The sequence below is a fragment of the Amycolatopsis sp. DSM 110486 genome (assembly GCF_019468465.1).
In the GTDB taxonomy this organism is placed as follows: Bacteria; Actinomycetota; Actinomycetes; order Mycobacteriales; family Pseudonocardiaceae; genus Amycolatopsis.
The window spans coordinates 7,128,654-7,185,703 of record NZ_CP080519.1; the positions used below are offsets into that span (position 1 = coordinate 7,128,654).

At 71.2% G+C, this 57,050-nt stretch carries 52 protein-coding genes (2 of these 52 cut by a window edge); 36 read left to right on the forward strand and 16 right to left on the reverse strand.

Going from position 1 to position 57,050, the window contains the following annotated elements; translation table 11 throughout:
- The 7 genes from K1T34_RS34600 to K1T34_RS34630 all read left to right on the forward strand — a co-directional run.
- Positions 1–767 carry the 3' portion of an aldo/keto reductase gene (locus tag K1T34_RS34600; protein ID WP_220238928.1) on the forward strand. Its footprint begins 73 nt before the window's first position, so only the last 767 of its 840 coding nucleotides appear in the window; the start codon falls outside the window, past its left edge; it ends in the stop codon at positions 765–767.
- Positions 768–839: 72 nt separating this feature from the next.
- Positions 840–1,295: a hypothetical protein gene (locus K1T34_RS34605; protein WP_220238929.1), complete on the forward strand. Its 456-nt coding sequence runs from the start codon at positions 840–842 to the stop codon at positions 1,293–1,295.
- A gap of 49 nt (positions 1,296–1,344) precedes the next feature.
- Positions 1,345–2,847, forward strand: a complete 1,503-nt coding sequence (locus K1T34_RS34610) for a CYTH and CHAD domain-containing protein (protein WP_220238930.1) — start codon at positions 1,345–1,347, stop codon at positions 2,845–2,847.
- A gap of 159 nt (positions 2,848–3,006) precedes the next feature.
- A complete protein-coding gene (locus tag K1T34_RS34615) occupies positions 3,007–4,116 on the forward strand; it encodes a glycosyltransferase family 4 protein (protein WP_255637762.1) in 1,110 nt (369 codons plus the stop codon).
- Entirely contained in the window at positions 4,116–5,129 is a 1,014-nt protein-coding gene (locus tag K1T34_RS34620; RefSeq protein WP_220238931.1) for a lysylphosphatidylglycerol synthase transmembrane domain-containing protein, read from the forward strand. Before K1T34_RS34615 ends, K1T34_RS34620 begins: the two co-directional genes overlap by 1 nt.
- Positions 5,130–5,292: 163 nt before the next feature.
- Complete coding sequence (locus K1T34_RS34625) at positions 5,293–6,174, forward strand: NAD(P)-dependent oxidoreductase (RefSeq protein ID WP_255637763.1); 882 nt, start codon at positions 5,293–5,295, stop codon at positions 6,172–6,174.
- On the forward strand, positions 6,171–7,004 hold the full coding sequence (locus tag K1T34_RS34630) for a hydroxypyruvate isomerase family protein (RefSeq protein WP_220238932.1): 834 nt from the start codon (positions 6,171–6,173) through the stop codon (positions 7,002–7,004). The genes K1T34_RS34625 and K1T34_RS34630 overlap by 4 nt, the downstream gene beginning before the upstream one ends.
- Positions 7,005–7,312: 308 nt before the next feature.
- Here the strand turns inward: K1T34_RS34630 and K1T34_RS34635 are convergent, their stop codons facing one another.
- Positions 7,313–7,981: a GntR family transcriptional regulator gene (locus K1T34_RS34635; RefSeq protein WP_220238933.1), complete on the reverse strand. Its 669-nt coding sequence runs from the start codon at positions 7,979–7,981 to the stop codon at positions 7,313–7,315.
- 279 nt (positions 7,982–8,260) lie between these two features.
- Between K1T34_RS34635 and K1T34_RS34640 the strand changes: the two genes are divergently transcribed.
- Genes K1T34_RS34640 through K1T34_RS34665 form a run of 6 tightly spaced genes read left to right on the forward strand, consistent with a single transcriptional unit; the run spans position 8,261 to position 15,107 of the window.
- Positions 8,261–9,214 (forward strand): transporter substrate-binding domain-containing protein, encoded by a 954-nt coding sequence (locus K1T34_RS34640; RefSeq protein ID WP_220238934.1) that lies wholly within the window; start codon positions 8,261–8,263, stop codon positions 9,212–9,214.
- A complete protein-coding gene (locus K1T34_RS34645; RefSeq protein ID WP_220238935.1) occupies positions 9,211–10,143 on the forward strand; it encodes an amino acid ABC transporter permease in 933 nt (310 codons plus the stop codon). Before K1T34_RS34640 ends, K1T34_RS34645 begins: the two co-directional genes overlap by 4 nt.
- On the forward strand, positions 10,127–10,936 hold the full coding sequence (locus K1T34_RS34650) for an amino acid ABC transporter ATP-binding protein (RefSeq protein ID WP_304504292.1): 810 nt from the start codon (positions 10,127–10,129) through the stop codon (positions 10,934–10,936). Before K1T34_RS34645 ends, K1T34_RS34650 begins: the two co-directional genes overlap by 17 nt.
- Before the next feature lie 36 nt (positions 10,937–10,972).
- The gene (locus tag K1T34_RS34655) at positions 10,973–11,794 is read left to right on the forward strand and encodes an enoyl-CoA hydratase/isomerase family protein (protein WP_220238936.1); all 822 of its coding nucleotides are present in this window, start codon (positions 10,973–10,975) and stop codon (positions 11,792–11,794) included.
- On the forward strand, positions 11,791–13,920 hold the full coding sequence (locus tag K1T34_RS34660; protein WP_220238937.1) for an acetate--CoA ligase family protein: 2,130 nt from the start codon (positions 11,791–11,793) through the stop codon (positions 13,918–13,920). The genes K1T34_RS34655 and K1T34_RS34660 overlap by 4 nt, the downstream gene beginning before the upstream one ends.
- Complete coding sequence (locus K1T34_RS34665; protein ID WP_220238938.1) at positions 13,917–15,107, forward strand: amidohydrolase family protein; 1,191 nt, start codon at positions 13,917–13,919, stop codon at positions 15,105–15,107. Before K1T34_RS34660 ends, K1T34_RS34665 begins: the two co-directional genes overlap by 4 nt.
- A gap of 6 nt (positions 15,108–15,113) precedes the next feature.
- Here K1T34_RS34665 and K1T34_RS34670 read toward each other — a convergent pair whose 3' ends face one another.
- Together K1T34_RS34670 and K1T34_RS34675 are read right to left on the reverse strand one after the other, a co-directional pair.
- Complete coding sequence (locus tag K1T34_RS34670) at positions 15,114–15,518, reverse strand: VOC family protein (RefSeq protein ID WP_220238939.1); 405 nt, start codon at positions 15,516–15,518, stop codon at positions 15,114–15,116.
- Positions 15,519–15,545: 27 nt separating this feature from the next.
- A complete protein-coding gene (locus K1T34_RS34675) occupies positions 15,546–16,499 on the reverse strand; it encodes a YafY family protein (RefSeq protein WP_220238940.1) in 954 nt (317 codons plus the stop codon).
- A gap of 148 nt (positions 16,500–16,647) precedes the next feature.
- Between K1T34_RS34675 and K1T34_RS34680 the strand changes: the two genes are divergently transcribed.
- Positions 16,648–17,127, forward strand: coding sequence for a DinB family protein (locus tag K1T34_RS34680; protein WP_255638813.1), 480 nt, complete (start codon positions 16,648–16,650; stop codon positions 17,125–17,127).
- A 45-nt stretch (positions 17,128–17,172) separates the two neighbouring features.
- Here K1T34_RS34680 and K1T34_RS34685 read toward each other — a convergent pair whose 3' ends face one another.
- Both K1T34_RS34685 and K1T34_RS34690 read right to left on the reverse strand, forming a co-directional pair.
- On the reverse strand, positions 17,173–17,640 hold the full coding sequence (locus K1T34_RS34685) for a nuclear transport factor 2 family protein (RefSeq protein ID WP_220238942.1): 468 nt from the start codon (positions 17,638–17,640) through the stop codon (positions 17,173–17,175).
- Between the two features lie 14 nt (positions 17,641–17,654).
- Positions 17,655–19,307: an FAD-dependent oxidoreductase gene (locus tag K1T34_RS34690; RefSeq protein WP_220238943.1), complete on the reverse strand. Its 1,653-nt coding sequence runs from the start codon at positions 19,305–19,307 to the stop codon at positions 17,655–17,657.
- Between the two features lie 126 nt (positions 19,308–19,433).
- Here K1T34_RS34690 and K1T34_RS34695 point away from each other — a divergent pair, with 126 nt between their 5' ends.
- The gene (locus K1T34_RS34695; protein ID WP_220238944.1) at positions 19,434–21,128 is read left to right on the forward strand and encodes a helix-turn-helix domain-containing protein; all 1,695 of its coding nucleotides are present in this window, start codon (positions 19,434–19,436) and stop codon (positions 21,126–21,128) included.
- 27 nt (positions 21,129–21,155) lie between these two features.
- On the opposite strand, the gene K1T34_RS34700 is transcribed toward K1T34_RS34695, so the two are convergent.
- On the reverse strand, positions 21,156–21,599 hold the full coding sequence (locus K1T34_RS34700; protein ID WP_220238945.1) for a hypothetical protein: 444 nt from the start codon (positions 21,597–21,599) through the stop codon (positions 21,156–21,158).
- Positions 21,600–21,614: 15 nt separating this feature from the next.
- A complete protein-coding gene (locus K1T34_RS34705; RefSeq protein WP_220238946.1) occupies positions 21,615–22,112 on the reverse strand; it encodes a MarR family winged helix-turn-helix transcriptional regulator in 498 nt (165 codons plus the stop codon).
- A 178-nt stretch (positions 22,113–22,290) separates the two neighbouring features.
- Between K1T34_RS34705 and K1T34_RS34710 the strand changes: the two genes are divergently transcribed.
- The 11 genes from K1T34_RS34710 to K1T34_RS34760 all read left to right on the forward strand — a co-directional run bounded on the left by K1T34_RS34710 (position 22,291) and on the right by K1T34_RS34760 (position 35,540).
- Complete coding sequence (locus tag K1T34_RS34710; RefSeq protein ID WP_255637764.1) at positions 22,291–23,814, forward strand: carboxylesterase/lipase family protein; 1,524 nt, start codon at positions 22,291–22,293, stop codon at positions 23,812–23,814.
- 117 nt (positions 23,815–23,931) lie between these two features.
- A complete protein-coding gene (locus K1T34_RS34715; RefSeq protein ID WP_220238947.1) occupies positions 23,932–24,414 on the forward strand; it encodes an RNA polymerase sigma factor in 483 nt (160 codons plus the stop codon).
- A 113-nt stretch (positions 24,415–24,527) separates the two neighbouring features.
- Positions 24,528–25,061 carry a sigma-70 family RNA polymerase sigma factor gene (locus tag K1T34_RS34720; RefSeq protein ID WP_220247561.1) on the forward strand — a complete coding sequence of 178 codons (534 nt, stop codon included), beginning with the start codon at positions 24,528–24,530 and terminating at the stop codon, positions 25,059–25,061.
- A gap of 14 nt (positions 25,062–25,075) precedes the next feature.
- A complete protein-coding gene (locus tag K1T34_RS34725; protein WP_220238948.1) occupies positions 25,076–25,660 on the forward strand; it encodes a DinB family protein in 585 nt (194 codons plus the stop codon).
- Positions 25,661–25,818: 158 nt separating this feature from the next.
- Positions 25,819–29,448 (forward strand): methionine synthase, encoded by a 3,630-nt coding sequence (gene metH / locus K1T34_RS34730; RefSeq protein WP_220238949.1) that lies wholly within the window; start codon positions 25,819–25,821, stop codon positions 29,446–29,448.
- 151 nt (positions 29,449–29,599) lie between these two features.
- Positions 29,600–31,195: an FMN-binding glutamate synthase family protein gene (locus K1T34_RS34735; protein ID WP_220238950.1), complete on the forward strand. Its 1,596-nt coding sequence runs from the start codon at positions 29,600–29,602 to the stop codon at positions 31,193–31,195.
- Between the two features lie 209 nt (positions 31,196–31,404).
- A complete protein-coding gene (locus K1T34_RS34740) occupies positions 31,405–32,634 on the forward strand; it encodes a PP2C family protein-serine/threonine phosphatase (RefSeq protein WP_220238951.1) in 1,230 nt (409 codons plus the stop codon).
- The gene (locus tag K1T34_RS34745) at positions 32,631–34,229 is read left to right on the forward strand and encodes an ATP-binding protein (protein WP_220238952.1); all 1,599 of its coding nucleotides are present in this window, start codon (positions 32,631–32,633) and stop codon (positions 34,227–34,229) included. The genes K1T34_RS34740 and K1T34_RS34745 overlap by 4 nt, the downstream gene beginning before the upstream one ends.
- The gene (locus tag K1T34_RS34750) at positions 34,226–34,663 is read left to right on the forward strand and encodes a response regulator (protein WP_220238953.1); all 438 of its coding nucleotides are present in this window, start codon (positions 34,226–34,228) and stop codon (positions 34,661–34,663) included. The genes K1T34_RS34745 and K1T34_RS34750 overlap by 4 nt, the downstream gene beginning before the upstream one ends.
- A 47-nt stretch (positions 34,664–34,710) precedes the next feature.
- Positions 34,711–35,085: an STAS domain-containing protein gene (locus tag K1T34_RS34755; protein ID WP_255637765.1), complete on the forward strand. Its 375-nt coding sequence runs from the start codon at positions 34,711–34,713 to the stop codon at positions 35,083–35,085.
- A gap of 2 nt (positions 35,086–35,087) precedes the next feature.
- Positions 35,088–35,540: an ATP-binding protein gene (locus tag K1T34_RS34760; protein WP_370643441.1), complete on the forward strand. Its 453-nt coding sequence runs from the start codon at positions 35,088–35,090 to the stop codon at positions 35,538–35,540.
- Positions 35,541–35,555: 15 nt separating this feature from the next.
- Here K1T34_RS34760 and K1T34_RS34765 read toward each other — a convergent pair whose 3' ends face one another.
- On the reverse strand, positions 35,556–37,190 hold the full coding sequence (locus K1T34_RS34765; RefSeq protein ID WP_220238954.1) for an AMP-binding protein: 1,635 nt from the start codon (positions 37,188–37,190) through the stop codon (positions 35,556–35,558).
- Positions 37,191–37,289: 99 nt separating this feature from the next.
- Between K1T34_RS34765 and K1T34_RS34770 the strand changes: the two genes are divergently transcribed.
- Positions 37,290–38,264, forward strand: a complete 975-nt coding sequence (locus tag K1T34_RS34770) for an AraC family transcriptional regulator (protein ID WP_220238955.1) — start codon at positions 37,290–37,292, stop codon at positions 38,262–38,264.
- A 133-nt stretch (positions 38,265–38,397) separates the two neighbouring features.
- Positions 38,398–39,876 (forward strand): aldehyde dehydrogenase, encoded by a 1,479-nt coding sequence (locus K1T34_RS34775; RefSeq protein WP_220238956.1) that lies wholly within the window; start codon positions 38,398–38,400, stop codon positions 39,874–39,876.
- Positions 39,877–40,348: 472 nt separating this feature from the next.
- Here K1T34_RS34775 and K1T34_RS34780 read toward each other — a convergent pair whose 3' ends face one another.
- The 5 genes from K1T34_RS34780 to K1T34_RS34800 all read right to left on the reverse strand — a co-directional run bounded on the left by K1T34_RS34780 (position 40,349) and on the right by K1T34_RS34800 (position 45,291).
- Complete coding sequence (locus K1T34_RS34780; RefSeq protein WP_220247564.1) at positions 40,349–42,397, reverse strand: transglycosylase domain-containing protein; 2,049 nt, start codon at positions 42,395–42,397, stop codon at positions 40,349–40,351.
- A gap of 126 nt (positions 42,398–42,523) precedes the next feature.
- Positions 42,524–43,345: an ABC transporter permease gene (locus tag K1T34_RS34785; protein ID WP_220238957.1), complete on the reverse strand. Its 822-nt coding sequence runs from the start codon at positions 43,343–43,345 to the stop codon at positions 42,524–42,526.
- Positions 43,305–44,138 carry an ABC transporter ATP-binding protein gene (locus K1T34_RS34790; RefSeq protein ID WP_220238958.1) on the reverse strand — a complete coding sequence of 278 codons (834 nt, stop codon included), beginning with the start codon at positions 44,136–44,138 and terminating at the stop codon, positions 43,305–43,307. The genes K1T34_RS34785 and K1T34_RS34790 overlap by 41 nt, the downstream gene beginning before the upstream one ends.
- On the reverse strand, positions 44,135–44,584 hold the full coding sequence (locus K1T34_RS34795; protein ID WP_220238959.1) for a MarR family winged helix-turn-helix transcriptional regulator: 450 nt from the start codon (positions 44,582–44,584) through the stop codon (positions 44,135–44,137). The genes K1T34_RS34790 and K1T34_RS34795 overlap by 4 nt, the downstream gene beginning before the upstream one ends.
- A gap of 98 nt (positions 44,585–44,682) precedes the next feature.
- A complete protein-coding gene (locus tag K1T34_RS34800) occupies positions 44,683–45,291 on the reverse strand; it encodes a LysE/ArgO family amino acid transporter (RefSeq protein WP_220238960.1) in 609 nt (202 codons plus the stop codon).
- 70 nt (positions 45,292–45,361) lie between these two features.
- Between K1T34_RS34800 and K1T34_RS34805 the strand changes: the two genes are divergently transcribed.
- Together K1T34_RS34805 and K1T34_RS34810 are read left to right on the forward strand one after the other, a co-directional pair.
- Positions 45,362–46,237 (forward strand): LysR family transcriptional regulator ArgP, encoded by an 876-nt coding sequence (locus tag K1T34_RS34805; protein WP_220238961.1) that lies wholly within the window; start codon positions 45,362–45,364, stop codon positions 46,235–46,237.
- Positions 46,238–46,301: 64 nt separating this feature from the next.
- Entirely contained in the window at positions 46,302–46,925 is a 624-nt protein-coding gene (locus K1T34_RS34810; RefSeq protein WP_255637767.1) for a TMEM175 family protein, read from the forward strand.
- Positions 46,926–46,928: 3 nt separating this feature from the next.
- On the opposite strand, the gene K1T34_RS34815 is transcribed toward K1T34_RS34810, so the two are convergent.
- The 3 genes from K1T34_RS34815 to K1T34_RS34825 form a co-directional block, all read right to left on the reverse strand.
- Positions 46,929–49,001: an AMP-binding protein gene (locus K1T34_RS34815; RefSeq protein WP_220238962.1), complete on the reverse strand. Its 2,073-nt coding sequence runs from the start codon at positions 48,999–49,001 to the stop codon at positions 46,929–46,931.
- 135 nt (positions 49,002–49,136) lie between these two features.
- On the reverse strand, positions 49,137–50,042 hold the full coding sequence (locus tag K1T34_RS34820; RefSeq protein ID WP_220238963.1) for a hydroxymethylglutaryl-CoA lyase: 906 nt from the start codon (positions 50,040–50,042) through the stop codon (positions 49,137–49,139).
- 36 nt (positions 50,043–50,078) lie between these two features.
- Positions 50,079–51,284: a CaiB/BaiF CoA-transferase family protein gene (locus K1T34_RS34825; RefSeq protein ID WP_220238964.1), complete on the reverse strand. Its 1,206-nt coding sequence runs from the start codon at positions 51,282–51,284 to the stop codon at positions 50,079–50,081.
- Between the two features lie 124 nt (positions 51,285–51,408).
- Between K1T34_RS34825 and K1T34_RS34830 the strand changes: the two genes are divergently transcribed.
- The 6 genes from K1T34_RS34830 to K1T34_RS34855 form a co-directional block, all read left to right on the forward strand.
- The gene (locus tag K1T34_RS34830; protein WP_220238965.1) at positions 51,409–52,200 is read left to right on the forward strand and encodes an IclR family transcriptional regulator; all 792 of its coding nucleotides are present in this window, start codon (positions 51,409–51,411) and stop codon (positions 52,198–52,200) included.
- 425 nt (positions 52,201–52,625) lie between these two features.
- Positions 52,626–54,005: an MFS transporter gene (locus K1T34_RS34835; protein WP_220238966.1), complete on the forward strand. Its 1,380-nt coding sequence runs from the start codon at positions 52,626–52,628 to the stop codon at positions 54,003–54,005.
- A gap of 14 nt (positions 54,006–54,019) precedes the next feature.
- On the forward strand, positions 54,020–54,514 hold the full coding sequence (locus K1T34_RS34840; RefSeq protein WP_255637768.1) for a universal stress protein: 495 nt from the start codon (positions 54,020–54,022) through the stop codon (positions 54,512–54,514).
- A 79-nt stretch (positions 54,515–54,593) separates the two neighbouring features.
- Positions 54,594–55,718 (forward strand): acyl-CoA dehydrogenase family protein, encoded by a 1,125-nt coding sequence (locus K1T34_RS34845; protein WP_220238968.1) that lies wholly within the window; start codon positions 54,594–54,596, stop codon positions 55,716–55,718.
- A gap of 100 nt (positions 55,719–55,818) precedes the next feature.
- The gene (locus tag K1T34_RS34850; RefSeq protein WP_220238969.1) at positions 55,819–56,772 is read left to right on the forward strand and encodes an LLM class F420-dependent oxidoreductase; all 954 of its coding nucleotides are present in this window, start codon (positions 55,819–55,821) and stop codon (positions 56,770–56,772) included.
- Positions 56,769–57,050, forward strand: the 5' portion of a protein-coding gene (locus K1T34_RS34855; protein WP_220238970.1) for a helix-turn-helix domain-containing protein. 168 nt of this gene lie beyond the right edge of the window; the window shows 282 of its 450 coding nt (coding positions 1–282); it begins with the start codon at positions 56,769–56,771; the stop codon falls past the right edge of the window. Before K1T34_RS34850 ends, K1T34_RS34855 begins: the two co-directional genes overlap by 4 nt.

Below are 57,050 nucleotides of genomic sequence, written 5' to 3' on the forward strand. Positions count from 1 at the left end.
GCGTGTTCCAGATCCCGGAGGACGACACCGCCGACGCCGTGCGGACCGCGCTCGAGGCGGGCTACCGCCACATCGACACCGCGCAGATGTACCGCAACGAAGCCGGTGTAGGCGAGGGCATCGAGAAGTCGGGTGTGCCTCGTGAGGAAGTCTTCGTCACCACGAAGCTCGCCAACGACGCCCAAGGCCACGACAATGCGATCAACGCGCTCGAAGGCAGCCTGCGCCGGCTCGGCCTCGAATACGTGGACCTGTACCTGATCCACTGGCCGTTGCCGCACCAGGACAAGTACGTGCGCACCTGGGAAGGCTTCGAAGAGCTGCTGCGCGCCGGGAAGGCGCGCTCGATCGGCGTGTCGAACTTCCAGGTGGAGCACCTCGAAGAGCTCGCCCGCCAGACCGGCACGGTGCCGGCGGTGAACCAGATCGAACTGCACCCCGCGTTGCAGCAGACCGAAATGCGCGCCTACCACCGCGCGCACGGCATCGCGACGGAGGCGTGGAGCCCCCTCGCGCAGGCGGCCGTGCTGTCCGACCCGGTGCTGACCGGGCTGGCGGACAAGCACGGCAAGACCGCGGCCCAGGTGGTGCTGCGCTGGCACCTGCAGCTGGGCAACATCGTGTTCCCGAAGTCGGCCACGCCCTCGCGCATCCGCGAGAACATCGACGTGTTCGATTTCGAACTCGCCGACGAGGACCTGGAAGCGATCGGCAAGCTCGACGCCGACCACCGCACGGGCCCGCACCCCGACACGTTCCGCGGCTGAACCGTCGCCGCGGGTTTTCCCCCGCTGGTCGAGGGGTAGTTCTTCGGAAGAGGCCGGAAGGAGTGTGCCGGGATGAGCACAGAAGCGTACGTCTCGTTCCTCGCCATCGGTGTGGTGCTCGTGCTGATCGACGGGCAGGTCATCTACCGCAGCGGACGCGGGTACCTGGAGAGTTCCTATGGTGACCCGGCCGCCGGCGCGTCGATGACCCGGTTGGTCACGGTGCTGTTCCACCTGGTGACGCTGGGACTGCTGGCGTTGCTGTCCACGATTCCGCTGGGCGACAGCGATCTGCCCGGCGTGGTGGGCCGCGTCGGCGTGCTGCTGCTGGTGCTGGCGATCGTGCACGCCATCACGCTCACCGTGCTGGGCCGCATCCGCGGCGAGCAGGTGGGCGAGGCCGTGGTGAACCGCAGGATTTCGCGCCGGGAGGCCGAGCAACGCGGAACGGCGGTGACCACGGCCGTGCCGGCCCAGGAGGCGAGCTATCCGGACGTGAGCCCACCGCTGGAGCATCGCGCGCCGTGAACGCCCTTCATGCCTCAGACTTTCGTGAACGAACCTGAGGAGTGACGGAATGAACAGACCCGTGGTCGAAATCGAACGCGAGCGCAAGTACGAGGTCGCGCAGGACGCGGTGGTCCCCGAGTTCGTCGGCGGCGGGACGGTGCAGGGCCAGGACGCTCCGGCCGAGGAGCAGCTCGACGCGACGTACTACGACACCGCCGGCTTTTCCCTCGTACGCGCCGGGATCACCCTGCGCCGCCGCGTGGGCGGGCACGACGCCGGATGGCACCTGAAGCTGCCGGTCGGGCCCGACGAGCGCGAGGAGCTGCAAGTCCCGCTCGGCGCCGACGACGGCAAGGTGCCCCGCGAGCTGAACCAGCTGCTGCGCGCCCACACCCTGGGGCACAAGCTGCTGCCGATCGCGCACCTCAAGACCGACCGGTTCGAGCATCGCCTCACCGACGCGTCGGGCCAGATCGTGGCGACGGTGACCGACGACCACGTGACCGGCGAGGTCGGCGGCAAGACCGCGCGGCTGGACCGGTGGCGCGAGTTCGAAGTGGAACTGAAGGGCGACGCCACACCGGACCTGCTCGACGAGCTGGAGAGCACGCTGGTCGACGCAGGCGCCCGGACGTCGCAGTGGCCTTCGAAGCTGCGGCGGCTGATCGGCGACCGCGTGCCCAACGGGCAGGTGGTGGGCAAGCGGCCGGACGCCGGCGAGGTCGTCGGCGCCTACCTGCGGGAGCAGTTCGCGGCGCTGCGGCGAGCCGACGTCGGGGTGCGGCGCGACGTCGAGGACTCCGTGCACCAGCTGCGCGTGGCGTCGAGGAAGCTGCGGAGCGCGCTGCGGACGTTCTCGTCCATTGTGGACGACGACCGGATTCCGAGCGTGACGCGCGAGCTGAAGTGGCTGGGCGGCGAGCTGGGCCCGGCCCGTGACGGCGAGGTCGTCGAGGCGCTCGTGCGCGAGTGGCTCGACGGCGCGTCGGCCGAGCTCGTGGTCGGTCCGGTCGACCAGTTCCTGACGCGGCGGTTCTCCCGCGAGGCCGTGGACGCGCGCAAGAAGGTGCTGGAAGCGTTGCGCGGCAAGCGGTACCTGGCTCTGGTGCAGGAGCTGGACGCCGTGGTGTCGGGTGTGCCGACCGACGCCGGACCTGCGAAGAAGGTGTTGCGCAAGCCGGTGCGCAAAGCCGCGGGGAAGCTGCGGAAGGCGGAGAAGGCGGCGCACGGGCTGTCCGGCCGGGAGCTGGAGCACGCACTGCACGACGTGCGCAAGAAGGCCAAGCGCGCCCGCTACGCGGCGGACGTGGTGCGGCCCGTGTTCGGCGACAAGGTGCGCGTGTGGCGCAAGAACGTGAAGAACGTGCAGCAGCTGCTCGGTGACCACCAGGACTGGGTGGTGGCGGGGCCGGTCGTGTACCGCCTCGGTGTCGATGGCCGCGATGAAGGCGTCGGGTTCACGTTCGGCGTGCTGTACGGGACCGGTGGGGGAGTGCGCGCGGGCATGCAGCGGGAGTTCGTGAGCCGGTGGAAGCGGCTCGAAAAGGGGAACTCGCCGAAGTGGCTGTAGGCCGCGCGGCGAGGGGACCACGAACGGTGGCCGGGTGTCGGGGCGAGGTGCCTCGGTACTCGGCCATCGCCCGTTCGTGGGGTGGGAATTCCGGGCGTGATTGAACCGCCGGCACCTGTCGTCCGTGTTTGCTGGGTGAGAGCGGCGTGAGGAGGCAACGTGCGGAGTCATCGGGCCGGGGACGTGGTCGCGTTCGTGCTGCCGGGCAACGTGGACGACGTCACGGAGCCCAGCGGGGGCAACACCTACGACCGGCGGATGTGCGAGAGCCTGCCGGGCGCGGGGGTGCCCGTGCTGCAGGTCGCCGTGCCCGGATCGTGGCCAGAGCCGGGGCCGACGGGGCGCGCGCGGCTGGCGCGGGCGCTCGCGGCGCTGCCGGACCACACGACCGTGCTGATCGACGGCCTGGTGGCGTGCGGGGTGCCCGACGTGGTGGTGCCGCACGCGCGGCGGCTGCGGCTGGGCGTGCTCGTGCACCTGCCGCTGGCCGACGAGACCGGCCTGGACCCCGTGCACGCCGCCGAGCTCGACGCGTGCGAGCGCGAGACGTTGCGGGTGGTGCGCCAGGTCGTGGCCACCAGCCCGACGGCCGCGCGCACACTGATCCGCCGCCACCGCCTCGGGCCGTCGACGGTCGCCGTGGTGGAGCCGGGCGTGGACCTGGCGCCGCTGGCGTCGGGGACCGACGGGGTTTCGCGGCTGCTGTGCGTGGCGGCGGTGATCCCGCGCAAGGGCCAGGACGTGCTCGTCGAAGCGCTGGCCCAGCTGCCTGACCTCGACCTCACCGTGGACTTCGTCGGCTCGCTGACGCGCGCGCCGGAGTACGTCGACGAGCTGCGCTGGTCCGTCGACCGCCTCGGCCTCGCCGACCGCGTCACCTTCAGCGGCCCGAAGGCCGGCGCCGAACTCGACGCGGCGTACGACCGCGCCGACCTGGTGCTGCTGCCCTCGCACGCGGAGACCTACGGCATGGTCATCACCGAAGCCCTGGCGCGCGGCATCCCCGTGGTGGCCAGCGACGTCGGCGGGGTGCCCGACGCGCTCGGCCGCTCGTCGGACGGCGCCGTGCCCGGCCTGCTCGTGCCGCCCGGCGAGCCGGGCGCCCTCGCTTCCGCGCTGCGCAGCTGGGTGACGAACGCCGAGCTGCGGCGTGACCTGCGCACGGCGGCGCTCGGCCGCGGCAGCGCCCTCGAAGAGTGGGACGGCGCGGCCCGCCGGCTCACCGAAGTCCTTTCCCGCTGGCGTTCCATCCCGATCAAGGTGGCCTGATGCGTACGTTCTGGTCGTGGTTCCGAATCCTCGCCGGGTTCGCGATCATCGGGGTGCTGGCGTGGCGCCTCGGCACCGACGCCTTCCTCGACGGCCTGCGCGTGATCGGCCTGATGCCGGTGCTGGCCGCGCTGGCGATCGGGCTGCTGACCACCGTCGTGAGCGCTTGGCGCTGGCGCGTGGTCGCTTCGCGGCTGGGCCTGCGGCTGCCACTGCGCCAGGCCGTGGCGGATTACTACCGCGCGCAGTTCCTCAACGGTGTGCTGCCCGCCGGGATCCTCGGCGACGTGCACAGGGCGGTCGAGCACGGTCGGCAGGCCGGTGACGTGGCGCGGGGTGTGCGAGCTGTTGTGCTCGAACGCACAGCCGGACAGGTCGTGGTGGTGGCGGCCGGACTCGCCGTGTTGATTTTCCGACCTGCAGTGTTGCCCGGGGTTGCACACGATGTGCTGACTGTCGCAGGCGCCGGGGTTCTTTTCGTCGCGATCGTGGTGCTCACGGTCGCGTGCAGCACGGGCGACCGCTGGCTGCACAGCGCGTCGAAGTGGCGGCGGGGGTTCGCCGAGTCGATGGCGGACGTTCGCGCGGGGCTGCTGGGGCTGCGCACCTGGCCGCGGGTCACGGCGTTGTCGCTCGTGGCGCTGGCCGGGCACCTCACGCTCTTCGTGGTCGCGGCGCACGCGGCCGGCGCCACCGCTTCGCTGATGACATTGCTGCCGCTGCTCGTGCTTGCGCTGCTGGCGATGGGGCTGCCGATCAACGTCGGCGGGTTCGGGCCGCGCGAAGGTGTCGCTGCGCTGGCGTTCGCCGCCGCGGGGCTGGGCGCGCAGCAGGGGGTGACGGTCGCTGTCGTGTACGGGTTGCTGGGGCTTCTGTCCACGGCTCCCGGCGGTGCTGTGCTGCTGGTCCAGTGGCTCGGCTCGCTGCGTCGCCGGCCGGCCGCACCGACGGCGTTGCCGACGCGTACTCCGGTTCCCGCGCCGGCTCGGGTGCCCGCGCACTCGGCCGCCTGACGATCACCGCGTCCTCGTGCGGTACCGCTGTGTCCGCTCGCAGGGTAATCTTGCTAGACAAAATTCACCTGACAAAAGTACTTGACCGACGTGCCGGACACGAGGAAAGGTGGCACCCGTCCAACCGGCGTCCATTCCAGGGCGCCCATCGGAGGGAGACAGAGTGCGGATCGCGGTCGTCGGCCTGGGAGTCATGGGTCTCCCGATGTCGCTCAACCTCGTCAAAGCGGGCTTCGACGTCGTAGGCTTCACCCGTACCGCGGACAGAGGCCGTCCGCTGACCGAGGGCGGTGGCGCGCTCGCCCCGTCGCTCGCCGAAGCCATTTCCGGCGCCGACGTCGTGGTCACGGTGCTGCCGGACAGCCCCGACGTGCAGGCCGTGTACGCCGACGTCTTCAAGGCGGCCGCCGCCGGCACGCTGCTGGTCGACATGAGCACGATCCGCCCGGACGTGGCACGTGAGCTGCACGAACGCGCCGCGGAGGTGTCGATGCCGATGCTCGACGCGCCCGTGAGCGGCGGCGAGGCCGGCGCGAAGGAAGCGAAGCTGTCGATCATGGTCGGCGGCGCGCCAGAGACGCTGGAGCGCGCGCGGCCGGTGCTCGAGGCGATGGGCACGACGATCGTGCTCGTCGGCGGCCCTGGCAGCGGCCAGACGGTGAAGGCGGCGAACCAGCTGCTCGTCGCGGGGACGCTGCAGCTGGTGTCCGAGGCGCTCGTGTTCCTGGAGACGCACGGCGTGGACCTCGCGCCCGCGGTGGACGTGCTCGGCGGCGGCCTCGCCGGCAGCACCGTGCTGGCGCGCAAGGGTGAGGCGATGCTGGCCGGGAAGTTCGAGCCCGGCTTTCGCGTGGACCTGCACCACAAGGACCTGGAGATCTACCGCGCCGCCGCCCGGTCGAACGGGGTATTCTCGCCGGTCGGCGCGCTCGTGGGTGAGCTGATGGCGTCGTTGCGCGCGACCGGATCCGGTGGACTGGACCACTCCGCGTTGCTGACGCAGGTGGCCGCGCTGTCCGGCGTCGAGAAGTGGAGCGCCCGATGACCGAGGACGGAAAGCTGCGGCTCGTCGCGAACGTCTCGCTGCTGTTCGCGGAAGTCCCTTACCTGCAACGCTTCGCGCGCGCGGCGAGTGCCGGGTTCACTGCCGTGGAGACGTGGTGGCCGTGGCCCTCGGCGGTGCCTGCGGCCGCGGAGGTTGACGAGTTCGTGGCCGCGATCTCCGACGCGGGCGTCCAGTTGGCCGGCCTCAACCTCTTCGCCGGCGACATGCCCGGCGGCGAACGCGGCATCGTCTCCAACCCCGCGCGGCGCGAGGAGTTCGCGGCCAACCTCGACCTCGTCGTGGCCATCGCCGAGCGCACCGGCTGCCCGGCCTTCAACGCCCTCTACGGCCAACGCGCCGACGGCGGTGACCCCGCTGAAGAGGACGCCGTCGCCCGCGAACAGCTCGCCACCGCGACCCAGCGCCTCGGCAAGGTCGGCGGCACCGTCCTGGTCGAACCTCTCGGCCGCGGCCTCAACGGCGCCTACCCCCTCACCACCGCCGCCGACGGCGCGCGCGTTGTCGAGCAGGCCCGCACCGACACCGGCGCGGACACCATCGGCCTGCTCTTCGACACCTTCCACCTCACCACCAGCGGCGACGACCTCGAGCAGGTCATCGACACCCACGCCCCGCTCATCGCCCACGTCCAGCTCGCCGACGCCCCCGGCCGCGGCCAACCGGGCACTGGCGAAGTCGACTTCGCGGACGTGCTCGAGCGACTCTGGCAGGCGGGCTACCGCGGCAACGTGGCGTGCGAATACAAACCGACGGTGCCGACGGAGGAATCCCTGGCCTGGATTGAAGGAGTTCCCCGCTTGGGCTGGTGACCGTGGCCAGGCCGCGGCGCCGGCGGGCTTGGGCGGCCGGCTGGTGACGGCGGCCTGGCTTCGCCGCGCGGCGCGCTAGCGCATTCCGGCCGCGGCGTCCCGGACGGCCGCACGCCTGAAAGGCGCGTGCGGCCCGGCTGTGGTGGGTGAACTCGTGCCACTCGCGGCGAGTGGGCGCGCTTCAAGCCCGGTCGCCCGCCGGAGAACCGGGTTCAGTGATGACGTGCCAATACCCGCCGGCTACTCCGCTGGCAGCGGCGGTCGAGACCAACCCGGCAGCGATCCGCACCGCCGGCGAAGAGACGCCGTCAGACGGCGACCCCCGCGCGTTTCGCCGCGTCGGCGAGCAGCATGTCGCGGCAGCCGTGCAGGTCGGCGCGCATCGCTTCTTCCGCGATGGACCCGTCGCCCTCGCGGATGGCCTCGATGATGGCCGCGTGGCGAGCCGTGAGCTCGACCAGGTCGGTGGAGGCGGTGCGGCGAACCTGGGCGATGCAGAGCTGCGCCTCGCCCATCACGGTGCCGTGCATGCGCTGCAGGCGGGGACTGCCGGCGGCCGCGACGAGAGCGCGGTGGAACGCGACGTCGGCCTCGGTGTGGTCGGAGTGCAGCGACTGCTCGGCGGCCAGGCGCATCATGTTGAGCGCCTGCTGGGCGTCGGCGGGCACGTTCTTGGCCTCCGCGAGCGTGCGCACCGCGAGGGTTTCCACGGGTTCGCGGCTGAAGTAGATGTCGCGGATGTCCTCAGTGGACAGCTGCGGCACGATCGAGCTACGCCGGGGGCCGCGGCGGAGCAGACCTTCGGCGACCAGCCGGTCGAGGCCGGCCTTGGCCGTGGGGCGCGCGACGTCGAACCGGCTCGCCACCCACGCCTCCGTGAGCCGGAGACCGGGAGCGACCTCGCCGCGGATGATCTGCTGGCGAAGTGCGTCGCTGAGCGACTCGGTCAATGACGGCGATCCGAGTACCGACGACACCGCTGGCACCTCCTGTGGTTGATCCCTCGTGTGCCCGCCGCCCCCTGCACCGGCGCCGCAGCCCCACGTCCCGGCCAGGTCGGGCCGGGAAACGACAGCGCTCCCAGTGTAGGCGAGCGCGCACTGATCCACCCGGACGAGGTACGGCAAGTCCGGCTCTGCAGAAATACTTGTCATACAAGTTTGGTCAGTCAAGTACTTGACTCGACCGGACCAGTGGGGCACTGTGAGCGCTGCTCGACAGGCAGCTCAACAGTGCAGTTGGACTGAGGAGTCCCCATGAAGAAGCTGGTGCTTTCGCTGGCCGCAGGCGTCGCCGTGGCGACCGCACTGAGCGGCTGCTCGAACACGGACACCCCGGTCGGTGCTCCGGCCGGGTCCGCCGCCGCGAGCCAGCCGGCCGCGGCGGCCGTCGCCCCCGCGGCGGTCGACCCCGCGATCAAGGCGCTCGTCCCCGCCGACATCGCGGCGGCCGGCACGATCAACGGCGGCGCGAACTTCCAGGCCGCCCCCATGGCCATGTACGAAACCGGCACCAAAACGCCCACCGGCGCGGTGGTGAAGCTCGTGGAGCACGCCGCCGGGATGATGGGCCTGAAGGTCGCCTGGCAGCAGGTGCTCTACCCCGACCAGCTGCCCGCCATGCAGGCGGGCAAGATCGTGGTCAGCGGCTCGGCCAGCGCGGCCAACGCCGACATCATCGCCAAGGCCAACGTCGTCGGCGCGTTCAAGAACCTCCAGGGCATCTTGGCGACGGCCGACAAGGCTTCGCAGTTCGAGACGCTCGACGCGGTGTGCGGCAAGAAGATCGGTCTCGGCAAGGCCGCGGCCGCGACCGTCGCGATCTTCAACGACATCGTCAAGCACTGCACGCAGGGCGGCAAACCGGCCCCGCAGATGGTCGGCCTCTCGGCGACGGCGGACATCGTGCTCGCCGTGCAGTCCGGGCGGGTCGACGGCGGCATGATCCCCACGCCGACCGTCGTCTACACCGCGCAGCAGTCGCAGGGCAAGCTCGTGGCCACCAAGGCGAACGACGCGATCGCCGAGCAGATCGACGAGGGCGACGAGGGCTTCACCATCGCCCAGAACCAGCCGAAGCTCGCCGCCGCGTTCCAGGCCGCCGTCAACGCGATGATCAAGGACGGCAGTTACGCCAAGATCCTCACCGGCTTCGGTCTGCCGCAGAACCAGCTGGTGCCCACGGCGACCTTGAACCAGGCCACCAAATGACCACCGAAACCCACCCCGGGCCACGGTTCACCCGCGCCGACCCGATCCCGCAGCAGCACGCCGTACGCTCGCCCGTCGGCCGGATCATCTCCTGGCTGGCGCTCGCGGTCGTGCTGCTGATCATCCTGAACACGCTGCTGCACAACGACAACATCCACCTCTCGGTGATCGGCCGCTACCTGTTCGACTGGCGGATCCTCGAAGGCGTGCTCGGCGCGATCGCGCTCGCCCTCGTGTCGTTCGTGGTGGCTTCGATCATCGGCATCGTCGTCGGGTACATGCGGGTCAGTCGCAACCCGGTGGCGCGCACGGCGAGCTGGCTGTACGTGTGGTTCTTCCGCAGCGTGCCGCTGATCGTGTTCATCCTGATCTTCGGCAACTTCGCGCTCTTCCTGCCGCGGCTCGGGATCGGGCTCCCGTTCACCGATCTCAGCCTCTGGTCCGTCTCGACGAACTCGGTGCTCGTGCCGATGGTCGCCGGCGGGGTCGCGCTCTCGCTCGAACAGGGCGCGTACCTGGCCGAGATCGTGCGGGCCGGCACCCAGTCGGTGTCCGAGTCGCAGCGTGAAGCGGCCGCGGCGATGGGACTGAGCACGTGGCAGATCGAACGCAAAGTTGTGCTGCCGCAGGCGATCCCGGTGATGATCCCGCCCGCCGGGAGCACGTTCGTGATGCTGCTGAAGTCGACGTCGCTGGTCTACGCCATCGCCGGCACGGAGGTGCTGGGCGTCGCCGAGCAGATCGCGTCGCAGAACCTGGCCACGATGGAAATGCTGTTCGTCGCCTCGATCTGGTACCTCGTGCTGACGAGCCTCGCCAGTGTCGGCCAGCGCTACCTCGAACGCCGCGCCAGCGCCTACCGGCGCCGCGTCCGCACGCCCGACGCGGTCATCGCCACGGAAGGAGACGCCGGTGCTCGCAGCGCATGAGAACACGACAGGCGAGGTGCCCGTGAAGCAGACCCGCGCGGACCTGCTGGAGATCGTCGGCGTCGGCAAGAGCTACGGCGAAGCGAAGATCCTCGACGGCGTCGACGTGACGCTCGGCGAGGGCCAGGTCGCCTGCCTGATCGGCCCGTCCGGCTCCGGCAAGAGCACGCTCCTGCGGTGCATCAACGGGTTGCTCACCCCTGACGAAGGCCACGTGCTGCTCGACGGCGAGATCATCGGGCGTGTGGTGCGCGGCGGCAAGCTGCACGACATGCCGCGCAAGAAGCTGCTCGAACAGCGGCGCCGCTTCGGCGTGGTGTTCCAGCACTTCGAGCTGTTCCCGCACCTCACCGCGCTCGGCAACCTCACGCTCGCGCCGCTGCTGCACGGCGAGCTCGAACGCGAGGAGGCCGAGGAACGCGGGCTGGCGATCCTCGAGCGCGTCGGCCTCAAGCACCGCGCCCACGCCCACCCGGTGCAGCTGTCCGGTGGGCAGCAGCAGCGCGTGGCGATCGCGCGGGCGCTCATGCAGCGGCCCGACGTGATGCTGTTCGACGAGCCGACCTCGGCGCTCGACCCCGAGCTCGTCGGCGAGGTGCTGCGCGTGATGCGCGAGCTCGCCGCCGACGGCATGACGATGGTCGTGGTCACGCACGAAATGCGCTTCGCCCGTGAAGTGGGCGATCAGGTGGTGTTCCTGGCCGACGGCAAGGTCGTCGAGGCCGGGCCGCCCGCCGAGTTCTTCGACAACCCGCGCACGGACCGAGCCCGTGCGTTCCTGCGTCAGCTGTAACCCTGCTTTCCCTGCGACCAGAGGAGATCCGCGCCGATGCCCGGCACCTACGACCCGTCGACCATGCCGAACGACCTGGAGTTCGTGAAGTACGAGAAGAAGGGCCACGTCGCGTACATCACGATCAACCGGCCCGAGGTGCGCAACGCCCTGCACACCTTCACCTACCGCGAGCTGCGTCGGGTGTGGCTCGACATGCAGCGCGACCCCGAGGTGCGGGTCGGCATCCTGACCGGTGAGGGCAAGGCGTTCTGCGCCGGGCGCGACATCAAGTTCCTCGCCGAGTACCAGGCGAAGGGCCAGCAGACGCCGCACGAGGACCCGTCGAACCCCGCGTACTACTGGGGTGGCGGCGGCATGCCGTACGACGCGAACCTCGACAAGCCGCTCATCGCCGCGATCAACGGGTTCGCCGTCGGCGTCGGCCTGACGCTCGTGATGCAGTGCCAGCTGCGCGTGATGGCCGACGACGCGTGGCTCGGCGACCAGCACACCAACGTCGGGCGCCTCGGCTCGCCGCAGGCGAAGTTCCTCGCGCTGCCCCGCGCCACGGCGGCGTTCCTGACGCTGTGCAACGGCCGGCTGACCGCGCAGGACTGCTACAGCCAGGGCATCGTCAACAAGGTCGCGCCGCAGAGCGAGATCCTGGCGAAGGCCGAGGAGCTCGCGGCCATGGTCGTCGCGGGTTCGCCCAGCGCCGTGCAGGCCGCGACGCGCGTGTACCGCATCTCGTCGCTCAACCCGGCCCTGGACGAGTACACCCGCCAGCTCGACCGCGACGTCGCCGCCACCGACGATTCGAAGGAAGGCAGCCGCGCGTTCGTCGAGCGCCGCTCACCCGTGTGGCAGGGCAAGTGACGCCACTGCAACGCATCCTGGCGCCGCGTTCGGTCGCGGTGATCGGGGCCAGTGACCGGCAGGGCAACCGCGGCGGCACGGCGGCGGCCCTCATGCGGAAGTTCGGCTTCGCCGGCGACGTGTACCCGGTGCACCCCACCGCGGAGACCGTCGCCGGCTACCCGGCCGTCCGCTCCATCGCCGAGCTGCCGTCCGACGTCGACGTGGCGATCATCGGCCTCGGCGCGGCCAACGTGTCCGGCGTCGCGCGCGAGCTGCACGAGGCCGGCATCCCCGGCGCGATCGCGTGGGCCGGCGGGTTCAGCGAGAACGGCCCCGAGGGCGAGCGGCTGCAGGCCGAGCTGGCCGAGGTCGTGCGCTCGACGGGCGTGCGGCTGATCGGGCCCAACTGCCTCGGCGTGGTGAACACGGCGATCGGGTTCACGGGCACGTTCGCGACCTGGCTGCGCGGCACCGACGAGCTGCTGACCAGCGGCATCGCCATGGTCAGCCAGAGCGGCGGGCTCGCGGCCAACGCGCACGCGTGGTCGCAGGAGTCCGGCATCGGCTTCCGGTACATGATCAGCACGGGCAACGAGGTCGACCTCGGTGTCGTCGACCTGCTCGAGACCGTGGTCGAGGACCCGGGCACCGAGATCGTGCTGGCGTACCTGGAAGGCGTGCGCGACGGCGCCCGGTTCGCGAAGATGCTGCGCCGGGCACGCGAGCTCGGCAAGCCGGTGCTGGTGCTGAAGGTCGGTCACTCGGCCGCGAGCGCGGCGGCCATCGCCGCGCACACCGGCGCGTTGGCCGGCGAGACGCGGGTGTGGGACGCGTTGCTGGAAGCGGAAGGTGCCGTGCAGGTGCATTCCGTGGAGCAGCTGCTCGAAACCGCCGGGTACCTCCACGGCCGAGCCGGGCTGCCGCCGCTGCGGGGCCGCCGGGTCGTGATCATGGGCCACGGCGGGGGTGCCGGGGTGCTGGCGTCCGACCAGTGCGCGCTGGCCGGGCTGGAAGTGCCTGCGCTGTCGCCGGAAACGCGCGCGGCGCTGGCCCCGACGATGCCGGAGATCGCGTCGACGAAGAACCCGGTCGACCTCACCCCCGAGGCCTACGTGCAGGAGAAGTGGCGCTCGCAGCTGTCGTCCACTTTGGACGCGGTGGCGAAGTCGGGTGAAGCCGATGTGCTGCTGACGCAGTTCAGCGTGGGCGAGATCGTGTACCCCGAGGACATCGCCGGGCCGGTCATCGACCTGCACCGCAAGGGTGAGCTGGCGGTCGCCGTCTACTCGCGCGGGGCGACGGCCGAGGCCGTGAAGCTGTACACGGACGCGGGTCTGCACGTGTTCGACGATCAGCGCGTGGCGGTCGAGACGCTGGGCTTGCTCACGGGTCCGATCAGGACGGACGACGAGGTTTCGCGGGCGATCCTGGCGGCGGCGCCGGAGTTGGTGACCCCGGTCGTCGAGGCCACGCTGCCCGCGGTGTCCAGTGGTGACGTGGTGGCGGAGCACGAGGTGCACCGGCTGCTGGCGGAAGCGGGCTTCGACGTGCTGCGCGGCGAAACCGCCCACTCGGCCGAGGAAGCCGGTGCGCTGGCGGAGAAACTCGGCTTCCCGGTGGTGCTGAAAGCGCTCTCGCCGCAGATCACGCACCGCGCGGCGGTCGGGCTAGTGCGCCTGAGCGTCGGCGACCGGGCCACCGCGGAACAGACGTACCGCGAACTCGCGGCGCGCACCGAAGCCCTGGGCGCGGATCTGCTGGGTGTGCTCGTGCAGCAGTCCGCCGTCGGCGGCACGGAGCTGCTCGTGTCGGGATTCCGCGATCCGGTGTTCGGTCCGGTCGTGTCGTGCGGCGCCGGGGGAGTGGCGACGGAGCTGATCGACGACGTCAGCTTCGCGCTGGCGCCGTTGGACGAAGCCGCGGCTCTGGCATTGCTGCGGCGGCTGCGGACCACGGGGAAGTCGAAGGGACTTTCCCTGGAGGAGGCCGGCGCGCAGGCGGTGGCGTTCCTCGTGCGGTTTTCCCGGTTCGTCGAAAGCCTGCCGTGGCCGGGCTTCGTGCTGGAGCTGAACCCGGTCTCGGTGACCGTCGGCCGCGCGGTGGCGCTCGACGGGCTGCTGGTCGTGAGCGAGGCGGGACAGTGACGGATCTGCTGCTGATCGGTGGTGAGGTCGTCGACGCCGGTGCCGGGCTTTCCGGGCGGCTCGACGTGGCCGTCACCGGTTCGGTCATCACGGCGATCGGGCCCGACCTCGATCGTGCCGGTGCCGCGCGCGTGGTTGACGTGACCGGAAGCCTTGTCACGGCGGGGCTCGTGGACCTGCACACGCACGTGTTCGCGCCCGGCTCCGCGCTCAGCCTGGACGCGGACGTCGCCGGCGTGCTCTCGGGCGTCACGACGGTGGTCGACGCGGGCAGCTCCGGCGCGGAGAACTTCGCGGAGTTCAAGGCGCTGCTGCCGTCGTGCCGCACGCAGGTCGTGCCGTTCGTCCACATCGGACGGCGCGGGCTCGCGGTGAAACCCGACGTGACCACCGCCGACGACCTCGACCCCGACGGCGTGCGCCGCGTGCTGGCCGAGAACCCCGGCCTGGTGCGGGGGATCAAGGTGCGCATGGTGTCGCCCGCGTTGCAGGGCCCGGGTCTGGAGATGCTCCGGACCGCTCGCGCGGTGGCGCGGGAGGCGGGGGTGCCGCTGATGGTGCACGTCGGCGACATCGGCGGCCTGGCCGGCCCGCGCGTCGGCCCGGAGACGCTCGACCTGCTCGACGCCGGCGACATCGTCACGCACGTCTACACCGCCAACCCCGGTGGCGTGCTGGACGCCGACGGCGTGGTGCTGCCCGAAGCACTGGCCGCGGCCGAACGGGGCGTGCTGTTCGACTCGGCGCACGGCTGCAAGAACCTGTCGTTCGACGTCGCCCGCCGGGTGCTGGACCAGGGGATTCCGCTGCACGCGGTGAGCACGGACATGACGCTCACCGGCCACGGCGAGATCGTCTTCAGCCTCACCGAGGTGCTCAGCCGCTACCTCGCGCTGGGCTTCAGCGTGCCCGAGGTGCTCACCATGGCCACCGCGGGCCCGGCCGCGGCCGCCGGCATCGCCGACCGCGCGGGCCGGCTGGAGGTCGGGCGCCCGGCCGACCTGTCGGTGCTCGACGTCGTCTCCGGCGACTGGTCGGTGTCCGACGCGGTGGGCGCCTCGCTGCGCCTGGACCGCGCGTTCGTGCCGGTGCTCACCGTGCGCGCCGGCACGATCGTGGAGCCGGGCGAGGCGCCGCACAGCTGGGGCTGGGCCCCGACGCCGGCGGAGCCCGCGAAGGTGTGCTGACTTCGTTCAGCCCGCGTCGAGGCGAGCTTCGGCGCGGGTGGGCTGGAACAGCTCGACCGGGTTGGCGGACGGATCTTCGATCAGCACCTGCCGTCCGCCGACCCCGTCGACGACCGGGCCGCGGAACGCCACCCCGGCCGCGCGCAGCCGACCGACCTCGGCGTCGAGGTCCTCGACCTCCAGCGCGAATCGGTTCCAGCCGCCCGGCTCGGGCACCCGGCCGTCCGGCAGGGCCTGTCCACCACCGGGCCCGCCGCCCGGCGCGCTGAGCAGCAGCCGCAGGTCACCGCGGGCGAGCATCGCGAAGGCCGGGGCGGGGTGCATCACCTCGCTGAATCCGAGGTGGTCGCGGTAGAACCCGATCGCGGCGTCGACGTCGTCCACGAGGTAGCGCACGCTGACTGTGGCCATGGCAGCCTCCCGAGGAACTCACGATACCTACGCCCGGCTGAAGCGCGCTGCCCATTCGTGCACGCGGTCCAGCAGTTCCGGTGGTGTCACCACGCAGAACTCAGCGCCGACGACGCCGAGCGCGAGGGTGGGCCAGTCCAGCGAGTCGGCGGTCATCAGTACCCGGCAGCGGCCGGCATCGAGCTCCTCGACCGTGGTCCATTGGCCGATGCGCTCGCGCACGGTGGCGGCCGGCGCCTCGACGACGACTTCCACCCGGTAGGGCCGCGCGACGTTGTCGAGCCCGGCGCGGACGAACTCGGCGGCGTCGGCCGCGGGCAGCTCGCGCGGGCGGAACGGGGCGCCGGTGCCGTGCGGGTCGCTGAGGCGGTCGACGCGGAAGCTGCGCCAGTCGTGCCGGGCGAGGTCGTACGCGACGAGGTACCAGCGGCGGCCCACCGGTACGAGGCGAAGCGGCTCGACGTGCCGCTCGGTCTGCAGGCCGCCGGCGGCGGTGTAGGAGAACCGCAGCCGTTCGCTGTCGCGGCAGGCGAGCGCGATGGCCGTGAGCACGCCGGGGTCGACGCTGGGGCCGGGCGCGCCGTTCCAGCCGAGCGGCACGGTCATCGCGCGCAACGCGTCGACGCGCCGCCGCAGCCGGGCCGGCATCACCTGCACCACCTTCGCCAGTACGCGCAGCGACGACTCCGCGATGCCCTCGACCGAACCCTGCGCGGCGGCCTGCAGGCCCACCGCCAGCGCCACGGCCTCCTCGTCGTCGACCACCAGCGGCGGCAGCGTCGCGCCCGGCGCGAGCTGGTAACCGCCGTCGACGCCGCGCTGCGCCTCGACGGGATAACCCAGCTCACGCAGCCGGTCGACGTCGCGGCGCAGCGTCCGGATCGACACCTCCAGGCGCCCGGCCAGCTCCTGGCCGGGCCAGTACCGGTGCGTCTGCAGTAGCGACAGCAACCGCAGGGTTCGCGAGCTCGTGTTGGCCATGAATCCAGATTCTCTCCTATTGAGGTCAGAAAGTAGCCGGAATGGGTTTTACCTTAGGTTTGTACGCAGACACCGACGAGAGGACGAAGCCGTGAACGAGACCCTGACGACCGACGTGACGACGGGCGAGCGCGCCGACCTGCTGGCGATGCTGGGAAAGCACCGCCACTTCCTGCGGTTCACGACGCGTGACCTCACCGATGACCAGGCCCGTCTGCGGACCACGGCCAGCGAGCTGTGCCTTGGCGGCCTCATCAAGCACGTGACGTCGGTGGAACGCGGCTGGGCGGAGTTCATCGTGCAGGGCCCGGCGGCCATGCCGGACTTCGCGGAGATGACCGAAGCCGACTTCGCCGAGCGCGCCAACGACTTCGCCCTGCTGCCCGGCGAGACGCTGGAAGGCGTGCTGGCCGTCTACGCCGACGTGGCCGCCAAGACCGACGAGCTCGTCGCCACGCTGCCCGACCTGGGCGCGACCCAGCCGTTGCCGAAGGCGCCGTGGTTCGAGGAGAACGCGAGCTGGTCGGCGCGGCGCGTGTTCGTGCACATCATCGCCGAGACCGCGCAGCACTCCGGCCACGCCGACATCATCCGCGAGTCGCTCGACGGCGCGAAGAGCATGGGCTGACCGCGCGCCGGCGGGCGCCACGTCCTCGGGCGCCCGCCGGCCGCGCTACTTCTCTTCAGCGAGCCACGGGTAGCGATCCGTGTCCTGCCCGGCGTAATCCGGATCGAGGTAGATGAAGCAGCGGTGGATGTTCCAGTCCCGGATCTCGAACACGTCGCACCATCGGCCGGCCGCCCAGTCGGGCAAGCCGGCGCGCCACGGGCCGTCGCGGTGCTCGCCGTGGCTGGTGCCTTCGACGACGACGAGGTCGCTGCCGGAGAAGATCCAGGTCAGCTCGGAGTAGTGGTGCTTGATGGCCTTCAGGGTGCCGCCGACGTCGGAGAACATCCGGCCGATCTCGTCGCGGCCGTCCGCGATGCCCCACTTCGGGAAGTAGACCTGCGCGTCGACTGCGAACAGGTCGAGAGTGCCGCCACCGCTCGACGTGACGCCGCCGCGGTCGAAGGCTTTGAGGTATTCCATCGCCACGGACTTGCGCTGCTCGTCGGTCATGATCTGCGTGCTCAACGCCATTTCGGCTCCTGCCCTCAGGCGGGCCGCCGGGCGCGGTCCACGGCGCCTGAGGCCCGGTACGCGAACGCGATGATCGGGCCGAGCGTAGCGCCACCCGCCCAGTAAGCGCGGCCCGAAGCCGAGGCCACGCAGTTGCCGACCCCGAAGAGTCCCGGGATGGGGGCACCGAGGTCGTCCAGCACCCGTCCGTCCGGGTCGGTCCGCGGGCCGCCCTTGGTGTCGAGGACGCCGCCGGTGACGAGCGCGGCGTAGTACGGACCGGTGTCGCTGATCGGCCACATCGTCGGGTTCTCGCGGCCGGGCTCCTCCTTGACCGGACCGTTGAACACCAGCTGGATCGCGGTCTCGCCGCGGGCGAAGTCCTCGTCCTTGCCGTTCGCGGCGAAGCGGTTGAACCGGTCGATCGTCCGAGGCAGGTTTTCGGCGAAGTCGTCGGCGAGGGTGAAACCACCGGTCTCGGCGGCGTGGGCCGCGAGGCGCTCGCGGATCTTCACCGTGAGCTCGTCGAGCGTCCGCGCCTTGACCACGTGGGAGTCGTCGCTGCCCGGCGGGACGATCAGGCGGCCGTATTCGTCGCCGGCGGAATGGTCCTGGCTGCGCTGGTCCCACACCTGGACGAGCACCAGGTTCGGGTACTCGCCCGCGGCCGGGTCCCATCGGAAGAACGTCCGTGCGGCCTCGTTGTAGGGCAGCTTCTCGTTGGCCACGCGCTCGCCCCGCCGGTTCACGAGGATCATCGAGTCGCCGGCCACCGAGAACATGCCGACCAGGTCGGGCCGCCCGGTCTTCTCCAGCGGCACCGGGCACATCCAGGCGTGGTTCATGGTGGCGAACTGCGTGCCCATCGCGGAGGAGATGCGGACGAAGTCGCCCTCGTTGGTCACCGCCGCGCAGCCCGGGTAGGCGGGGACGCCGAGGTAGTCGCGGCGCAGCTCGTCGTCGTGGGAGAAGCCGCCGGTGGCGAACACGACGCCCTTGCGCGCCAGCACCCGCACCGTTTGCCCGGCGGCGGTCGTGGCCTCGACACCGGCAACGCGGACACCGTCCACGACGAGCCGTTGGACCCGGTGCCCCGTGCGCAAGTCCACACCGTCGCGCTCGGCGGCCGCGGACATCTGCCGGACTGCCACTTCGCCGCCGTCGGACATCGATTCCCGGGCGCCTTCCGGCACCAGCACGCGTCCCTTCGGAGCCTTGTCCTCCGGCAGTTCCGACCAGTAGTCCGGCACGTCCGGGCAATGCCGGTAGGTGAGCGCGCCGTGCTCGGCCAGCAGCTCGGCGGCGGGGCCGGCGCTGTCGTAGAACGCGCGGGCCATCGAGGCTTCCCAGTCGGTGAGGCCGGCCGTCGGGCTCGCCGGGTCGAACCGGGTCGGCTGGGACAGGCGCGCGACGTAGCGGAGGAAGTCCTCGAATCGGTCCTCGATGCCGAGCGCGCGCATGGGCTTGTTGTTCGGCACCCAGTACCAGAACGCGGCCTTCTTGACTGTGCCGCCGAGTTCCGGTGCCTTCTCCAGCAGGACCACCTCGTTGCCCAGCCACCGGCTGAACAGCGCGGTGGGCAGGCCGGCGCCTCCGCCACCGACCACGACCACGTCGGCTTCGACGTCCGCGGACGTGAGTGTCGCGGGCCGGGCGCTCTCTCGCGGGGCGACTGAATCCTTCGTCATGCACACACCTTGCGGTTTCCCCGCGTGGCGCGGTTGTCTCACAATGAGACAGCCGCGGCGCCCGGTCGATGGCCCATGATGGGTGCGCCGGAGGTTCGGTCCGTGAACACAATGGAGTGACAACGGATGGGCTACGAGATCGACACGCGCGACGGGCTGGCCCGCCTGCGCCACGCCAGGGAAGTCTTCCTGACCGAGCGGCTGCTGCCGGAGGACCTGCCGGCCTGGTTGTCCGCCGCCTGGCGCCGCTCGAGTTTCGCCGAGCTCGACGTCACACGTGACCACGTGCCGCAGGTGCCGGTGCCGCTGGAGACCCCGTTGGTCCGCGCCGCGACCCCGGTCCTGTCCAAATTGGCCGGTGACCTCGTCGGGCTCGGCGCCGCGGTGGTGCTCAGCGACGGCCACGCGCGGGTCGTCGGCTGCTGGGCCGACGAGGAGGCGGTGGGCGCCCACCTCGCCCGGATCGACACCCGGCTGGGTGCGGACCTGTCGGAGCGCTCCACGGGGACCAACGGGATCAGCCACGTGCTGGACACGGGCGGGCCGGTCGTGGTCGGGGGACCGGAGCACATTTTCGAGCTGTACCAGAGCACGGTGTGCGTCGGCGCCCCGGTGACCGACCCGGTCACGCGGAAGGTCAGCGGCGCGGTCGCGGTGGTGTGCGAGCTCGACGTGCCGTTGCGGGTGCTGCACGCGCTCGCGACCACGGCGACCGGCGCGATCGAGCGGGAGCTGCTGCACGCCGCCTCGGCGCACGAACACCGTCTGCTCGAGGCCTACCTGCGGGCCGGCCCCGGCCGGTACCCGATCGCTGTGCTGGACGGCCGCACCAGGCTCGTCAGCGACGCCGCCGCCGGGCTGCTGCGAGCCCGCGACATCGAAACGCTGGAGTCCTGTGCGATCGAGGCGGCGCGCGACGGCGGGCTGACCACGACCGAACTGATCCTCGACGACGGCGTGAAGGTCCGGCTCCGGCCCGCACTGCCGGGCGACAGCCGGGGCTTGCTCGTGCTCGTCGAGCCACCGCGGCCGCGTCCGGGACGCCGGCGCGCCCGGCTTTCCCTCTTCGCCGACGCCGGGCTGGCGGGTACCTCGCCGGCCTGGCGTTCGCTCGAGCGGTCGGTGGCGCGGGCGGGCAGCCGGCCGGTGCTGCTGCTGGGCGAGCCGGGTGTGGGCAAGACCGGCGTCGCCAGGGCGGCGCTCGGTGATCCCGTCGTCCTCGAGGCCGCCGACGACGAGGGCTGGCTGGCGGAAGTCGCGGAGGCGCTGGCGGCGCCGGCAGTGCTGCTGCGCCACGTCGAGCGCCTCCCGGGGAGCCGGGCCGCGCGGCTCGCCGCCCTCCTGACCGCCGGGCATCCCGCCCGGGTGATCGCGACGCTCACGACCGGCACCGGGCCGGACTGCGCGGACGTGCTGCGCACCGAATGGTCGCCGGTCGAGATCCTGGTGCCCAGCCTGCGCGAGCGAACGGCAGACATCCCGGAGCTCGCGCAGCGGTTCGGCCGTGGCACGCACTTCACCCAGGACGCGCGGTCGACGCTGCAGCGGCACGACTGGCCCGGCAACCTCGTCGAGCTGAAGGCCGTGGTCGCGGCGGCGGAAGCGGAGGCCGCCGGGCCGACCGTCAGCGCACGCCATCTGCCGCGACGCCTGCGCTCCTCACCGGCGCAACCGCGCCTGACCGAGCTGGAGAAGGCCGAACGCCTGGCCATCTCCGGCGCGTTGCGCACCGCGAACGGCAATCGCGTGCGGGCGGCCGCCCTGCTCGGGATCGGCCGCGCGACGCTGTACCGCAAGCTGCGGCGCTACGGCCTGGAGTGAGCGGGCCTGGAGTGAGCGGGCCGGGGCTCAGGTGATCCGCGTGTAGTGCATTTCGAAGTCGTGCTTCCAGTCCTTGCCCGGCATCGCCATCTCCCACGCGCCGTCGATGCGGTTGCCGTCCGCGCTGAAGGTGCCGGTGAAGCGCTGGCGGAAGTTCAGGGGCGAGAAGTCGGCGGCTTCGCGCAGCAGCGTCCACACGCCGTCGCGGAAGGTCATCGCGTAGAGGCGGCTGACGCCGCGGGCGTCGTAGTAGTGCTGGGTGAACGTGCCGTCCTCGTGGGCGGCGACGACGGAGTAGCTGTCCGGGGCCTCGGGCACGGGGACTTCGGTGCGCTGCGTGAGGTAGCGGCCGTCGAGGATCCGCTCGAAGACCGACCGGGCGACGGGCGGCGGCTGGTCGGCGGGCGCGTGGGGGAACCGGATGCTGACCGTCCACTCGCCGAGGAACGGGTCCAGGTCGTCGGTGCTCACGCGGTGCCTCCAGAGTCAGCCGGTGCGGTCGCCGAAGGATTCCAGGAGCACGCGCAGGGCGTCGGCGAGGGCGGCCTGCGCGGGCGGGTCGAGGGCGTCGAGCACCCGGTGCTCCGTGTCGAGGTGGTCGGGCAGGGCGCGGTCGATCAGCGCCTGCCCTTCGACGGTGAGGGCGACGACGATGCCGCGGCCGTCGGTTTCGCTGCGGCTGCGGGCGATCAGGCCGCGGTCTTCGAGCCGGTCGAGCCGTTGCGTCACGGCGCCGGAGGTGACCATGGCCGTGCGCATGAGCTCGGTCGGTGTCAGGCGGTGGGGCGGGTCGCTGCGGCGCAGCGTGGCGAGCACGTCGAACGACGCCGCGTCGAGGCCGTGCTTGGCGAACGTGCGGGCCAGCTCGGTGTCGATCAGGCGGGACACCCGTTTCAGCCGGCCGATCACGGCCATCGGGGACACGTCGAGGTCCGGGCGCTGCGCAGCCCACTGCGCGAGCACGGAGTCCACGTGGTCGGCCATGACGTCAGCCTAATGGGTGGCTTAGCCGTGAGGTACGTCAGCGATCTGTCGAAGTTGCTTAGTGGTGAGCTACTTTGGCCGGGTGGCCGACGTCGGGACCAGCGCCGACACGTTTCGCGGCTCCGGCGAGGGGATCCCGGACCGTGAAAAAATCTTGGTGCCCGGTATCGTCCGCGCGGTGGCGGAGGCAGTGGTGCGGCGGCGTGGGTTCGCGGTGGTGCTCCTCGTGCTCGCGGTGGCCGCGTCGGCGTGCGCGGCTTCGGACGCGGCGATCGGGCGGCTGGGCGAGGTCGTGCGCACGGCGTCGGGCCCGGTCCGCGGCACGGTGACCCCGGATCACCGCGTGTTCCAAGGGATTCCGTACGCGGCGCCGCCGGTCGGCGTGCGCCGCTGGCAGCCCCCGGCCCCGCCCGCGTCCTGGACCGCCGAGCGCGACGCCACGGCCCCCGGCCCGCGCTGCCCGCAGGGCACCGCGACCGGCACGAGCGAGGACTGCCTGTACCTCAACGTCTGGACGCCACCCGTTTCCACGGCGAAACGCCCCGTGCTCGTGTGGATCCACGGCGGCGCCTTCCTCGACGGCGGCGGTGACGGCTACGACGCCACCCGGCTGGTCGTGCGCGGCGGCGCGGTCGTCGTCACGATCAACTACCGCTTGGGAGCGCTGGGTTTCCTCGCCGACCCGGCCCTGGGCGCGCAGCCCGGAAACTACGGTTTCCTCGACCAGCAACAGGCCCTGCGCTGGGTCCACGACAACATCGCGGCCTTCGGCGGTGACCCCGACGCCGTGACCATCGCCGGCGAGTCCGCGGGCGGCATGTCGGTGTGCGACCACCTCGTCGCCCCCGGATCCCGCGGTCTCTTCCGCGCGGCGATCGTCCAAAGCGCCCCGTGCCAGGCGCAGGCCACCCTCGCGGCGGCCGGAAAGTCCAGTGTGGACTATTCGGCGGCCCACGGCTGCCCGGACCGCGCGACGGCCGCTGCCTGCCTGCGCGCGCTGCCGGTGGCGAAGCTGGCCACCGCCCCCGTCTACTACTCGCTGGCCGGCATCGAGATCCCCGGCCCGGTCACCGGTGGCACGGTCCTCCCGGCCGACCCGGTCACGGCCGTCCGGCACGGCTCCGCCGCCCCCGTGCCGGTGCTCATGGGCACGACCCACGACGAGTTCACCTACTTCCTCGCCCAGCAGCTCGCGGCCGGCGCCCCGCCCATCACCCCGGCCGGCTACCCCGCCGCCCTCGCGCGCTACTTCCCCGACGCGACGGCCGTCGCGGCCGAATACCCACCGTCCTCCTTCGGCGGCAACGCTTCCCGCGCCTACGCGGCGGCCGTCACGGACTCGTCCTTCTCCTGCGTGGCCGACCAGCTGTCACGCTCCCTGCCGTCGGTCTGGCGCTACGACTTCACCGACGCCACCTCCCCGGCCGCCACCGGCGTCCCGGCCCCCTTCCCGCTCGGCGCGGCGCACACGTCCGAACTCCCGTACTTGTTCGACCTCGACGGCCACCCGACCGCCCTCACCCCCGCGCAGAAGTCCCTGTCCGACCAGATGGTCGACGCCTGGGCGGCCTTCGTCCACGGCAGCCCGCTGTCGTCCTGGCCGGCCGGCTCGGTCGTCTCCCTCGCGGCCGACGGCCTTCACCCGGACCCCGGCTTCGCCGCCGACCACCACTGCACGTTCTGGCACCGGAACACCCCGTGACTCACTGACGATCTGCTCTGCGACGCGCGGGTGTTTTCCGGTGTCGTTGCACGTTCGGCCCCTTGTCGCGCTCCTACTGTCGAACGGCTTGCGCCAGGGGAGGGAGAGCGATGCCGGGTGAGCGATCGTGCCGATTTCGACGACTTCTTCCGCGCTGACTTCCCGCTCCTCGTCGGCTTCCTGCGCAAGCAGGGCCACGACCGCACCACCGCCGAGGACGCCGCCCAGGAGGCGATGACGAAGGCGTTGTCTTCGTGGGACGGCATCACGCACCCGAAAGCCTGGGTGCGTACGACAGCCGTCCGGGCCGCGAACAACAACCACCGGCAGCGGAAAGGCCACGAGGACTTCGAACCGGAGAAACACCCGGCGGTCTCCGACCCCGGCCTGGTCGAGTACGAAGAACGAACCTTGATCGTGCAGGTGCTGGAGCAGTTGCCGCCGCGGCAGCGCGAGGTCATGGCCTGGTACATCGACGGCTACTCGGTCGAGGAGATCGCAGCGGCGCTGACGATGCGGCCGAGCACCGTGCGATCCAACCTGCGCCACGCGCGCCGGCAGCTCGAACGTCTTTACGTGGGGAGGAGGGAAGCGCGATGACCGACCGGAAGTACGTGCCCGACTGGCTGGCCGCCGCGGACAGCGCCTTCACCGGCGCTCTGCGGGAGGAGTTGGAGCTCGACAAGATGCTGGCGCAGGTCAAGAGCCGGGTGATGAGCCAGGAGCTGGGCGTCGACTCGACCTCGGCGCGCATCCTGCGCGACGGCTTCGATGAGATCGTCGCCCAAGCCGCGCAGGGCGATCGCGAAGCGATGATCCAGGTTCTCGTAGCGGTGCGGCCTCTTGTCGTGCGGTATTTCCGGGCGCGGACCGGGCGGCAGAAAGGCGGGTTCGCGAGCGCGGACGACATCGCACAAGAGGTTTGCCTCGCGGTGCTCAGGCAACTGCCCGACTACGACCGCGGCCATTCGTCGTTTCTCCCGCTCGTGTACGGCATCGCACAGCACAAGGTGACCGACGCGCGCAGGGCGGCCGGCGCGGTCGTCAGTCGGCAGGCGCTGGACGAGCGCATGACCGACCTCATGCGCATCCTGCCCGACCGGCAGCGTGAGATCCTCGTCCTGCGCGTGATCATCGGCCTGACCGCCGAGGAGACCGCCGAGGCGCTGGGCCTCAGCGCGGGCGCTGTCCGCGTGCAGCAGCACCGGGCGCTCACCCGGTTGCGCAAGGACCTCGACCCCGGCTGAGGCACCATGACCCCATGACCGTCACCGCCGCGGCTCTCGAACGCGCGCTCACCTGCGTCGACACCACGCTCCGGCCCACTCTCGCCCAAGACTGGACCCGCAAAGCCGGTGAGCTCGAGTGGGACTGCCGCCAGACCGCGGAGCACGTCGGGGACGTCCTGATGTCCTACGCCGCCCAGGTGGTCAGCCGGCCGCAGGACCACTACGTGCGCTTCCTCGCCAAGGCCGACGAAGGCGCCACACCAGACGAACTCCTGGAGCTCGCCCTCACCGGCGCCCGACTTCTTCAAGCGGCCGTCAGCACGAGCGCGGAAGACACCCGGGCCTACCACCCCACCGGCCGCGCCGATCTGGCCGGCTTCGCAGCCATGGGCTGCGCCGAACTCCTGCTGCACGGCGAAGACCTGGCCACCGGACTCGGCACCGAGCTCGACCCGCCCCGCGAGGTCTGCGCGAACGTCGTCGCGCGGCTGTTCCCCGGCGAGGCCCCGGCGTCCGATCCGTGGGACGGCCTCCGCTGGTGCGCGGGCCGGATCGCGTTGCCGGGCAGGTCACGGCGGACGGAGTGGAAGTGGCGGGGTGCGCCGCTCGGTGACTGACCGTCCCGGAGTGTGAACAGTGGCTGCCTGTAACAGGGGGATCCGGTAGTCTCGACTACCAAGGTCGAGAGGCGCTGCAACGGACCACGTGAGTCCGCCACGCTCGGCCGGCTCCACTGTGAACCGAAGGGCGCCTCCGTGACTACGACGGAGGTGGCATGACCCAGCAGCGCAGGATTCAGCAGTGCAGGACCAAAAACGTGCGGGACCTGCTCGACCAGCGCATCGCCGTGCTCGACGGCGCGTGGGGCACGATGCTGCAGGGCGCCGGTCTGACCCCCGAGGACTACCGCGACGAGTGGCTCGAGGGACACCCCAAGGACGTCACCGGCGACCCGGACCTGCTGAACCTCACCCGGCCCGACGTGATCCTCGACGTCCACCGCCAGTACCTGGCCGCGGGCGCGGACATCACGACCACCAACACCTTCACCGCCACCAGCATCGGCCAGGCCGACTACGGCCTGCAGGACCACGTGCGCGAGATGAACCTGCGCGGGGCCGCGCTGGCGCGCCAGGCGGCCGACGAGTTCGGCGGCCGCTTCGTGGCCGGCTCCATCGGCCCGCTCAACGTCACGCTCTCCCTCTCGCCGCGCGTCGAGGACCCGGCGTTCCGTGCGGTGACCTTCGACGAGGTCAAGGCGTCCTACGCCGAGCAGATCCAGGCGCTCGCCGACGGCGGTGTCGACCTGCTGCTCATCGAGACGATCTTCGACACCCTCAACGCCAAGGCCGCCATCACGGCCGCGCGCGAGGTCGCACCGCACCTGCCGCTGTGGATCTCCGTGACGATCGTGGACCTGTCGGGCCGCACGCTGTCCGGGCAGACGGTGGAGGCGTTCTGGAGCTCCGTCGCCCACGCGGAACCGCTGGTCGTCGGCGTGAACTGCTCGCTGGGTGCCGCGGAGATGCGCCCGCACGTGGAGGAGCTGGCGAAGATCGCGGGCACCTACACCGCGTGCCACCCCAACGCCGGCCTGCCCAACGCGTTCGGCGGCTACGACCAGACCCCCGCCGAGACCGGCGGCATGCTCGGCGAGTTTGCGGGCGAGGGCATGGTCAACATCGTCGGCGGCTGCTGCGGCACCACGCCCGCGCACATCGCGAAGATCGCCGAAGCCGTGCAGGGCCTGGCACCGCGCGAGGTGCCCGAGCCGGCGCACCGCTCGCGCTTCAGCGGGCTGGAGCCGTTCACGATCGGCGAGGACACCGGGTTCGTGATGATCGGTGAGCGCACCAACGTCACGGGGTCCGCGAAGTTCCGCCGCCTCATCGAGGGTGACAACCACCAGGCGGCCGTGGACGTCGCGCTGGAGCAGGTGCGCGGCGGTGCCAACCTGCTCGACGTGAACATGGACGCGGACCTGCTCGACTCCGTGCAGGCGATGACCACGTTCCTCAACCTGATCGCCACCGAGCCCGAGGTCGCGCGCATCCCGGTGATGATCGACAGCTCGCGCTGGAGCGTGCTCGAAGCCGGCCTGCGGTGCGTGCAGGGCAAGGGCGTGGTCAACTCCATCAGCCTCAAGGAGGGTGAGGGCCCGTTCCTGGAGCAGGCCCGCCGCATCCGCGACTACGGCGCCGGTGTCGTCGTGATGGCCTTCGACGAGAAGGGCCAGGCCGACACCGCGCAGCGCAAGGTGGACATCTGCGCCCGCGCCTACGATCTGCTCACGCAGCAGGCCGGCTTCGCGGGCGAGGACATCATCTTCGACCCGAACGTGCTGGCCGTCGCCACCGGCATCAGCGAGCACAACGGCTACGCCAAGGCCTTCATCGAGGCCCTGCCTCGGATCAAGGAGCGCTGCCCCGGCGCGCACACGTCCGGCGGCATCTCGAACCTGTCGTTCTCCTTCCGCGGCAACGACGTCGTGCGCGAGGCGATGCACTCGGCGTTCCTGTTCCACGCCGTGCGCGCGGGGCTCGATATGGGCATCGTCAACGCGGGCCAGCTCGCCGTCTACGAGGACATCCCGAAGGACCTGCTGGAGCTCGTCGAGGACGTGCTCTTCGACCGCCGTGAGGACGCGACCGACCGGCTCGTCGAGTTCGCCGAGACGGTGAAGGGCAGCGGTACCAAGCGAACTGTCGACCTGTCTTGGCGTGAGGGCCCGGTCGGCGCACGGCTGTCGCACGCGCTGGTGCACGGCATCGTCGACTTCATCGAGGCCGACACCGAAGAGGCGCGTCAGCAGTTCGACCGGCCGCTCGAGGTGATCGAGGGCCCGCTGATGGACGGCATGAAGATCGTCGGCGACCTGTTCGGCTCCGGCAAGATGTTCCTGCCGCAGGTCGTGAAGAGCGCCCGCGTGATGAAGCGGTCGGTGGCCTACCTGGAGCCGTACATGGAGGCGGAGAAGGAGAAGATGCGCCTCGAAGGCCGCATCGAGACCTCCCGCGGCCAGGGGAAGGTCGTGCTCGCCACGGTGAAGGGCGACGTGCACGACATCGGCAAGAACATCGTCGGCGTGGTGCTGGGCTGCAACAACTACGAGGTGATCGACCTCGGCGTGATGGTCCCCGCCGCGCGGATCCTCGACACGGCGGTGGCCGAGAGCGCCGACGTGATCGGGCTGTCCGGGCTGATCACGCCGTCGCTCGACGAGATGGTCAGCGTGGCCACGGAAATGCAGCGGCGCGGGCTGAAGCTGCCGCTGCTCATCGGCGGCGCCACCACGTCGAAGCAGCACACGGCCGTGAAGATCGCGCCGGTCTACGACCACTCCACCCTGCACGTGCTCGACGCGTCGCGCGTGGTCGGCGTGGTGTCCGACCTGCTCGACACGGAGCGTTCCGACGTGCTCGACGTCGCCAACCGCGCGGAGCAGCAGCGGCTGCGCGAGCAGCACGAGAACCGCCACGCGACGCCGTTGCTCACCGTCGAGCGGGCCCGCGCCAACCGCGAGCAGGTGTCGTTCGACGACGTGCCCGTGCCGGAGTTCACGGGCGTGCGCGTGGTCGAGCCGACGATCGCCGAGCTGCGCGAGATGGTCGACTGGCAGTTCCTGTTCCTGGCCTGGGAGCTCAAGGGCAAATACCCGGCGATCCTGGAGCAGCCCGTCGCGCGCGAGCTCTTCGACGACGCCAACACGCTGCTCGACGAGATCATCGCCAACGGCTCGTTCACCGCCCGCGGCTCGTACGGCTACTGGCCGGCGCACTCCGAGGGCGACGACATCCTGCTCGACGGCGAGTACGCCGGCCGCGGTTTCCCCATGCTGCGCCAGCAGACGAAGAAGCCCGAAGGCCGCGCCAACCGCTGCCTGTCCGACTACATCGCGCCGTCCGGCGACCACCTCGGCGGCTTCGCCGTGGCCATCCACGGCGCCGAGGATCTGGCGCACCACTACGAAGCCGAGCACGACGACTACCGCGCCATCATGGTCAAGGCCCTGGCCGACCGCCTGGCCGAGGCCTTCGCCGAGTTCATCCACCTGGAGGCGCGCCGCCGCTGGTTCGAGCCCGACGCGCAGCCCAAGCTGGAGGACCTGCACGCCGAACGCTTCCGCGGTATCCGCCCGGCGCTGGGTTACCCCGCGAGCCCTGACCACAGCGAGAAGAAGGAGCTCTTCGACCTGCTCGGCGCCCGCGAGCTCGGTATCGACCTCACCGAGTCGTACGCGATGACCCCGGCCGCCGCCGTCAGCGGCCTGATCTTCGCGCACCCCGAGTCCCGTTACTTCACCGTCGGGCGCCTCGGCCGCGACCAGGTCGAGGACTACGCCCGCCGGCGTGGCCTGGACCTGGACGAGGTGGAACGCTGGCTGCGGCCGAACCTGGCCTACTGACCCGGAAGCACGGCCGGCGTGGGTCACACCACGTCGGCTGTGTCCGGTTCCGGTAGTCGATCGGGCACGAACGGGACGAAACGATCTGGCCCGGCGGCTCGAAAGGCCGCCCGGACCTGCGCAAAGGCGGTGCTGCGGCTACGTTCTCCCCGTGCGTGGATTGAGTGCGGTGAGGTTCGGCGCGGTGGCGCTGCTCGTGGTGGTCGCGGCGGGTGCGGTGGTGCTGGCGGCCGGCAACGCGTGGTGGTGGTTCCTCGCCGGGCCGCTGCTGGTGCCGGCGCTGGTCGGCGTGTACGACCTGCTGCAGACGAAGCATTCCGTGCTGCGCAACTACCCCGTGCTCGGCCACGCGCGGTTCCTGCTGGAGGCCATCCGCCCGGAGTTGCAGCAGTACTTCATCGAGCGCAACTTCGACGGGCGCCCGTACGACCGCAACGTGCGCAGCATCGTCTACCAGCGCGCGAAGGGCACCGACGCGGAGGAGCCGTTCGGCACCGAGCGCGACGTGTACGCCGACGGCTACGAGTTCCTCGTGCCCTCCATGGCGCCGGTCAAGCAGGCGGAGACGCCGCCGCGCGTGCGGATCGGCGGGCCGGACTGCACGAAGCCCTACGACATGGCGTTGCTGAACGTCTCCGCGATGAGCTTCGGCAGCCTGTCGGCCAACGCGATCCTCGCGCTCAACAAGGGCGCCGCGCTCGGCGGGTTCGCGCACGACACGGGCGAGGGCGGGCTGTCCGAGTACCACCTGCGCGGCGGGGGAGACCTGATCTGGGAGGTCGGCACCGGCTACTTCGGCTGCCGCACCTCCGACGGCGACTTCGACCCCGCCGAGTTCTCCGACAAGGCGCAGCACGACGCGGTGAAGTGCGTGTCGCTCAAGCTTTCCCAGGGTGCGAAGCCCGGGATCGGCGGGGTGCTGCCGGGGTCGAAGGTCAATGCCGAGATCGCCCGGGTGCGCGACGTCCCGATCGGGCAGACCGTGATTTCCCCGCCGTACCACCGCGTTTTCTCCACCCCGCGCGAGCTGGTGCACTTCGTCGCGCGCATGCGCGAGCTCGCGGACGGCAAGCCCACCGGCTTCAAGCTGTGCGTCGGCTCGCGGCGGCAGATGCTGGCGCTGTGCAAGGCGATGGCGGACGAAGAGGTCACGCCCGACTTCATCGTCGTCGACGGTTCCGAGGGTGGCACCGGCGCCGCGCCGCTGGAGTTCGCCGACCACCTCGGCACGCCGCTCACCGAAGGGCTCATCACCGTCCACAACGCACTCGTCGGCACCGGCCTGCGCGACCGCATCCGCTTGGGCGCCAGCGGAAAGGTCGCCACGGGCGCCGATCTGGTGAAGCGCCTGGTCCAAGGCGCCGACTACACCAACGCCGCGCGGGCGATGATGTTCGCCGTCGGGTGCATCCAGTCGCAGCGCTGCCACACCAACAAGTGCCCGGTCGGCGTCGCCACACAGGACCCGCGGCGCGGGCGCGCGCTCGACGTCGGGGACAAGTCGCAGCGGGTTCAGCGCTACCAGCACTCGACCGTCGCCGGTGCCCTGCAGATCATGGCCGCGATGGGCGTGTCCGAACCGGCCGACCTCGCGCCGCACCAGCTGCGCCGCCGCCTCGACCCGCACGTGGTGCGCTCCTACGCCGAGCTGTACGACTGGCTGGAGCCGGGGCAACTGCTCGCCGAGCCGCCCGAGGAGTGGGCCGTCGACTGGAAGGCCGCGGACCCCGACCGGTTCACCGTGTAGCGGGACGCTCCGGTATGTCCGGCATAGGCCGCACGCTGCGGCCGGGCTAGGGTGAGCGGAGGTTGAAAAGGCAGCCTTCGAGCCCCGGTGTGGATTCGTCCGCGCCAGGGCTCTCCTTCGTGTCGCCTCGAATCGCGCGCGGGTGGTATCGGGACGGCACGGTTCTCGAAAGGCTGGTCGCTCTGTCGAACAGGGAATCGCCGGACACCATGGAGCGGGACACCTCACCGGTGCTCCCGCCGGCCGTTCCGGCCACGCCGGGTTCGCGGTTGCGCGTCCTCCTGATCGAGGACGACGACGGCGACGCCCTGATCGTGGAAGAGCTGCTCGCCGACGCCGCGGTGCCGGCCACCCTCGCCCGCGCGCGGACGCTGGCCGAAGCCCTCGCCGGCCCGGTCGTCGCCGACTGCATCCTGCTCGACCTCCAGCTCCCCGACGCCATGGGGCTCACCGGGCTCACGCGGGTGCGCCAGCACGCGCCCGGTACCGCAGTGGTGGTTCTGACCGGGCAGAACGACGAGACCACCGGGGTCGCCGCCGTCGCCGCGGGCGCCCAGGACTACCTCGGCAAGAACCAGGTCGACGGCCCGCTGCTGGGTAAGGCGCTGCGCTACGCGTGGGAACGCAAGCGCACCGAGCAGGTGGAGCAGCAGCTGCTGCAGCAACAGCTGCTGGCCAGCGAGAACTCGCGTCTGGAACGCGGTCTGCTGCCCACCCCGCTGCTCGCCGACCCGCGCCTGGAGCTGGCGTCGAAGTACCGTCCGGGCCGCAACGGCTCACTGCTGGGCGGCGACTTCTACGACGCCGTGGAGCTCACCGACGGCACCGTGCACCTGGTGATCGGCGACGTCTGCGGCCACGGCCCGGACGAAGCCGCCCTCGGCGTCGCGCTGCGCATCGCGTGGCGCGCGCTGGTGCTGGCCGGCATGCCGATGGCCGACGTGCTCGCGACGGTCGAGCGCGTCCTCGTGCACGAGCGGATCCGCCCGCTGTTCGCGACGCTGTGCACGGTCGTCGTCGCTCCCGACCGCCGATCGGCGCGGATGAGCCTCGCCGGCCACCCGCCCCCGCTGCTGATCAGCCGCGACGGCACCGGCCGCCTGCTGTCCGGCGAAAAGCTGGGCGTGCCGCTCGGCGTCGTCCCGGACGCGCGCTGGGACCCGCTGGACGTCGACCTGGAACCCGGCTGGTCGCTCGTGCTCTACACCGACGGCATCTTCGAGGGCCGCGTCGGCGGCGGAGCGGAGCGCCTCGGCCACGAAGAGATGGCGCGGCTGCTCGTCGAGCTCCTCGGCGAGGCCGGCCCGGACACCGGCCACGGCGTGGTGCTCGACCGGCTCATCACCTGTGTCGAGGAGCTCAACGCCGGCCCGCTCGACGACGACGTCGCCCTCACCATGCTCACGCACCTCGAAGATCGTGCGGAGGCCGCGGAGTGAGCCGGTACGTCCGCGCGCAGCCGCACTGGCCGATCCGCCGCTGGGTTTCGGTGGTCGGCCTCGTCGAGGCGGTGCTCCTGCTGGCGGCGGTCGCCGGCGGGGTCCTCGCGGTGGGCAACCTCAACGACGCCCGCAGCCGTCTGCTTGACCAGAGCGGCCCGCAGCTGTTGCAGGCCAACGCGCTTTCGCAGGCGCTGCTGAACCAGGAGACCGGCATCCGCGGGTTCCTGCTCACCGGCCGGCGCGAGTTCCTCGACCCCTACCTGGCGGGCCGCACGCAGCAGGACGACGCCGCGGCCGAGCTGCGCCGCCTCGGTGCGCTGCCCGGCACTCAGGTCGGCGACGACCTCGAGTCCGTGCTGCGCGCCGCCGGCGCGTGGCAGGACGCGGTCACGAAGCCGACGTCACCCGGAGCCCCGCCGCCCGGAGTCGGCGCGGCCGATGCCGGCAAGACGCTGTTCGACCGGGTCCGGGTCACCCTCGGCACGCTCTCGGCGCACGTGTCCGCCGCGCGTGACGTCGGCCGGGCCGACCTCAACGGCGCCGCCAGCCAGCTCACCGTGCTGCTGCTCGTGATCGCCGGGCTCGTGGTGATCCTGTTGGTCCTGCTGTGGGTCTGGCTGCGCCGCGTGATCACGGTGCCGATCATGCGGCTGGCCGCCGAGGTCCGCGCGGTGTCCGCCACCGACGACATCCACCGGCCCGTGCGCGGCACCGGCCCGCGCGAGCTCGTGGAGCTGGGCTCCGACGTCGACGCGATGCGCCTGCGGATCGTGAGCGAGGTCAGCGAGCTGGAGCAGGCGCACGAGCTGCTCGACACCCGCACGCAGGAGCTCGAACGGTCCAATTCGGACCTCGAGCAGTTCGCCTACGTGGCCTCGCACGACCTGCAGGAGCCGCTGCGCAAGGTCGCGAGCTTCTGCCAGCTGCTCGAACGTCGCTACAAAGGCCAGCTCGACGAACGCGGCGAGCAGTACATCGCCTTCGCCGTCGACGGCGCGAAGCGCATGCAGAACCTCATCAACGACCTGCTTTCCTTCTCCCGCGTGGGCCGCCGCGCGGGCGAGATGACCATGGTGGACACCGGGAAGCTGCTCGACGACGCGCTCGGCAACCTCGAGCCCGTGATCGAGGAGACCGGCGCGCGGATCGAGCGCGATGAGCTGCCCCGGGTCCGGGGCGAAGGGCCGCTGCTCACCGCCGTGCTGCAGAACCTGGTCAACAACGCGCTGAAGTTCCACGGCGAAGTCCCGCCCGTCGTCCGCGTGAGCGCCGAGCGCCAGGGCGACGAGTGGCTGTTCTCCGTGTCCGACAACGGGATCGGCATCGAGGCGCAGTACGCCGAGCGGATCTTCGTGATATTCCAGCGGCTGCACAGCAAGTCGGCCTACAGCGGGACCGGGATCGGGCTCGCGATGTGCCGCAAGATCGTGGAGTTCCACGGCGGCCGCATCTGGCTCGACACCGAGGTGACCGAAGGCAGCCGCTTCCGCTTCACCTTGCCCGCGCCCGATCCGTCGCCCGAGCCGGAACCAGCGCGGACCGCGCACACCGAGCCCCTGATCGAGACCCGAACCGGGAACGAGGACGCATGACCGAAACCATGGCCCCCATCGACATCCTGCTCGTCGAGGACGACCCGGGCGACGTGTTGATGACGCAGGAGGCGTTCGAGCACCACAAGATCCGCAACGCGCTCTACGTGGTGGCCGACGGGGTGGAGGCCCTGCAGTTCCTGCGCCGCGAGGACCGGTACGCCGACGCGCCGCGCCCGGGCCTGATCCTGCTGGACCTCAACCTGCCCCGCAAGGACGGGCGCGAGGTGCTCGCCGAGGTCAAGGCGACGCCGGAGCTGCGCAGCATCCCGGTCGTCGTGCTGACGACGTCGGAGGCGGAGGAGGACATCCTGCGCAGCTACGACCTGCACGCCAACGCGTACGTGACCAAGCCCGTGGACTTCGACCGGTTCGTGGAGGTCGTGCGCCAGATCGACGACTTCTTCGTCACCGTCGTGAAGCTGCCGCGCTGAGCGCCGGCAGTGGCGCGCGCGGCGGCGATCCTGCACGATGGGATCTTGTGACGTCTTCTCCCCGGGATGTGCCCGAGACCGGCGACCTGCTGGTCACGGTGCGGCGTCACGAGCGGGCCGCCGTGGTGACCGTCGCGGGCGAGATCGACCTCGTCACCGCGCCCGAGCTCGACGAGATCGTGACCGGCGTGGTCGACGAGAGTCCCGAGGTACTCGTGGTCGACCTGCGCAAGGTCACCTTCCTCAGCTCGGCCGGGCTCCAGGTGCTGGCCGCGGCGCACCAGCGGCTGGGGGAGCGAAGGCTGCGCGTGGTCTCGACGTCGCACGTCACGACGCGGCCGCTCACCAGCACCGGGCTCGACACGTGGATCGGCCTGTTCACCACCGTCGACGAGGCGCTCGCTTCGGGAACGGAGGCGTGATCGTGGCCCTGCCCGAAGACAACCTCCCCCAGGACATCCAGCCGGGCGGGACCCCGCTGAGCTGCCGCGACGTCGTGGCCGAGCCGGGTGCCCTGCGCGCGCTGCGCCACCGGCTCACGGCGTGGGTGCGCGCGGCGGGCGTGCCCGAGGACCGGGCGCAGGACATCGTGCTCGCCAGCTACGAAGCGCTGGCCAACGTCGCAGACCACGCGTACGGCGGCGACGGGCGGGGTCTGCTCGACCTCGAAGCCGTGGTGCGGCGGGACCGCGTCGAGATCGTGATCACCGATCACGGGCACTGGCGCGCGCCGGTCGACGACCCGAACCCCGTGTCGCTGCGTGGCCGGGGGCTTCTGCTGCTGCGGGCGAGCGCCGACCACGCCGACATCGTGCCCGGCGTGGACGGCACCGTGGTCACCCTCGGCTGGAACCTGATCCCCGCCCGGTCGCACTGACGGGCTCGGCCACGCTCAGGGGTTGACGGGCTGCGGTTCCGCGGACTGCCCGGCCGCCCGGCGGCGCAGGAGGAACCGTTGCAGCTTGCCGCTGGGGTTGCGGGGCAGCTCGGTCACGAACTCGACCCGCCGCGGGTATTTGTACGGCGCCGCAACGGATTTCGCGAAGTCCTGCAGTTGTTTGACCATCGCGGCGTCGCTGTCCGCGCCTTCGCGCAGCACCACGTAGGCCGCGACGATCGACCCGCGCGCCTCGTCCGGCGCCGCGACCACCGCGCACTCCAGCACGTCGGGGTGCGCCATGAGGACTTCCTCGACCTCGGGGCCGGCGATGTTGTAGCCGGATGACACGATCATGTCGTCGCTGCGGGCGCGGTAGTGGAAGTAGCCGTCGGCGTCGCGCACATACGTGTCGCCGGTGAGGTTCCAGCCGTCCTCCACGAACACGGTCTGGCGGTCGTCGGCGAGGTAGCGGCAGCCCGTGGGGCCCTGCACGGCGAGCCGGCCGGGCGTGCCGTCGGGCACCGGGTGGCCCTCGTCGTCGACGATCCGCGCGCGGAACCCCGGCACTGCGCGCCCGGTGGAGCCCGGGCGGGTTTCCTCGTCGGCGGCGGAGATGAACACGTGCAGCATCTCCGTGCTGCCGATGCCGTCGATGAGCCAGCGGCCTGTGGCCTCGTGGAAGTCGACGGCCACGCTCTCCGGCAGCGCCTCGCCCGCCGAGACCGCGCGGCGCAGCGCCGACAGCGAGGCTCTTCGGTCGGAGGCGAGGATCGCGCGGTAGGCCGTGGGGGCGGTGAACAGCACCGTGACGCCGTGGGCCGCCGCGAGGTCGGCCAGCTCCGGCGGCGTCGCGCGCTCGACCAGCAGCGTGGCCGCGCCCGCATGCAGCGGGAACACGAGCAGCCCGCCGAGGCCGAACGTGAACGCGAGCGGCGGCGTGCCCGTGAACAGGTCGGTGGGCTCGGGCTTCACGACGTGGCGCGAGAACGTGTCCGCGATGGCGATGAGGTCGCGGTGGAAGTGCATGGTGGCCTTGGGCCGCCCGGTGGTGCCCGACGTGAAGGCCAGGATCGCCACGTCGTCGGCGGCCGTCACGACGTCGGCGAACGTCTCGGGCTGCGTCGCGCACCGGGCCGCGAGGTCGTCGGGGGAGTCGCCGCCGAAGGCGAGCAGCGGCAGGGCGAACGGCAGCAGGTCCTCGGTGTAGCGGTGGTCGGCGAGCGCGAGCGTGGGGGAGGACGCGTCGACGATCTTCGTCAGCTCGTGCGTGCGCAGCATCGGCATGGTGGTCACGGCGACCGCGCCGGCCTTGAGCACGCCGAGCCAGCACGCGGCGAGCCATGGCGTGTTCGGGCCGCGCAGCAGCACGCGGTTGCCCGGCACCACACCGAGGCTCACCAGCGTGCCCGCGATCTGGTTGGCGCGGGCGAGCAGTTCGCCGTAGGTCCAGGTGCTCGTCGGCGAGAGCACCGCGGGCCGGTCGGGGCCCCAGTGCGCGACGGCTCCGTCGAGCAGGCGGGTTGCGGCGTTGAGCCGATCGGGGTAGTGCAGTTCGGGAAGCTCGAAGAGCAGGTGCGGCCACTGGTCGAACGGAGGCAAGTTGTCCCGGCAGAACGTATCCGAGTGGGCACTGGGCGTGAGCTGCACGGCTGACCTCATTTCCCGTGGCGGCCGTCAAGAGAACGCCACTGTAATACAATTTACGATCGTCAGGAAGACGCTAGAGCGGCCGAAGGGGGCCGAGCCATGGCTGCGGTCGTGAAACCCGAGGTCGACACGCGCGATCCGGACGAGGCGCGGTCGCGGCTCAGCGACGTCTACTGCCCGCACCGGCTCGACCTCGTCGGTGGCGCGCGTGGGTTCGTCTGCCGGCAGAGCTCGCGCGGGTTCGCCAAGGTGCGGCTGTTCGACCTCGTGTACGGCGGGCCCGAGGTGCACGTGGACCCGGTGCCGTTCGACGACTTCGTGCTCGTCACGCGTCCGCTCAAGGGCCGCTTCGCTGTCCGCTCGACCGCCGACGGTCTCGTCGGCGCCGGGTCGGGCGCGCTCGTGATGGACGCGTACGGCTCGTACCAGCTGCGGTGGTACGACAGCGCCGAGGTGCTCAACACCGTGCTGGACCGCGGCGGGCTCGAACGGATCGCCGCCGAGCTGCGCGGGTGGGACGAACCGCGGCCGGTGCGCTTCGCGCTCGGCGGGCCTGCGTCGGCCGCTGCCGCCCGCCGGTGGGACACCGCGACCCGGCTGCTGCTGGAGGAAACGCGGTCGGCCGACGGGATGGCGGGCAGCCCGCTGCTCGCCGCCCAGCTCTTCCGGCTCGCGGCGACCGCGTTGCTGGAGGCGTACCCGAGCACATTCGGCGAAGCGGAGGCCGAGCCGGCCGGCCAGGTGTCGCCGACGGCCGTGCGCCGCGCCGAGGCGTTCATCGAGCTGAACGCCGCGGAGGACATCGGGCTGCTCGAGATCGCGGCGGCCGCGCGGCTGAGCGTGCGCGGGCTGCAGGCCGCGTTCAGCCGGGCGGGGCGGCCTTCGCCGGTGGCGTACTTGCGGGAGACGCGGCTGCGCCGGGCGCACGCGGAGCTGCGTGAGCGGTCACCGGAGGAGACGACGGTGGCGTCCGTCGCGGCGCGGTGGGGTTTCGGCAACGCCGGGCGGTTCAGCGCCGAGCACCGGCGTCTTTACGGCTGCGGCCCGTCGGACACCTTGCGCGGCAACGGATAGCCGCGTCCCGCGTCGTGGAAAGCCGGTTCGCGCACGGTGGGGGCCGGGGAACGCACGCCGCGTTGACTCTCCGTTCCGGTGCCGAATACTCCGCAGGAGATGTAAGCCACGTCACTGTCGGAGGAGGACACCTGTGACCGTCGAACAGCTCGAACCGGCGCTCGCTTCCCACTACGAACCACTGATCAACGGTGAGTTCCGCTCGCTCTCCACCGAGACCTTCCCCGCGGTGGACGCCGCGACCGGCGCGCAGCTCGCGACGATCACCCGCGGCGGCGCGGCCGACGTCGACGCCGCCGTGGCCGCCGCCCGCGCGGCGTTCCCGAAGTGGGCCGCCACACGTCCCGAGGAGCGGTCGCTGCTGCTGCACCGCCTCGCCGACTGGATCGAGGCCAACGCCGAGCGCCTGGCCGCCATCGACACGATGGACATCGGCCGCACGATCTTCGAAACGCCGCTGGACCACCGGATCGCGGTGGGGCAGTACCGGTTCTTCGCCTCGGCCGCCGTCACGCACGACGGCTGGAACCATCCCGTCGCCGGCGGCTGGGCCATCGCCAAGCGCGAGCCGATCGGCGTCGTCGGGCAGATCATCCCGTGGAACGTGCCCGCGATCATGACCGCGTTCAAGCTCGCCCCGGCGCTCGCGGCCGGGAACACGGTGGTGCTCAAGCCGGACGAGAACGCGTCACTGTCCACATTGGAACTGTGCACGAAGCTCGCCGAACTTTTCCCACCCGGCGTGGTGAACGTCGTGCCGGGCTACGGTGACGAGGCCGGCGCCGCGCTCACCGCGCACCCGGACGTGGACAAGCTCGCCTTCACCGGCTCCGCGGAGGTCGGCCGGCTCGTCGCGCACGCCGGCGCCGAGCGGCTCGTGCCGGTGTCGCTGGAGTTGGGCGGCAAGAGCCCGAACATCGTGTTCCCCGACATCGAGGACCTCGACCGGGTCATCGACAACGCGACGTTCGCCGCCACCTACTGCAACGGCCAGTCGTGCCTGGCCGGCACCCGCCTGTTCGTGCACGACGACCTGTACGACGACTTCCTGGGCAAGCTTTCCGCGAGCTTCCAGGGGGTGCGCGTCGGCTCCCCGCTCGACCCCGCCACGCGCCTCGGTTGTCTCGTGTCGGAGAAGCAGGGGCAGCGCGTGCTGGACTACATCGACTCCGGCCGCTCCGACTCGTCACTGGTCACCGGCGGCGGCCGCACGACGGTGGCAGGCAGCGAACACGGCTGGTTCATCGAGCCGACCGTGTTCGAGACCGAGAACTCCAGCCGCATCGCGCAGGAGGAGATCTTCGGCCCGGTGCTGTCGGTCATCCGCTGGAAGGACTACGACGCGCTGATCGACCAGGCGAACGACGTCGAGTACGGCCTCGCCGCCGGCGTCTACACCACCAACCTGAAGAACGCGATGCGCACGGCCGACCGCCTCCACGCCGGCTCCGTGTGGGTCAACCAGTACTTCAACCTCGTTGACGGCTCGCCCTTCGGCGGCTACAAGGGCAGCGGTCTCGGCCGGGAGTACTGCAAGGAAACGCTGGACATGTACACGCAGCTGAAGTCGATCGTGCTGGCGGAGGAACTGCCGCCGCCGCTGTTCGGCTGAGCCGCTTTTCGAACGAGCGCTCAGCCGCGGACGACGGGCTTCCACACGTCGTCGTCCGCGGTTTCGGCCGGTGCGGTTTCGGGCTCACCGTGCAGGCCGAGCCGGCTGCACGAATACGTCCGGGAGCCGGCACTGCACACCGAACATCGACAACGCCGGTGGACCTGGCACGCGAAGGTCGTGGTCACCGCCGCGGCGCACCGGGAGTCGATCACGCCGATCCTCCGCGTGATCCGGTCCGCCGATGAGGCACGAGTGCGGCGAGGTTGCGTTCACTGCAGCGCCGGCGCGCCACCCGCCGACGTGGGTCGCTGGGGGCACGAAGGACGGGCTGCCGACTCGGTCATTTCGCCCTCGCGCCAAGTCGGTCGGGACGCCGCGGGGCCGCGCGGGCCACCTCTGTGGTTTGTGAAGGGCTCCTTGCGGGAATCGAAGTCCCTCAAGGAGCCCTTCAGCCGGACCTGCAGGAGGTTCAGTTCCGCGCGTCGAGGTACTGCGGGTCCGGCGGCGGGATCGGCGTGTCGGGGACGCCCGCCAGCAGCGTGCTCATGGCGTGGAAGTACGGCGGGGCCGCGACCGTGCCACCGAACGCGCCGTGGCCGCATTGGCCGAGGTGTACGGGCGTCCCGGGGCAGATCTCCTCCGGGTGCGGGCCGTCGGCGAACACCATGGACGACACGGCGTAGTTGTCCACACCACCGACGAACGCGACGGACTCCGACAGCTGCGTGGTTCCCGTCTTGCCGATGTCCGGGCGTGTCCAGCCGGCCGAGTGCGCGGCGGCGGCCGACGTGCCGACCGTGGTGTCCTGCGAGAGCCCGGCCTCCAGCGTGTTGGCGACGCCCGTCGGGATCACCTGCTCGCACCCCTGCTGCTTTACGGGCACAGCTTGGCCGTCGCGGTCGGTCACCGACAGGATCGGGTCGGGCGGGCACCACGTGCCGCCGCTCATCAGTGTCGCCGAGACGTTCGCCATCTCCAGTGGGCTCACCGGGCTGTTGCCGAGGGTGAACGAGAGCAGGTTCTGGAAGTACTGCGACTGCGGCTCGTCGTACTGGGGGTTCTTCGACCGCGCGTCCGACGGATCGGTGATCGGCGGGTTGCCCGCGTCGTTGGTCGCGAGCGTGGTGCGCAGGCCCAGCTTGCGCGCCATGTCCAGCACGGCGGGCATGCCGACCTGCGACTCGAGCCCCACGAACGCGACGTTCGGCGACGTCGCCAGGCCGCTGGCGAGTGAGATGGGGTCGGGGTAGCTGGTGCCGTCGTTGCTCACCGAGTAGCACGGCGTGTACTTGTTCGCGTTCGGCGGCGTGAAGCAGTTGCTGAGCGGGTTGGGCAGCGGCGTGTTCAGCCCGGCCTTGCCCGCCACCATCGCGGCGGCCGAGGTGAAGATCTTGAACGACGAACCGGCGCCGAACTTGTTGCTCGCGTCGGCCACGATGTTCGTGGACGTCTCGCCCTGGGCCGGATCGGTGCCGTAGTTGCGGTTGGCGACCATCGCGAGCACCTGGTGCCCGCTCGCGCCCGGCTGCACCACGGCGAACGTGTTGGCCACGCCGTCCTGTGTCGTCGGCACGTTGGCGTCCACCGCGTCCTTCACGACCTGGCTCACGTGCGGGTCGAGTGTGGTCTTCACGACGTAGCCGGCGGTGTCGAGCTGGTCGATCGTGAACCCGGCCTGCTTGAGGTAGTTCACCGCGTACGCGCAGAAGAACCCGGCGTCGGGCGCCGCGCCCATGCACGTGCTCGACGGCGCGGCCGGGCGCGTGCCGACGACGCCGAGCGGTGTCGCTTTCGCGGTGGCGGCGAAGGAAGCGGGGATGGACTTCGCCGTGACCATGGAGTCGATGACGGTGTTGCGCCGCTTGAGCGCGTTGTCCGGATGCGTGTACGGGTTGTAGACGCTGGGGTTGTTCACCATGCCTGCCAGCAGCGCGGCCTGTGGCACGGTCAGTTTGTCCGCTGTGGTCCCGAAATACGCTTCCGCGGCCGCGCCGATGCCGTAGACGGTGCCGGTGTACTCCACCACGTTCAGGTAGTCGGCGAGCACGTCGTTCTTGGACACGGTCTGGCTGATCTGCACGGCCATCTTGGCCTCGCGCAGCTTGCGGGCCAACGAGTCCTCGCGGTCCTTGTCCTGCGCCGTCTTGTCGTTGCGGTCGACGACGTTGATGAGGTAGTTCTTCACGTACTGCTGCGTGATCGTCGACGCGCCCTGGAGGTCTCCGCCCGAGCTGTCGTTCACCGCCGCGCGCAGCATGCCCTGCGGGTCCACACCGCCTTCGGTGTAGAAGCGGCGGTCCTCGATGTCGACGATCGCGGCCTTCATCGCGGGCGAGATCTGCGCCGCGGTGACCGGAATGCGGTACTGCGCGTACAAAGTCGCGATCGTGCCGCCGTTCCGGTCCGTCACCGTTGTCACGAGCGGCGGGTCCGCGTGCTCCAGATCCGCGGAGATCGCGTCGACGGAGTCACTGACCTGATTGGACAAAACACCCGCGCCGATGGCGACCGGTGCCATCGTGCCCGCGACGAGAACGCCTGCCAGCACGCACAATCCGAGGAACGGGGCTACCCCCTTGCCTTTTCCCACGGTCCCCAACCTACGACCGGGCTCGTGTGAATACGGTGGGTAAAGCAGAGTTTGTCATCGAGCCAACCTTCCGAGCAGAGCCGATGCGACGCCGATCGCCAAGGCGGTCGCACCCACTAGGACGCCGAAGTCCAGCCCGAGGTTGGCCGGAGTGCCGATGAGAAGTCCGCGAAGGGCGTCGACCTGGTAGCTCAACGGGTTGATGTGGCTGAGCACCTTCAGCCAGCCGGGCATCAGGTCCACCGGGTAGAGGGCGTTGGACCCGAAGAACAACGGCATGGTGATGGCCTGCCCGATCCCCATCAGCCGCTCGCGGGAGAGCACGATGCCGGCGATCACGATGGAGAAGCAGCAGAAGAACGCCGAACCGAGGATCACGATCACGACCATGCCCAGCAGCCGCAGCGGGTTCGCGGTGAGGCCCACGCCGAGGATGGCCGAGAGAACGAGCACCATCAGCGCCTGCACGAGCGCGCGCAGCCCGGCCGCGAACGCCTTGCCCGCCACGAGCGCGGCCCGCGGTGTCGGCGTGACGAGCAGCTTCGAGAGCACGCCCGCGTCGCGTTCCCAGATGATCTGGATGCCGTAGAAGATGGAGATGAACAACGCCGACTGCGCGAGGATGCCGGGTGCGAGGTAGTCGAGGTAGGGGATCGAGCCGGTCGGGATCGCGTGGATCCGCGTGAACGTCTCGCCGAAGATCAGCAGCCACAGCGCGGGCTGGATCGCGCGGGTGATCAGCTCGGACTGGTCGCGGCGCAGCTTCTGTAGCTCCACCAGGCACATCGCGCCGATGCGGGAGAGCAGGATGCGCAGTTGTTCCAGTGGTCCCGGGTCAGCCGAGACGGCGGGCGGTGCGGCGAGTGGCACGGACATTGCGCATCCCTCCTGTTTCGCTCTGCAGCGCGTCGCCGGTCATCGACCGGAACACGTCGTCCAAAGTGGAGTCCGGGCCGAGTTCCGCCTCGAGCTCGGCGGGGGTGCCGAGCGCGCGGACGCGGCCGGCGTGCATCAGGGCGACGCGGTCGCAGTACTGCTCGGCCTCGTCCATGTAGTGGGTCGTGACGAGCACGGTCATGCCGGTGCGCGTGCGGATCTCGGTGATGCGGTCCCACACCGCCGAGCGCGCCACCGGGTCGAGGCCCACGGTCGGCTCGTCGAGCACGAGCAGCCGGGGTGAGCTCACCAGTGCCTGCGCGAGCTCGAGCCGGCGGATCATGCCGCCGGAGTAGCCGCCCGCGGGCCGGTCGGCTTCATTCAGCAGGCCCACCAGGTCGAGCGCGCGGTGGACCTCGTCGGCGCGGCGGGAGCGGGGGACGTCGAACAGCCGCGCGAACAGCGACACGTTCTCGCGTCCGGTGAGCGCGCCGTCGGCCGAGAGCTGCTGGGGCACGTACCCGATCAGACGGCGCACGGCCATGCGGCGGCGCGTGACGTCGACGCCGAACACGGTGATGGCCCCCGCGTCGAGCGGCAGCAGGGTGGTGATCATGCGGATGGTGGTGGTCTTGCCGGCGCCGTTCGGGCCGAGCAGGCCGAAGATCTCGCCCGGCACGATCTCCAGGTCGACGCCGTCGACGGCCTTCGTGATGCCGAACGAGTGGTGCAGGCCGGCGCACCTGACGGCGGGCTCGGGCCCGGCTTCGCGGTCGGTTTCCAGGGCGCTCATGCCTCCTCCTTCAGGGCGTCCATCAGCTTCTCCAGCGCGGGCAGAGCCGCGGTGATCGACACGGTGTCCTCTTCGGACAGCCGCGTGAGCGCGGCCGAGACCAGCCCGGTCCGCGCCTTTCGCCAGGTCGCCATGCGCTCGCGCGCGGCCTCGGTCACCTGCAGCTGCGCGGCGCGCCGGTCGGCCGGGTCCACCTCGCGGCGCAGCAACCCGGCTTCGACGAGGAGGTTCACGAGCGTGCTCACGGAGTTCCCCGCGAGGCTCAGCTCGCGCGCCGCCGCGGCGACGCCGACGCCGGGCAGCCGGTCGACGACCCGCAGCAGCTCGACCTGCGCGCCAGGCAGGGGAGGGCCGGGCACTTCCGCGCGCACCCGCCGCCGCACGACGCGGCGGATGCCCTGCACGGCGGACATCAGCCGCTCGGCGAGGTCGGGAGGTGGGATCATGCCTTCGACATTAGCTCTGAGTCAGAGTTATTATCAACGCCAAATGTCTCTTAGGTCTTATTGTTCACGATTTGCGCTCGTTGGCCTTCTTGGCGATTTCAGGCGAGCCGGCTGAGCACCATCGAGACGCCGAGCGCGGTCATCGTCACGGCGATCAGCCCGTCGAGGATCCGCCAGGCGGCCGGCCGCGCGAACACCCCCGCGAGCCGGCGCGCGCCCAGGCCCAGCGCGCTGAACCAGACGGCGCTCGCCAGCGCCGCGCCGACGCCGAAGACCCAGCGACCACCGCCCTGGCCGGCCGCCACGGAGCCGAGCAGGAGCACGGTGTCGAGGTAGACGTGGGGGTTGAGCCAGGTCAGCGCGAGGCCGGTGAGCACCGTGCGCCGCGGGGACACGGGCTCGAGCGCGCTTGTCGTCAGCGCGCCGGGCTTCATGCAGCGCCTCGCGGCGAGGAACCCGTACGTCACCAGGAACGCCCCACCGACGACCCCGATCGCCGTGATCGCCGCCGGCCAACGCTGCAACACCGCGCCGATCCCGCTCACCCCCACGGCGATCAGCACGACGTCCGACAGCGCGCACACCACGATCAGCCGTTTGACGGCCCCGCCGCGCAACCCTTGCTGCAGCACGAACGTGTTCTGCGCCCCGATGGCGACAATGAGCGAAAGGCCGGTACCGAAGCCGGCGGCGAGTGCGGGAACCACGCCTTCGACCGTAAGGTGGGGTCTTCGAGTTAGGCCAGCTAAAGATTCTTACGTAACATTAGCTGCCGTGATGTCAGATCTCCCTCTCGACCAGGTCCGGACACTGCTCGCCGTGGTCGACGAGCAGTCCTTCGACCGCGCGGCCGCCGTGCTGCACGTGACGCCGTCGGCCGTCAGCCAGCGCGTGAAGGCGCTCGAACAACGCCTGGGCCGCGTGCTCATCCTGCGGACGAAACCCGTGCGGCTCACCGACTCGGGCCAGGTCGTCGTGCGGTTCGCGCGCCAGCTCACGCGTCTGGAGGAGGACACCCGCGCGGAACTCGGCCTGGTGGGCGTCGTGGGCCCGCTGACCCTCCCCATCGCCGTCAACGCCGACTCCCTGGCCACCTGGTTCCTCCCCGCGCTGGCCGCCGTGCCCGGCGTGTCCTTCGACCTCCGCAGCGACGACCAGGACCACACCGCCACCCTCCTGCGCGAGGGCCTCGTGATGGCCGCCGTCACGTCCGCGCCCCACCCTGTGCAGGGCTGCACTTCAACGCGCCTGGGCCTCATGCGCTACCGCGCCATGGCTTCCCCGGCGTTCGTCGCGCGCTGGCTCGCGGACCGCCCCCTGGCTTCCGCGCTGGCCGAGGCGCCTGCAGTGCTCTTCGACCGCAAGGACGACCTCCAGGACCGCTTCCTGCGCACCCTCACCCGCCGCTCGCTACCGCTCGGCGCCCGCCACTACGTGCCTTCGTCGCAGTCCTTCGCGGATGCCGTCACCGCCGGCCTGGGCTGGGGGATGGTGCCGGAACTCCAGACGCGGGGGTCCTCTTTGGTGGATCTGGCGCCGGACCGGCCGGCGGATGTGCCGCTGTACTGGCAACAGTGGAAGCTGGACTCACCCGCGCTGGCTGCTTTGGCGGAGGCGGTCGCGGCTGCGGCGGCTACCGCTTTGCGGAAGTGACTGTCCTGAGTAGACACCCCGGCCCCAGCTTCACGCACACACCGTGAGGTGGTTGGATCACAGCGTGGAGAGCAATGTGGAGCGGACGAAATCACCCGAGCGGCTCGTGTTCTTCAGCGACGCCGTGGTGGCCATCGCGTTGACGTTGCTCGTGCTGCCGCTCACCGATCTGGTGCCCGAGCTGGCGGCGGAGCACAAGGAAGCCGTCGATGTCGTTCTGGAGCACTGGAACCAGCTCTTCAGCTTCGTGCTGAGCTTCGTGGTGATCGCGCGGATGTGGTGGGGCCACCATCGCATCTTCGAAGAGGTCCGCGCCTACAGCGGGCCGTTGGTGTACGCGAACTTCGTGTGGCTCTTCACCATCGCCGTGCTGCCGTTCCCGACGGAGATCACCGGTTCGTTCGGGACCAACCGCTTCGCCGCCATGTTCTACACGGGCACGATCTTCGCGAGCAGCTTTGCCCAGTCCGCGCTGGTGCTGATCATCCGCCGGGACCGGAACGTGGCCCGCAGCCCCGATTCCGTGACCGACCTGTGGCTCGGTAACAACTTGTTGTCCACGGCCGCGCTGCTGATCGCCTTCGTCGCGGCCGCCGTCGAACCCGTGCTCGGCTACTACGCCCTCTTGCTGCTCATCCCCGCGCCCTGGGTCGCCCGGTGGATCGTCAGCCGCAAGGCCGACCGCTGACGCTCACGCCTGCGGCAACGGCCACAGGTCGTCGTTGAGCATCCGCTTGAGGATCTTGCCCGTGGCGTTGCGCGGGAGCTCCGGCACGAAGTACACATCGCGCGGCACGGCGAAGCGGGCCAGCTTCTGGTGGATGTAGTGCCGCACGTCCTCGGCGTGCATGCGCGCGCCGCGGCGGAGCACGACGTACGCGGCGAGGCGCTGGCCGAACTCCTCGTCCGGCACGCCCACCACGGCCGCTTCGTAGACGCCGGGCAACGCGACCAGCGCCTCTTCCACCGGGCGCGGGAACACGTTCTCGCCGCCGGACACGATCATCTCGTCGGCGCGGCCGGTGACGAACAGCCGGCCGGCCGCGTCCTGGTAGCCGACGTCGCCGGTGGCCATCAGGTCCTTCGAGCGCGGCACGCTGGAGCCGTTGGTGTAGCCGTCGAAGAGCATGTCGTTGCCGACGAAGATCTGGCCCTCGTCGCCGGGCGGCACGGGGCGGCGCTCGTCGTCGAGGATGGCGATGCGGGTGCCCGGCGGGCAGCGGCCGGCGGTGGTCGGCGCGGCGCGCAGGTCGACCGGGTCGGCGATGCTGGCCCAGGAAACCTCGGTGGAGCCGTAGAAGTTGTAGAGGATGTCGCCGTAGGTGTCCATGAACGAACTGACGAACGAGCCCGACATCGCGGAACCGCTGCTGGCCACGATCCGCAGCGACGACAGGTCGTAGCGGCTGCGCACGCGCTCGGGCAGCTCGTGGATGCGCTGCAACATGATCGGCACGGCGAACAGCGCGTCGCAGCGGTGCTCGGCGATCATCCGCAGCGTCTGCTCCGCGTCGAACCGGCGGATCAGCGACAGCTCCGCCCGCACGGACATCCCGACCTGCAACGCGGCCAGGCCCCAGCTGTGGAACAGCGGTGCCGCGACGGCGATCTTGTCCCGTGCCCGCAAGGGAATCCGCGCGAGGATGCTCGCCGCGGTACTCAGGCCTTTCGGCGTCGGACGGCGCGCGCCCTTCGGGGTGCCGGTGGTGCCGGAGGTGAGCACCACGATCTGGCCCGGCCGCTTGGCCGGCTTCGGTCGCGCCTTGGACGCCTCGTGGATGAGCTCGTCGACGGTCCGGTAACCCTGCTCGGCGTCGTCCCACGTGCTCACGCGGGGGAAGTCGCCCTGCACTCCCGCGATGGTCTGCGCGAACTCGTCGTCGGCCAGCACCGCGGCGGGTTGGTGCTCGGTGAGCACGTCTTCCACCGCGGAGGGCGACAAGCCGGTGTTGAGCAGCACCACGTCCACGCCGAGCTTGCTGCACCCGACGAACGCCTCGACCATCGCCGCGTGGTTGCGGCACATCAGCGCCACGCGCTGGCCCGGCCGCACGTCCAGCTTCGCCAGGGAGTTGGCCAGCTGGTTGCTGCGCTCGTCGATGTCGCGGAACGAGCGGCTGTTGCGTTCGTCGTGCACGGCGATGTCGTCGGCGCCGCGCGCGGTCGCCGCGAGGTAGCCGCCCGCGATCGTGGCGCCCCACTGCGAAAGCGAGTTGAGCTGCTTCGCGACCTTGTCCGGCCGGCCCGCGACGAGCACGCCCGCGCGTACCAACGTGTTGGCCGTGCGCAGCGTCGTCGCGCGGTCGTACTCCGGCGGCTCGGCGGCTTCGCCGGACAGCTGCAGCTCGATCCGCCGCGTCAGTTCTTTCAGCATGCCCTTGACCGCTGAGCGGGAAAGCAGGTCGTGGTGCTCGGGCGGCAGCGACGGGAGCATCAGGCGCAGCACGATCTCCGTCGCCCCGCCCGCGAGCGCGCGCAGCTCGAACGAGATCCAGTTGCGCTCGTCGGGCAGCCCGCACCACACCACGTGTTCGCCGGGCCGGTACACCACCGCGTGGATGGTGCCTTCCACCAACGTTTCCCGGTCGGGAGCCAGCCTGATCAGGCAGCGCGGGCCACGGCCACGCAGCGGGGCCTCGGTCACCTCGCACCAGCTGATCGCCGGCAGGAATCTCGGATAGAGCTCGGGGGAGCCGACGATCTGCCACACCGCGTCGGGCGGGTGCCCGACGGTCGAGCTTGCCTCGACCACATCGTCTCGCATTGCGATCCGCCTCACCGCCGCGCGCGTTGCGCTCCCCGGTGGGTACCGGACGCGCGTTCAGGTGCGGGCACGCTACCAGCAATCGGCTCAGCTCCGGTACTCCGAATGACCAGGAATCCGGCGGGACGGGAATTTTCAGACGAGCGCGGCGGGCGTGGCAGGAACCGACGAGAGTGCCGAGCCGAGCTCGTGCCCGACGGCGAGCCGGACCTCGTCACGCAGGCTGGCCAGCTTTGCGACGTCGAGGCCGGTGGCGATGCCTTCGCGGTGAAGCAGGTGGACCAGGTCGTCGGTGGCGATGTTGCCCGAGGCCCCGGGTGCGAAGGGGCAGCCGCCGATCCCGCCGAGTGACGAGTCGAAGCGGCGGATGCCGAGCCGCAGGCCCTCCCACGCGTTGGCGGCGGCGAAGCCGTAGGTGTCGTGCAGGTGCAGGCCGAGCGGCAGGTCGGGCACCGCGTCGCGCACGGCTTCGATCCCGCGGCGCAGCAGGCTCGGGTTGGCCGCGCCGATGGTGTCGGCGAGGTGCAGCACGCCGGCGCCGAGCTTGGCCAGGCGTTCCGCGGTGGCGGCGGTGCGCGCGGGGTCGGTGTCGCCGTCGAACGGGCAGACGAAGGCCGTCGCGATGGTCGCCTCGATGGCGACGTCCGCGGCGGTGAGGATCTCGGCGCAGCTCTCAAGCCGGGCGAGCGCGCCTTCGGTCGGCACGCCGGCGTTGGCCGTGCTGTGGCCGTCGCTCGCGGAGACCACGAGCCGCACGGAGCGGGCGCCGGCTTCCACGGCCTGCTGGGCGCCGCGCTCGGTGAAGACCAGCGTGTGCAGGGTGACAGGGCTGTTCGCGGGGTCGAGCGTGCGCAGGAGTTCGTCGGTGTCGGCCATCTGCGGCACGCGGCGCTTCGAGACGAAGGAGCCGACCTCGAGCGCACGGAACCCGGCGTCGATGAGGCCGCGGGCGAGGCGGAGCTTGTCGGGGGTGGGCACGGTGCGGGCTTCGTCCTGCAGGCCGTCGCGCAGCACGACCTCGGTGATGAGGACCTCGTCCATGGTGGGTCTCCTTTGTTCTCGGTCTGTGCGGAAGGGTCAGATCACGCCGCCGGCGCGCAGGCGCGCGCGGGCCTCGTCGTCGAAGCCGAGCTCGGCCAGCACGTCTTCGGTGTGCTCGCCGAGCTCCGGCCCGAGCGTCCGTACGCTGCCCGGGTGCTCGCCGAGCGCGGGGACGACGCCGGGGAAGGTGACCTCGACGTCGTTGTCGTCGATGCGCACGGTTCGGCGCTGGTGCATGCCGCGGGCCTCGAAGTGCGGGTCCTTGGTGATGTCCTCGGCGGTGAGGATGGGGCCGCAGGGCACGTCGGCGGCACGCAGCGTCGTCTCGGCGGCTTCCTGCGAACGGCCCTGCGCCCAGTCGCCGATGACCTGGTCGAGGCGGGCGGAGTTGGCGACGCGGCCGGCGTTGTCGGCCAGCGCCGGGTCGTCGGCGAGATCGGGGCGGCCGATGGCGTGGGCGAGGCGGCGGAAGATGGCGTCGCCGTTGCCGCTCACGACGATGTACTTGCCGTCGCCGCAGCGGTAGGTGTTCGACGGCGCGATGCCGGGCAGCGCGGAGCCGGCGGGCTCGCGGACCACGCCGAACGCGTCGAAGTCCGGGACCAGCGATTCCATCAGCGAGTAGACGGCCTCGTACAGCGCGACGTCGACGGTCTCGCCCCCGCCGCCCTCGCGTTCGCGGCGCAGCAGGCCCATCAGCGCGCCGATCACGGCATACAGACCGGCGACGGAGTCGGCGAGGCTCACGCCGACGCGCGTCGGCGGGCGGTCGGGGTACCCGGTGAGCGCGCGCAGGCCGCCGACGGCCTCGGCGACGCCGCCGAAGCCCGGCCGGTCGCGGTACGGGCCGGTCTGGCCGTAGCCGGACACGCGCACGAGGACGAGGCCGGGGTTGAGCTGCTTGAGCTCGTCCGGGCCCAGGCCCCAGCGTTCGAGCGTGCCGGGGCGGAAGTTCTCGAGGACGACGTCGGCCTTCGCGATGAGCTTGCGCGCGACGTCCTGGCCCTCGGGGGAGCGCAGGTCGAGCGTGACGGAGCGCTTGTTCCGGCCCAGTGTGCGGAAGAGCAGGGAGGTGTCACCCGCGTGCAGGCGCCAGCGGCGCAGCTCGTCGCCGCTGCCCGGGCGCTCGACCTTCACGACGTCGGCGCCGAAGTCGGCCAGCAGTCTGCCGGCGGTGGGCGCGGCGACGAAGTTGCCCAGTTCGACCACCCGCACTCCGGTGAGAGGGCCTCGATTGCTCATGATCACGCTCCAACCACATAGTGAGTTGCAAACCCAGAATACGGGTGTGCGTGTCGCCGTCAAGACGATCGAGGCTGACTACACTCGGCGAAACAGTCGGGTGGGTCACAGAAGCGGGGCGGCGATGGCGGAAGAGCGGGGCGGCACCGCGCCGGTGCTGGTGCTGCGCAAGTTCAAGCAGATCCTCGAGTCGTTCACGATCGAGGAGCCCGAGCTGACCCTGCAGCAGATCACCCGCGCCACCGGCCTGCCGGCCAGCACCTGCCAGCGGCTGGTGCACAACCTCGTGCGCGAAGGCTTCCTCGACCGGTACGACGACACCTACCGCGTCGGGCTCGGCCTCGTGCGCTGGGCCGCGCCGGGCACCTTCGGCCTCGACCTCGTGCGGCTCGTGCGTCCCGTGCTGCACAAACTGCGCGACGACTCGGGCGAGACGGCCTGCCTGTACGTGCGCGACGGCGCCTTCCGCACGGTGGTGTCGCTGGCCGAGTCGCGCCACCCCGTGATCCGGCTGTTCGTGGTCGGCATGGTGATGCCGCTGCACGCCGGCTCGGCCGGGAAGGTCTTCCTGGCGTGGGACCGGCTGGCGCTGCGTGACGCCGTCGGGCACGGCCTGGCGCGCTTCACCGAGCACACGATCGTCGACATCGACCTGCTCAACCAGCAGCTCGCCCAGGTCCGCGCCGACGGCTACGCCAGCAGCTTCGAGGAACGCGACCTCGGCGCGGCCTCGCTGAGCGCCCCGGTGTTCGGGCTGACGGGCGAGCTGAGCGCCGTGATCGGCATCGGCGCGCCGACGCAGCGCATGACGTCGGCCGACGTGCCGCGCCTGGCGCCGCTGGTGCTCGACGCGGCGGCCGCGGCGTCGGAACGCCTGGGATACCGCGCGGGAATGGCCCGCGACGTCATCGGCTGACTTCGGCGCCGCTGCGCGGTGTCGTGAGTGGTCGGTTGGTGGAGCGCGGGCCACCGAAGACAACCGCTAGCGCTGCAGCGTGGGTACGTGCCCTTCACGGACCGCGCTACCCCGGGGCGAGTTCGCGCTGGTCGGCGCGCGGGGGAGTGGTCTCACTGTCCGTTGTGGCTGATTCGCCGGTTTCGTCGCGGAGTGAAGATTTCTTGTCGTGCGATGCGACCGCGCGGATTGCCACCCTTCGTGCTGGTGAGGGGCCTGCCGGGGGTGGATCCGTCCCGATCGGTGGACCCCTCAGGCTGATCCACAACGCTCCGCGACCCTTGACGTCCGCGCGCCTACCGCCACATCATGGGGGCACGAATCACATAGTGGATCCTGCCTTACGCTGGATCCGCGCGGCCATGAACTGTCAAAGGAGACGACGGATGGCGAACCCCCTCGACACGGCGGAGCCGGGGACGGCCGCGGTCGCGGCGCGGCTCGACCGGCTGCCGGTCACCCGCACCCATCGGCGCGCGACCGTCGCCGTCGGGCTCGGTCTGTTCTTCGAGTTCTACGAGGTGTTCCTGACCGGGACGATCAGCGCGGTGCTGGTCAGCGAGTTCAAGCTCAGCAAAGCGGCGCTCCCGCCGCTGCTGGCCTCGACCTTCCTCGGCATGTTCTTCGGCGCGCTGCTGCTCGGCCGCCTGGCCGACCGCTTCGGCCGGCGCGGGGCGTTCCTGCTCAACCTGGCGCTGTACTCGTTCTTCTCGCTACTCGGCGCGTTCAGCGGCAACGCGATCATGCTGCTGATCACCCGGTTCTTCGCCGGTGTGGGCCTCGGCGCCGAACCGCCGCTGGCCGACACCTACCTCACCGACCTGCTGCCCGCCCGCAAGCGCGGCAAGCTGATCGCGTGGGCGTACACGCTCGCGTTCTGCGGTGTGCCGGTCGTCGGCTTCCTCGCGAAGGGGCTCACGGAGGGGTCGTTCCTGGGCATCGCCGGCTGGCGCTGGCTGTTCGTGATCGGCGCGCTCGGCGCCGGCGTGGTGTTCCTGCTGCGCCGCGGCCTGCCGGAGTCGCCGCGCTGGCTGCACTCGGTGGGGCGCACGCAGGAGGCGGAGACCGTGATCCGGGGTCTCGAGGCCGAGGCGGGCCAGGCCCCGGCCGAGGAGCCCGCGCCCGCACCGGTCGAGAAGCCCGTGCGCAAGGCCGCGCCGGTCCGTGACCTGTTCGGGCCGACGTACCGCCGTCGCACGATCATGATGACGATTTTCCACGTGTTGCAGACCATCGGCTACTACGGCTTCGGCACGATGGTCCCGCTCGTGCTCGCCGCGAAGGGCTACCCGGTTTCGCAGTCGCTGCTGTTCACCGCGCTGACGTTCCTGGGCTACCCGGTGGGCTCGGCGTTGTCGCTGCCGCTCGTGGAACGCTTGGAGCGCAAGCACTTGGTCATCGGTTCGGTGCTCGCGATGGCGGTGTTCGGCCTCGCGTTCGGGCTCGCGAACTCCATTGCTCTCGCCATCGTGTTCGGCTTCATCTACACGGCGATCAGCAACGTGTTCTCGAACTCCTACCACATCTACCAGGCCGAGATCTTCCCGACGGCGCTGCGCTCCACGGCGTCGAGCGGCACGTACTCGATCTCGCGGCTGGCGAGTGGCCTGATGCCGTTCGTGCTGGTCCCGCTGCTCGACAGCTCGGGCGCGACCACGCTGTTCGTGGTGATCGGCGCGGCGCTCGTGCTGGTGGCGCTGGACATCGCGATCCTCGGCCCGCGCACCACAGGCCGCTCGGTGGAGAACGTGGCCGGGGAAGGCTGACCGCTGCGGACATAATGGGCCTCGTGGAAGATCTGGTCGAGGAGTACGGCCCGCGGTGGGAATCCGGGCCGTACGAACGGGGAACCGACGGACCGCGCGTGATCCTGGTCGGCACGGACACATCGCCGACGGGGTTGCGCGCGGCTTCGTATGCGGCGGGTCTGGCTCGGCGCCAGCGGGCGCGGCTGGTGGTCGTGTACGTCGCGGCGCCGTCGATGTGGGCCGGGCTGGCCGCGGCCGCCGTGGTCGACGTCGAGCAGCAGACGTTCACCGAGGAGATCGCGCAGCTGCGGTCCGAGCTGCACGGCCGCGCGGACGAACTCGGGGTGCCGGTGACGTTCGTCGTGCGCCGCGGCGAGGCCTATCCGGAGCTGAAGGAAGCCGCACTCGAGGCGAGTGCCGACATGGTCGTGGTCGGAGCGTCGGAGCAGGGCGGGCACCGGCTCGTCGGCTCGGTGGGCAACCGGCTGGTGCGCGCGGGGATCTGGCCCGTGGTCGTGGTGCCGTGACCAGCGGACGTTGACAGGCGCGCGCGATTCGGTAAAAATTCTGAACCGGTAAGTTTCCTGAACCGGTCGGAGGACGACAGTGGGCACTCGCGACGACCTGCTCGACAAGGCACAACCCGTGGCCGCGGCGGCCGCCGAGCACGCCGGCGAAACCGAACGGCGTCGCGCGCTGGCGCCCGAGGTCGTGTCGGCGGCTCGGGCTTCGGGCCTGTTCCGCGCGGGGCTGCCGGCTTCTTTGGGCGGCTCGGAACCTTCCGCGGCGGCGATCTTGCGGGCCGCCGAGCGCGTGGCCGAGGCCGACGCGTCGGCGGGCTGGTGCGTGTCGATCGCGGCCACGAGCAGCCTGCTGGGCGCGTACCTGCCGGAGAAGGGCGGCCAGGAGGTCTTCGGTGACCCCGATGCCGTCGCCGCCGGCGTGTGGGCGCCGCGCGGCAAGGCCGTGGCCGTGGACGGCGGGGTCACGGTGTCGGGGCGCTGGTCGTTCTGCAGCGGCGTGACGCACGCGGACTGGATCTTCCTGGGCGTCGTGCTCGACGGGAAGCTCGTGGTCGCCGCGATTCCCACGGCTGAGCTGGAAATCCACGACACGTGGCACACGTCGGGCCTGCGCGGCACCGGCAGCCACGACACGAGCGCCGACACGGTGTTCGTGCCCGACCACCGGCTTCTGTCCGTTGTGGACGGTCCGCCCGCCGGCGCCGGGCAGCTGCACCGGTTCCCGCTGTTCGGGTTCTTCGCCGCGTCCATCTCCGCCGCCGCACTGGGCAACGCGCGCGGTGCCATCACGGAGTTCGTGGAGCTCGCCGCGGCCAAGCACCCCAGCGGCTCGCGCCGCTCGCTCGCCGAACGCACCGCCACACAAAGCGCCGTCGCCGAGGCCGAGGCTTCCCTGCGCGCCGCCCGCGAGTTCTACTACCGCGCGATCGACGACGCTTGGCAGGCGGCCTTGTCCGATTCCGTTGTGCCGGACGACCTTCGCCTCGCCTTGCGCCTTGCGTGCACCCACGCGGTCCGCATCTCGGCCGACGTCGCGCGCTCCCTCTACGACCTCGGCGGCGGCTCGGCGATCTACGAAACGTCCCCCCTGCAACGCCGCTTCCGCGACGCCCACACCGCCACGGCACACTTCCAGGTGAATCCCGCGACGTTCGAGCTGACCGGCCGCCTGCTGCTGGGCCTGCCCACTGAAACGGCTCAGCTGTGACCGCGGTGGGTGTGGTGACGCCGGTGGCCGCCGACATCAAGGTGGTTCGCCGGGTGATCGGGCCGGCGTTGCTCGGCTTGACGAGTGGAGTGGTGCAGCGGTGACCGCGATCGGGGTTGTCACGCCGTTCTGGCTGGATCGGCCGGCGGCCGAGGCCGTGGACATCGCCGTGGAGGCGGACCGCAATGGGTTCGGGGAGTTGTGGGTCGGGGAGATGGCGACGTTCGACGCGTTCGCGCTCGCGACGGCCGTCGGCCTGCGGACGGAGCGGATCGGGGTGAAGGTCGGGCCGTTGCCGCTCGGGGTGCGGACGCCGGTGGCGCTGGGGCTTGGCGTGGCGTCGGTCGCGGCGCTGGCGCGCAGGCCCGTGGGGCTGGCGCTGGGTGGGTCGAGCCCGGCGATCGTCAACGGCTGGCACGACCGGCCGTGGGACCACGCGGCCCTGCGGATGCGGGAGACCGTGGCCGCGGTCCGGACCGTCCTCGAGGGACAGCGACTCTCGGTTCACGGGAAACACGTGCGCAGCAACGGGTTCCGCCTGCGAGAGCCCGCGCCGGTGCCGATCACGGTGGCCGCGTTCGGGCCGGCGATGACGCGGGTGGCCGCGGAGATCGCGGACGAGGTCGTGCTGAACCTCGTGCCGCCTTCGCACGTTTCGCGCGTGCGCAAGGAGATCGACGGTCAGGCGCACGCCGCGGGCCGCACGCCGCCGCGGCTGGCCGTGTGGGTGCCCGTCGCGTTGAACCCGGGGGAGGCGACGCTGCGGCAGCTCGCGGCGCAGGCCAGCGTGTACCTGAGCCCGCCCGGCTATGGCGAGATGTTCGCCGAGCTGGGGTACGGCGAGCTCGTCGCCGCCGCGCGTTCCGGCGCCAAGCGCGCGTCGCTGGTGGTGCCGCCTTCGCTGGTCGCCGACGTCGGGGCGATTGGTTCCGCAGCCCAGGTGCGCGACCGCATCGCGGCCTACCACGCGGCGGGCGCCGACCACGTCGGCCTCGTCCCGGCCACGGCGGAAGACCCGGCCGGCCGCACGCTGCTGCGCGAGCTGGCCCCGTGACGGCCGGGTCGCACCGCTTCACGGCCGAGTCCGTCGGCCGGGCCCTCGACGTCCTCGGCGAGCGCTGGACACTGCTGATCCTGCGCGAGGCGTTCTTCGGCGTCCGGCGCTACGCCCAGTTCGCCCGCAACCTCGGCATCCCCCGCCCGACGCTGTCGGCGCGGCTCAAACAGCTCGTGGAACAGGGCGTGCTCGACCGCGTGGTCTACGCCACTGACCCGGACCGCCACGAATACCGCCTCACCACGACCGGCAAGGAGATCTTCCCGGCGCTGGTG

Excerpts from the sequence above, each read along its gene's own strand:
- K1T34_RS34605 (WP_220238929.1), top strand. The coding sequence starts at position 840 with ATGAGCACAGAAGCGTACGTCTCGTTCCTCGCCATCGGTGTGGTGCTC.
- K1T34_RS34610 (WP_220238930.1), top strand. The coding sequence starts at position 1,345 with ATGAACAGACCCGTGGTCGAAATCGAACGCGAGCGCAAGTACGAGGTC.
- K1T34_RS34620 (WP_220238931.1), top strand. The coding sequence starts at position 4,116 with ATGCGTACGTTCTGGTCGTGGTTCCGAATCCTCGCCGGGTTCGCGATC.
- K1T34_RS34630 (WP_220238932.1), top strand. The coding sequence starts at position 6,171 with ATGACCGAGGACGGAAAGCTGCGGCTCGTCGCGAACGTCTCGCTGCTG.
- K1T34_RS34640 (WP_220238934.1), top strand. The coding sequence starts at position 8,261 with ATGAAGAAGCTGGTGCTTTCGCTGGCCGCAGGCGTCGCCGTGGCGACC.
- K1T34_RS34645 (WP_220238935.1), top strand. The coding sequence starts at position 9,211 with ATGACCACCGAAACCCACCCCGGGCCACGGTTCACCCGCGCCGACCCG.
- K1T34_RS34655 (WP_220238936.1), top strand. The coding sequence starts at position 10,973 with ATGCCCGGCACCTACGACCCGTCGACCATGCCGAACGACCTGGAGTTC.
- K1T34_RS34670 (WP_220238939.1), bottom strand. The coding sequence starts at position 15,518 with ATGGCCACAGTCAGCGTGCGCTACCTCGTGGACGACGTCGACGCCGCG.
- K1T34_RS34675 (WP_220238940.1), bottom strand. The coding sequence starts at position 16,499 with ATGGCCAACACGAGCTCGCGAACCCTGCGGTTGCTGTCGCTACTGCAG.
- K1T34_RS34680 (WP_255638813.1), top strand. The coding sequence starts at position 16,648 with ATGCTGGGAAAGCACCGCCACTTCCTGCGGTTCACGACGCGTGACCTC.
- K1T34_RS34685 (WP_220238942.1), bottom strand. The coding sequence starts at position 17,640 with ATGGCGTTGAGCACGCAGATCATGACCGACGAGCAGCGCAAGTCCGTG.
- K1T34_RS34690 (WP_220238943.1), bottom strand. The coding sequence starts at position 19,307 with ATGACGAAGGATTCAGTCGCCCCGCGAGAGAGCGCCCGGCCCGCGACA.
- K1T34_RS34695 (WP_220238944.1), top strand. The coding sequence starts at position 19,434 with ATGGGCTACGAGATCGACACGCGCGACGGGCTGGCCCGCCTGCGCCAC.
- K1T34_RS34705 (WP_220238946.1), bottom strand. The coding sequence starts at position 22,112 with ATGGCCGACCACGTGGACTCCGTGCTCGCGCAGTGGGCTGCGCAGCGC.
- K1T34_RS34720 (WP_220247561.1), top strand. The coding sequence starts at position 24,528 with ATGAGCCAGGAGCTGGGCGTCGACTCGACCTCGGCGCGCATCCTGCGC.
- K1T34_RS34725 (WP_220238948.1), top strand. The coding sequence starts at position 25,076 with ATGACCGTCACCGCCGCGGCTCTCGAACGCGCGCTCACCTGCGTCGAC.
- metH (WP_220238949.1), top strand. The coding sequence starts at position 25,819 with ATGACCCAGCAGCGCAGGATTCAGCAGTGCAGGACCAAAAACGTGCGG.
- K1T34_RS34740 (WP_220238951.1), top strand. The coding sequence starts at position 31,405 with ATGGAGCGGGACACCTCACCGGTGCTCCCGCCGGCCGTTCCGGCCACG.
- K1T34_RS34750 (WP_220238953.1), top strand. The coding sequence starts at position 34,226 with ATGACCGAAACCATGGCCCCCATCGACATCCTGCTCGTCGAGGACGAC.
- K1T34_RS34770 (WP_220238955.1), top strand. The coding sequence starts at position 37,290 with ATGGCTGCGGTCGTGAAACCCGAGGTCGACACGCGCGATCCGGACGAG.
- K1T34_RS34780 (WP_220247564.1), bottom strand. The coding sequence starts at position 42,397 with ATGGCACCGGTCGCCATCGGCGCGGGTGTTTTGTCCAATCAGGTCAGT.
- K1T34_RS34785 (WP_220238957.1), bottom strand. The coding sequence starts at position 43,345 with ATGTCCGTGCCACTCGCCGCACCGCCCGCCGTCTCGGCTGACCCGGGA.
- K1T34_RS34790 (WP_220238958.1), bottom strand. The coding sequence starts at position 44,138 with ATGAGCGCCCTGGAAACCGACCGCGAAGCCGGGCCCGAGCCCGCCGTC.
- K1T34_RS34795 (WP_220238959.1), bottom strand. The coding sequence starts at position 44,584 with ATGATCCCACCTCCCGACCTCGCCGAGCGGCTGATGTCCGCCGTGCAG.
- K1T34_RS34805 (WP_220238961.1), top strand. The coding sequence starts at position 45,362 with ATGTCAGATCTCCCTCTCGACCAGGTCCGGACACTGCTCGCCGTGGTC.
- K1T34_RS34815 (WP_220238962.1), bottom strand. The coding sequence starts at position 49,001 with ATGCGAGACGATGTGGTCGAGGCAAGCTCGACCGTCGGGCACCCGCCC.
- K1T34_RS34820 (WP_220238963.1), bottom strand. The coding sequence starts at position 50,042 with ATGGACGAGGTCCTCATCACCGAGGTCGTGCTGCGCGACGGCCTGCAG.
- K1T34_RS34825 (WP_220238964.1), bottom strand. The coding sequence starts at position 51,284 with ATGAGCAATCGAGGCCCTCTCACCGGAGTGCGGGTGGTCGAACTGGGC.
- K1T34_RS34830 (WP_220238965.1), top strand. The coding sequence starts at position 51,409 with ATGGCGGAAGAGCGGGGCGGCACCGCGCCGGTGCTGGTGCTGCGCAAG.
- K1T34_RS34835 (WP_220238966.1), top strand. The coding sequence starts at position 52,626 with ATGGCGAACCCCCTCGACACGGCGGAGCCGGGGACGGCCGCGGTCGCG.
- K1T34_RS34840 (WP_255637768.1), top strand. The coding sequence starts at position 54,020 with ATGGGCCTCGTGGAAGATCTGGTCGAGGAGTACGGCCCGCGGTGGGAA.